Origin of the sequence: Lentzea sp. NPDC042327 (assembly GCF_040647275.1) — a bacterium.
Taxonomy (GTDB): domain Bacteria; phylum Actinomycetota; class Actinomycetes; order Mycobacteriales; family Pseudonocardiaceae; genus Lentzea.
Genome location: NZ_JBEZBX010000002.1, coordinates 452663 through 509668 on the forward strand (window position 1 = coordinate 452663; position 57006 = coordinate 509668).

At 70.5% G+C, this 57006-nt stretch carries 54 protein-coding genes, 1 tRNA gene, 1 pseudogene and 1 riboswitch (2 of these 57 only partly in view); of the genes and pseudogenes, 37 read left to right on the top strand and 19 right to left on the bottom strand.

Annotated features, from left to right (window positions below; all coding sequences use genetic code 11):
- The 10 genes from metG to AB0A63_RS06070 form a co-directional block, all read left to right on the top strand.
- On the top strand, positions 1-103 hold the final stretch of the coding sequence (metG, locus tag AB0A63_RS06025) for a methionine--tRNA ligase (RefSeq protein ID WP_360385837.1). It extends 1691 nt beyond the left edge of the window; only the last 103 of its 1794 coding nucleotides appear in the window; its start codon lies beyond the left edge, outside the window; its stop codon occupies positions 101-103.
- 26 nt (positions 104-129) lie between these two features.
- Positions 130-924 carry a TatD family hydrolase gene (locus tag AB0A63_RS06030; protein ID WP_360385839.1) on the top strand — a complete coding sequence of 265 codons (795 nt, stop codon included), beginning with the start codon at positions 130-132 and terminating at the stop codon, positions 922-924.
- 301 nt (positions 925-1225) lie between these two features.
- Positions 1226-2635 carry a transglycosylase family protein gene (locus tag AB0A63_RS06035; protein ID WP_360385841.1) on the top strand — a complete coding sequence of 470 codons (1410 nt, stop codon included), beginning with the start codon at positions 1226-1228 and terminating at the stop codon, positions 2633-2635.
- A gap of 191 nt (positions 2636-2826) precedes the next feature.
- Entirely contained in the window at positions 2827-3648 is an 822-nt protein-coding gene (rsmA, locus tag AB0A63_RS06040) for a 16S rRNA (adenine(1518)-N(6)/adenine(1519)-N(6))-dimethyltransferase RsmA (protein WP_360386659.1), read from the top strand.
- Between the two features lie 88 nt (positions 3649-3736).
- Positions 3737-3830: riboswitch (SAM riboswitch) on the top strand.
- A gap of 218 nt (positions 3831-4048) precedes the next feature.
- The gene (locus AB0A63_RS06045) at positions 4049-5047 is read left to right on the top strand and encodes a methionine ABC transporter ATP-binding protein (protein WP_360385843.1); all 999 of its coding nucleotides are present in this window, start codon (positions 4049-4051) and stop codon (positions 5045-5047) included.
- Entirely contained in the window at positions 5044-5727 is a 684-nt protein-coding gene (locus tag AB0A63_RS06050; RefSeq protein ID WP_360385845.1) for a methionine ABC transporter permease, read from the top strand. The genes AB0A63_RS06045 and AB0A63_RS06050 overlap by 4 nt, the downstream gene beginning before the upstream one ends.
- Positions 5728-5755: 28 nt before the next feature.
- The gene (locus tag AB0A63_RS06055; protein WP_360385847.1) at positions 5756-6556 is read left to right on the top strand and encodes a MetQ/NlpA family ABC transporter substrate-binding protein; all 801 of its coding nucleotides are present in this window, start codon (positions 5756-5758) and stop codon (positions 6554-6556) included.
- 57 nt (positions 6557-6613) lie between these two features.
- Positions 6614-7576, top strand: a complete 963-nt coding sequence (locus AB0A63_RS06060; RefSeq protein WP_360385849.1) for a 4-(cytidine 5'-diphospho)-2-C-methyl-D-erythritol kinase — start codon at positions 6614-6616, stop codon at positions 7574-7576.
- 216 nt (positions 7577-7792) lie between these two features.
- A complete protein-coding gene (locus AB0A63_RS06065) occupies positions 7793-9559 on the top strand; it encodes an ABC-F family ATP-binding cassette domain-containing protein (protein WP_360385851.1) in 1767 nt (588 codons plus the stop codon).
- Between the two features lie 111 nt (positions 9560-9670).
- Positions 9671-10078: a hypothetical protein gene (locus AB0A63_RS06070; RefSeq protein WP_360385853.1), complete on the top strand. Its 408-nt coding sequence runs from the start codon at positions 9671-9673 to the stop codon at positions 10076-10078.
- Positions 10079-10142: 64 nt separating this feature from the next.
- On the opposite strand, the gene AB0A63_RS06075 is transcribed toward AB0A63_RS06070, so the two are convergent.
- Together AB0A63_RS06075 and AB0A63_RS06080 are read right to left on the bottom strand one after the other, a co-directional pair.
- Complete coding sequence (locus AB0A63_RS06075) at positions 10143-11315, bottom strand: DivIVA domain-containing protein (protein ID WP_360386662.1); 1173 nt, start codon at positions 11313-11315, stop codon at positions 10143-10145.
- Between the two features lie 6 nt (positions 11316-11321).
- A pseudogene (locus tag AB0A63_RS06080) lies at positions 11322-11426 on the bottom strand (DivIVA domain-containing protein); the annotation flags it as partial.
- 154 nt (positions 11427-11580) lie between these two features.
- Between AB0A63_RS06080 and AB0A63_RS06085 the strand changes: the two are divergent.
- A complete protein-coding gene (locus AB0A63_RS06085) occupies positions 11581-13194 on the top strand; it encodes a fatty acyl-AMP ligase (protein WP_360385855.1) in 1614 nt (537 codons plus the stop codon).
- Here AB0A63_RS06085 and AB0A63_RS06090 read toward each other — a convergent pair.
- The 9 genes from AB0A63_RS06090 to AB0A63_RS06130 form a co-directional block, all read right to left on the bottom strand.
- Complete coding sequence (locus AB0A63_RS06090; RefSeq protein ID WP_360385857.1) at positions 13191-13505, bottom strand: hypothetical protein; 315 nt, start codon at positions 13503-13505, stop codon at positions 13191-13193. The two genes, AB0A63_RS06085 and AB0A63_RS06090, sit on opposite strands and share 4 nt — an antisense overlap.
- 35 nt (positions 13506-13540) lie before the next feature.
- The gene (gene pth / locus AB0A63_RS06095; RefSeq protein ID WP_360385859.1) at positions 13541-14119 is read right to left on the bottom strand and encodes an aminoacyl-tRNA hydrolase; all 579 of its coding nucleotides are present in this window, start codon (positions 14117-14119) and stop codon (positions 13541-13543) included.
- Entirely contained in the window at positions 14109-14615 is a 507-nt protein-coding gene (locus tag AB0A63_RS06100; protein ID WP_360385861.1) for a DivIVA domain-containing protein, read from the bottom strand. Before AB0A63_RS06100 ends, pth begins: the two co-directional genes overlap by 11 nt.
- Before the next feature lie 62 nt (positions 14616-14677).
- The gene (locus AB0A63_RS06105; protein WP_360385863.1) at positions 14678-15283 is read right to left on the bottom strand and encodes a 50S ribosomal protein L25/general stress protein Ctc; all 606 of its coding nucleotides are present in this window, start codon (positions 15281-15283) and stop codon (positions 14678-14680) included.
- 299 nt (positions 15284-15582) lie between these two features.
- Positions 15583-16554 carry a ribose-phosphate diphosphokinase gene (locus AB0A63_RS06110; protein ID WP_360386664.1) on the bottom strand — a complete coding sequence of 324 codons (972 nt, stop codon included), beginning with the start codon at positions 16552-16554 and terminating at the stop codon, positions 15583-15585.
- A 14-nt stretch (positions 16555-16568) separates the two neighbouring features.
- Entirely contained in the window at positions 16569-18038 is a 1470-nt protein-coding gene (gene glmU, locus AB0A63_RS06115) for a bifunctional UDP-N-acetylglucosamine diphosphorylase/glucosamine-1-phosphate N-acetyltransferase GlmU (protein ID WP_360385865.1), read from the bottom strand.
- A 47-nt stretch (positions 18039-18085) separates the two neighbouring features.
- The gene (locus AB0A63_RS06120) at positions 18086-19828 is read right to left on the bottom strand and encodes a GGDEF domain-containing protein (RefSeq protein ID WP_360385867.1); all 1743 of its coding nucleotides are present in this window, start codon (positions 19826-19828) and stop codon (positions 18086-18088) included.
- Positions 19799-19869: transfer RNA gene (locus AB0A63_RS06125), tRNA-Gln, on the bottom strand. Before AB0A63_RS06125 ends, AB0A63_RS06120 begins: the two co-directional genes overlap by 30 nt.
- A 100-nt stretch (positions 19870-19969) precedes the next feature.
- Positions 19970-21109 carry an alpha/beta fold hydrolase gene (locus tag AB0A63_RS06130; RefSeq protein ID WP_360385869.1) on the bottom strand — a complete coding sequence of 380 codons (1140 nt, stop codon included), beginning with the start codon at positions 21107-21109 and terminating at the stop codon, positions 19970-19972.
- A gap of 73 nt (positions 21110-21182) precedes the next feature.
- Between AB0A63_RS06130 and AB0A63_RS06135 the strand changes: the two genes are divergently transcribed.
- Positions 21183-21782 carry a TetR/AcrR family transcriptional regulator gene (locus tag AB0A63_RS06135; RefSeq protein ID WP_360386666.1) on the top strand — a complete coding sequence of 200 codons (600 nt, stop codon included), beginning with the start codon at positions 21183-21185 and terminating at the stop codon, positions 21780-21782.
- A 123-nt stretch (positions 21783-21905) separates the two neighbouring features.
- Here the strand turns inward: AB0A63_RS06135 and AB0A63_RS06140 are convergent, their stop codons facing one another.
- Both AB0A63_RS06140 and AB0A63_RS06145 read right to left on the bottom strand, forming a co-directional pair.
- On the bottom strand, positions 21906-23015 hold the full coding sequence (locus tag AB0A63_RS06140; RefSeq protein ID WP_360385871.1) for a PQQ-dependent sugar dehydrogenase: 1110 nt from the start codon (positions 23013-23015) through the stop codon (positions 21906-21908).
- A 7-nt stretch (positions 23016-23022) separates the two neighbouring features.
- Positions 23023-23355, bottom strand: a complete 333-nt coding sequence (locus tag AB0A63_RS06145; protein WP_360386668.1) for a DUF4291 family protein — start codon at positions 23353-23355, stop codon at positions 23023-23025.
- A 95-nt stretch (positions 23356-23450) separates the two neighbouring features.
- Here AB0A63_RS06145 and mfd point away from each other — a divergent pair, with 95 nt between their 5' ends.
- From mfd to AB0A63_RS06170, 5 genes are all read left to right on the top strand, one after another.
- Positions 23451-27005 (top strand): transcription-repair coupling factor, encoded by a 3555-nt coding sequence (mfd, locus tag AB0A63_RS06150; RefSeq protein WP_360385873.1) that lies wholly within the window; start codon positions 23451-23453, stop codon positions 27003-27005.
- Positions 27006-27018: 13 nt separating this feature from the next.
- Positions 27019-27960: a hypothetical protein gene (locus AB0A63_RS06155; RefSeq protein ID WP_360385875.1), complete on the top strand. Its 942-nt coding sequence runs from the start codon at positions 27019-27021 to the stop codon at positions 27958-27960.
- Positions 27960-28877: a MazG family protein gene (locus AB0A63_RS06160; protein WP_360386671.1), complete on the top strand. Its 918-nt coding sequence runs from the start codon at positions 27960-27962 to the stop codon at positions 28875-28877. The genes AB0A63_RS06155 and AB0A63_RS06160 overlap by 1 nt, the downstream gene beginning before the upstream one ends.
- A 68-nt stretch (positions 28878-28945) precedes the next feature.
- Complete coding sequence (locus AB0A63_RS06165; protein ID WP_360385877.1) at positions 28946-32083, top strand: PDZ domain-containing protein; 3138 nt, start codon at positions 28946-28948, stop codon at positions 32081-32083.
- Positions 32084-32124: 41 nt separating this feature from the next.
- On the top strand, positions 32125-32757 hold the full coding sequence (locus AB0A63_RS06170) for a hypothetical protein (protein WP_360385879.1): 633 nt from the start codon (positions 32125-32127) through the stop codon (positions 32755-32757).
- Here the strand turns inward: AB0A63_RS06170 and AB0A63_RS06175 are convergent, their stop codons facing one another.
- On the bottom strand, positions 32758-33564 hold the full coding sequence (locus AB0A63_RS06175; RefSeq protein WP_360385881.1) for a murein transglycosylase: 807 nt from the start codon (positions 33562-33564) through the stop codon (positions 32758-32760).
- A gap of 130 nt (positions 33565-33694) precedes the next feature.
- Between AB0A63_RS06175 and efeU the strand changes: the two genes are divergently transcribed.
- Genes efeU through efeB form a run of 3 tightly spaced genes read left to right on the top strand, consistent with a single transcriptional unit; the run spans position 33695 to position 36883 of the window.
- Positions 33695-34513 (top strand): iron uptake transporter permease EfeU, encoded by an 819-nt coding sequence (gene efeU / locus AB0A63_RS06180; protein WP_360385884.1) that lies wholly within the window; start codon positions 33695-33697, stop codon positions 34511-34513.
- A gap of 19 nt (positions 34514-34532) precedes the next feature.
- The gene (gene efeO, locus AB0A63_RS06185) at positions 34533-35648 is read left to right on the top strand and encodes an iron uptake system protein EfeO (RefSeq protein WP_360385886.1); all 1116 of its coding nucleotides are present in this window, start codon (positions 34533-34535) and stop codon (positions 35646-35648) included.
- A complete protein-coding gene (gene efeB / locus AB0A63_RS06190) occupies positions 35645-36883 on the top strand; it encodes an iron uptake transporter deferrochelatase/peroxidase subunit (protein WP_360385888.1) in 1239 nt (412 codons plus the stop codon). Before efeO ends, efeB begins: the two co-directional genes overlap by 4 nt.
- Positions 36884-36890: 7 nt before the next feature.
- On the opposite strand, the gene AB0A63_RS06195 is transcribed toward efeB, so the two are convergent.
- Positions 36891-37274, bottom strand: coding sequence for a tetratricopeptide repeat protein (locus AB0A63_RS06195; RefSeq protein WP_360385890.1), 384 nt, complete (start codon positions 37272-37274; stop codon positions 36891-36893).
- A 107-nt stretch (positions 37275-37381) separates the two neighbouring features.
- Positions 37382-38536 carry a MalY/PatB family protein gene (locus tag AB0A63_RS06200; RefSeq protein ID WP_360385892.1) on the bottom strand — a complete coding sequence of 385 codons (1155 nt, stop codon included), beginning with the start codon at positions 38534-38536 and terminating at the stop codon, positions 37382-37384.
- 81 nt (positions 38537-38617) lie between these two features.
- Here AB0A63_RS06200 and AB0A63_RS06205 point away from each other — a divergent pair, with 81 nt between their 5' ends.
- From AB0A63_RS06205 to AB0A63_RS06215, 3 genes are all read left to right on the top strand, one after another.
- Positions 38618-39058 (top strand): Lrp/AsnC family transcriptional regulator, encoded by a 441-nt coding sequence (locus AB0A63_RS06205; RefSeq protein WP_360385894.1) that lies wholly within the window; start codon positions 38618-38620, stop codon positions 39056-39058.
- Positions 39059-39119: 61 nt separating this feature from the next.
- Positions 39120-40637 carry a BTAD domain-containing putative transcriptional regulator gene (locus AB0A63_RS06210; protein ID WP_360385896.1) on the top strand — a complete coding sequence of 506 codons (1518 nt, stop codon included), beginning with the start codon at positions 39120-39122 and terminating at the stop codon, positions 40635-40637.
- A gap of 50 nt (positions 40638-40687) precedes the next feature.
- Entirely contained in the window at positions 40688-41428 is a 741-nt protein-coding gene (locus tag AB0A63_RS06215; protein ID WP_360385898.1) for an SDR family oxidoreductase, read from the top strand.
- Here AB0A63_RS06215 and AB0A63_RS06220 read toward each other — a convergent pair.
- The gene (locus tag AB0A63_RS06220; protein ID WP_360385900.1) at positions 41413-42114 is read right to left on the bottom strand and encodes an alpha/beta hydrolase; all 702 of its coding nucleotides are present in this window, start codon (positions 42112-42114) and stop codon (positions 41413-41415) included. The two genes, AB0A63_RS06215 and AB0A63_RS06220, sit on opposite strands and share 16 nt — an antisense overlap.
- 16 nt (positions 42115-42130) lie before the next feature.
- Between AB0A63_RS06220 and AB0A63_RS06225 the strand changes: the two genes are divergently transcribed.
- From AB0A63_RS06225 to AB0A63_RS06290, 14 genes are all read left to right on the top strand, one after another.
- Positions 42131-43351 carry a cytochrome P450 gene (locus AB0A63_RS06225; protein WP_360385902.1) on the top strand — a complete coding sequence of 407 codons (1221 nt, stop codon included), beginning with the start codon at positions 42131-42133 and terminating at the stop codon, positions 43349-43351.
- Positions 43352-43498: 147 nt separating this feature from the next.
- Positions 43499-44785, top strand: coding sequence for a phosphopyruvate hydratase (gene eno / locus AB0A63_RS06230; protein ID WP_360385904.1), 1287 nt, complete (start codon positions 43499-43501; stop codon positions 44783-44785).
- A 3-nt stretch (positions 44786-44788) separates the two neighbouring features.
- Positions 44789-45283: a septum formation initiator family protein gene (locus AB0A63_RS06235; RefSeq protein ID WP_360385906.1), complete on the top strand. Its 495-nt coding sequence runs from the start codon at positions 44789-44791 to the stop codon at positions 45281-45283.
- Between the two features lie 17 nt (positions 45284-45300).
- Positions 45301-45762 (top strand): DUF501 domain-containing protein, encoded by a 462-nt coding sequence (locus AB0A63_RS06240; protein WP_360385908.1) that lies wholly within the window; start codon positions 45301-45303, stop codon positions 45760-45762.
- Positions 45763-45914: 152 nt separating this feature from the next.
- Complete coding sequence (locus AB0A63_RS06245; RefSeq protein WP_360386673.1) at positions 45915-47237, top strand: lytic murein transglycosylase; 1323 nt, start codon at positions 45915-45917, stop codon at positions 47235-47237.
- 4 nt (positions 47238-47241) lie between these two features.
- Positions 47242-47664, top strand: a complete 423-nt coding sequence (locus AB0A63_RS06250) for an Imm10 family immunity protein (RefSeq protein WP_360385910.1) — start codon at positions 47242-47244, stop codon at positions 47662-47664.
- Positions 47665-47704: 40 nt separating this feature from the next.
- Positions 47705-48262, top strand: coding sequence for a GNAT family protein (locus tag AB0A63_RS06255; protein ID WP_360385912.1), 558 nt, complete (start codon positions 47705-47707; stop codon positions 48260-48262).
- A gap of 49 nt (positions 48263-48311) precedes the next feature.
- Positions 48312-48863: a GNAT family N-acetyltransferase gene (locus AB0A63_RS06260; protein ID WP_360385914.1), complete on the top strand. Its 552-nt coding sequence runs from the start codon at positions 48312-48314 to the stop codon at positions 48861-48863.
- Positions 48864-48866: 3 nt separating this feature from the next.
- Positions 48867-49814 (top strand): Ppx/GppA phosphatase family protein, encoded by a 948-nt coding sequence (locus AB0A63_RS06265; RefSeq protein WP_360385916.1) that lies wholly within the window; start codon positions 48867-48869, stop codon positions 49812-49814.
- Between the two features lie 170 nt (positions 49815-49984).
- Positions 49985-51604: an ABC transporter substrate-binding protein gene (locus AB0A63_RS06270; protein WP_360385918.1), complete on the top strand. Its 1620-nt coding sequence runs from the start codon at positions 49985-49987 to the stop codon at positions 51602-51604.
- A 122-nt stretch (positions 51605-51726) separates the two neighbouring features.
- Positions 51727-52656, top strand: coding sequence for an ABC transporter permease (locus tag AB0A63_RS06275; RefSeq protein ID WP_360385920.1), 930 nt, complete (start codon positions 51727-51729; stop codon positions 52654-52656).
- Entirely contained in the window at positions 52649-53623 is a 975-nt protein-coding gene (locus AB0A63_RS06280; protein WP_360385922.1) for an ABC transporter permease, read from the top strand. The genes AB0A63_RS06275 and AB0A63_RS06280 overlap by 8 nt, the downstream gene beginning before the upstream one ends.
- 10 nt (positions 53624-53633) lie before the next feature.
- Entirely contained in the window at positions 53634-54620 is a 987-nt protein-coding gene (locus tag AB0A63_RS06285) for an ABC transporter ATP-binding protein (protein WP_360385924.1), read from the top strand.
- Positions 54613-55608 carry a dipeptide ABC transporter ATP-binding protein gene (locus AB0A63_RS06290; RefSeq protein ID WP_360385926.1) on the top strand — a complete coding sequence of 332 codons (996 nt, stop codon included), beginning with the start codon at positions 54613-54615 and terminating at the stop codon, positions 55606-55608. The genes AB0A63_RS06285 and AB0A63_RS06290 overlap by 8 nt, the downstream gene beginning before the upstream one ends.
- Positions 55609-55707: 99 nt before the next feature.
- On the opposite strand, the gene AB0A63_RS06295 is transcribed toward AB0A63_RS06290, so the two are convergent.
- Together AB0A63_RS06295 and AB0A63_RS06300 are read right to left on the bottom strand one after the other, a co-directional pair.
- Positions 55708-56136 carry a GNAT family N-acetyltransferase gene (locus AB0A63_RS06295; protein ID WP_360385928.1) on the bottom strand — a complete coding sequence of 143 codons (429 nt, stop codon included), beginning with the start codon at positions 56134-56136 and terminating at the stop codon, positions 55708-55710.
- On the bottom strand, positions 56133-57006 hold the 3' portion of the coding sequence (locus AB0A63_RS06300) for a peptidase S10 (RefSeq protein ID WP_360385930.1). Its footprint extends 584 nt past the window's final position; 874 of the gene's 1458 nt are visible here — the last part of the coding sequence; its start codon lies beyond the right edge, outside the window; it ends in the stop codon at positions 56133-56135. Before AB0A63_RS06300 ends, AB0A63_RS06295 begins: the two co-directional genes overlap by 4 nt.

A 57006-nucleotide genomic window follows, 5' to 3' on the forward strand; every position in this document is an offset into this window, starting at 1 on the left:
CGAGGTCGGCCGGCCGCTGCAGAAGCCCTCGCCGCTGTTCGCGAAGCTCGACCCGAAGCTGGGCGAGACCGGGCCCGAGTGGGCCCCGATCGTCACCGACTAGTGGCGGAGAAGCGGGAACGACCGCCGGTGCCGGAAGCCCTTCCGGTGCCGGTGGTCGACGCCCACACCCACCTCGACGCGTGCGGTGCCGTCGACGCCGCCGACGTGGCCGTGCTGCTGGACCGGGCGGAGGCCGCCGGCGTCTCGCACGTGGTGACGGTCGCGGACGACCTGAAGTCCGCGCAGTGGGCCGCGGAGGCGTCCACCTGGGACCCGCGGGTCTACGCGGCCGTGGCGGTCCACCCGACCCGCACCGCCGCGTTCGGCGACGCGGAGAAGGCCGAGCTGGAGCGGCTGGCCCGGTTCGACCGCGTCGTGGCGATCGGCGAGACCGGTCTCGACTACTACTGGGACTACTCGCCGCCGGCCGCGCAGCAAGACGCTTTCCGTTGGCACATCGACCTTTCCAAGCGCGTCGGGAAGCCGTTGATGATCCACGACCGGGACGCGCACGAGGACGTCCTCAAGGTGCTCGACGCCGAGGGCGCACCGTCCACAGTGGTCTTCCACTGCTTCTCCGGTGACGCGGACTTCGCGCGCCGGTGCGTGGACGCGGGGTACGTGCTGTCGTTCGCGGGCCCGGTGACGTTCAAGAACTCCCGTGCCCTGCAGGAGGCGGCCCGGCTGGTGCCGCAGGATCAGCTGCTCGTCGAGACGGACGCGCCTTTCCTGACGCCCCACCCGTTCCGGGGGCGGCCGAACGAACCCTATTGTGTGAATTACACAGTTCGGGCCTTGGCCACCCTGCGTGGCGAAGATCTTTCTGAACTCGCTGCCGCCGTCACCCGTACTGCTCAACGAGTCTTCGGGCTTGGCCACTGAGATGCGACTTGAGACGAACGGAGCAAAGGGTTCCTACCTCTACGGGTGACTGAGGTCACAACATCGGTGGGGGTGTTTGCGCAACGTCGGCTGCCCCGTTACTGTCCCGTGACCGTGCCACCTGAACCGACCCTGTCGGTTCGGAGCACGCCCGCAGTCGGGGCGGGTCCCAAGCCGGAAGCGCGAAGCAGCGAGACCACGTAGGAGGAGTTGCCGGGAACCTTCGAGCTGCAACTCGAATGATCTTGTCAACGCCAACTGTGCGGTGGCCTCGGAGCTTCCGCAATGGAGGTATCGACCCTTGTCTGGTAGCGACAGAACTGCCGCTCCGTACGACTTCAACGAGGACACCGACTGGTTCACGCCGGTCGGGAACACCGCGGTCGCGGTGGCCGACCCCCACCCGAGCTTCCCCGCCGGTGCGCTGACGATCTCGCCCGCGGACGTGCTCGAGGTGCTCGGCCCTGACGCCGACGAGCTCCTCGCGACGGCGAACGTCGACGTCGACGAGCTGATCCGGCTCATCAACGCCGAGACGACGATCATGCCGCCCCTCGTCCTCCCCACGGAGGAAGAGGAGAAGGAGGACCCGCAGCTCCTCGTCACGGCCGTCTCGTCCTGGAAGCGCCGCTTCCTCAAGGGTGCGGTCGCCGCGGTCCTGGTCTCCATCTCCGGCGGTGGCGTGACCGCGATGGCGATGGACAAGTCCGTGGCCGTGGACATCGACGGCATCACCTCGACCGTCCACTCCTACGAGGGCACGGTCGGCGAGGTCCTCGCGGAGGAGGGCATCAGGGTCGGCGAGCACGACGCGCTGTCCCCGTCGCTCAACGCCCCGATCTCCGACGGCGGCAAGATCACCCTCGACCGCGGCCGCCTGCTCAAGATGAGCGTCGACGGCCAGTCCCGTGAGGACTGGGTCCGCTCGGTCACCGTCGAGGAGGCCGCCAAGCAGCTCGGCGTCCCGGTCGACGGCTCGTGGTTCTCCGCGCCCACCGGCTCCGAGGTCCCCCTCGACGGCATGAACCTCGAGGTGAAGACCCGCAAGGTCGTCAAGCTCTTCGACGGCGCGAACCCGGTCCGCGAGGTCCAGACCACCGCCGTCACCGTCGACGAGCTGCTGAAGAGCGAGAACCTCACCCTCGGTCCCGAGGACGCGGTCCAGGCCGGCACCGACGTGCGCCTGGCCTCCGGCGCCGAGGTCTACATCTCCCGCACCGGCGTCACGGTCATCAACGTGAACGAGCCGGTCGCCCCGCCCGTCGAGAAGACCAACGACCCGACCCTGAACCAGGGTCAGCAGAAGGTCCTGGAGCCCGGCGAGGCCGGCGAGCAGATCTCCACCTACCGCGTGACGGTGAAGAACGGCAAGGAGATCAACCGCGAGAAGATCGGCGGCAAGGTCACCAAGGAGCCGAAGCCGAAGAAGATCGCGGTCGGCACCAAGCCCCTCCCCGACGGCGAGGTGTGGGACCGCCTGGCCAAGTGCGAGGCCGGCGGCAACTGGGCCATCAACACCGGCAACGGCTACTACGGCGGCCTCCAGTTCAACGCGAGCACCTGGGCGGCCTACGGCGGCACCGCCTACGCGGCCCTGCCGCACCAGGCGACCCGCGAACAGCAGATCGCCATCGCCACCAAGCTCCGCGACGGCCGTGGCGGCACGTACTCCGCGTGGCCCGGCTGCCGCGCGAAGCTCGGCCTGCCGTAACCCCGCCTCCCCACCCATCCCTCCGCTCTGCTTGACCGCACGCGGGGACCTTTCGTACTCCAGGTGAGTACGAAAGCTCCCCGCGTGCACTCGACGCAGCAGGGGGCGGGGGTCTTCGGTGGGTGACTTGAGGTCTTCGGTGGGCAACCTGAGGTCTTTGGTGGGTGACCTGAGACAATGCCCCGGTGAGCCTGTTGGGACCCGCCGAAGTCCGCCGTCTAGCCGAAGAGCTGGGCATCCGCCCGACCAAGAAGCTGGGCCAGAACTTCGTGCACGACCCCAACACGGTCCGCAAGATCGTCGCCGCCGCCGGTCTGACCGACGAGGACGTCGTCCTGGAGGTCGGCCCCGGCCTGGGCTCGCTGACCCTCGCGCTCCTCCCGGCGGCCGCTGAGGTGGTCGCGGTCGAGATCGACCCGCCGTTGGCGCACCGGCTGCCCCAGACGGTCCAGGAGCACGACCCGGCCAACGCCGGCAAGCTCCACGTGGTCCTCAAGGACGCCATGAAAGTCACCCAAGAGGACCTGCCGGTACAACCGACCGCGATCGTCGCCAACCTGCCGTACAACGTCGCGGTGCCCGTGGTGCTGCACCTCCTGCACGAGCTGCCGAGCCTGCGCAAGGGGCTCGTCATGGTCCAGGCGGAGGTCGCCGACCGGATGGCGGCGAAGCCCGGCAGCAAGGTCTACGGGGTGCCCAGCGTGAAGCTCGCCTGGTACGCCGACGCGCGCAAGGCGGGGTCGGTCGGGCGCAACGTCTTCTGGCCCGCGCCCAACGTCGACTCCGGGCTGGTTGCCTTCCAGCGCCACGAAAAGCTGTTGTCCACAGTGGATAAGAACAAGCTGTTCAAGATCGTCGACACGGCCTTCGCGCAACGCCGCAAGACCCTCAGGGCCGCCCTCAAGAGCTACACGCCGCACGTCGACGAACTGCTGGCCGAAGCGGGCATCGATCCCCAGGTCAGGGGCGAGCAGTTGAGCGTGATCGACTTTGTCCGGATTGCCGAGGTCTGATCCGGCGATCCTTCGGCCAACAGTGTGATCTGTCGAACGAATCCGAATCTGGCTTGCGCAACCGAACGTCCGTCCGGTTGACTGCTAACTGCCATCCGGAGCGACTGAGAGACCTGGCTCTACGACGTCGCAGCAACCACCCGCTGGATGCGGGCAGGTGCTAACGCCAGGACCGATGGAGGATCACGTGGGTACCTCGCGAATGCTGACGCGCCGTCGAGTCGTCGACCAGTGCCGTCGCACCGCTTCTGCATGTCGTCGCCACCTCGTCTAAGGCGCCTTCTCAAAGTCCTTTGACGCGCACTCGGTCGCTGAGTGGCGCACACACCTGAGCAGAACTTCGACCGCGCACCCCCGCACAACGGGAGCGTGCGCCGTCGCGCGCAGCCGTGGAGCAGAAGTGATCACTGTCGAAAACCTCACCAAGTCCTTCCAGGGTGTCAACGCGCTGAACGGCGTCACCCTCGACGTCCAGGCCGGCACCGTGCTCGGCGTCGTCGGCCCGAGCGGCGCCGGCAAGTCCACGCTGGCCCGCTGCGTCGCACTGCTGGAGCGCCCCGACTCGGGTGCGATCCGCGTCGACGGCACCGACATCACCTCGCTCGACGGCTCGGCGCTGCGTGCCGCCCGTCGGCAGATCGGCGTTGTGCCGCAAGGGGACTCGCTGCTGCGGCAGCGGACCGCGGCCGGCAACATCGCGTTGCCGCTGGAGTCCGCCGGCGTGCCGGGACCGCAGCGGCGCACCCGCGTGGGCGAGCTGCTGGACCTCGTCGGGCTCACCGACAAGGCCGCCGCCTACCCCGACCAGCTCTCCGGCGGGCAGCGCCAGCGCATCGCCGTTGCGCGCGCCCTCGCCGCCAACCCGTCCGTCCTGCTGGCCGACGAGCCCACCAGCGCACTCGACCCGGAGACCACCGGGTCCGTGCTGGCGGTGCTCGACCGTGCGCGCGCAGAGCTGGGTGTGACCGTCCTCGTCGTCACGCACGACATGGGTGTGGTCCGCAAGATCTGCGATGACGTCGCGGTGCTGGAGCAGGGCCAGGTCGTCGAGCACGGCAAGGTGCTCGACCTCGTCAACAACGCCGCCAGCCGCACGAGCTCCGCGCTGCTGCCCGCCGTCGACCTGAACCCGATCAACGAGAACGCCTACGACCGCGTCGCGGACGTCGTGCTCGTCGGGTTCGCCGCGGTCGGCGCGCTGCTGCCCGAGGCCGCGCACCGGTTCGGCGTCGAGCTGAACATCGTCGGTGGCGGGCTCACCCGCCTCGGCGAGACCCCCGTCGCGCGGTTCCGCCTCGGCCTGAACGGCGAGCGGTCCGACTCGGCGCTGGAGTGGATCGGTGAGGCCGGCGGCGCGGTTCAGAGGTCCCTGAAGGGGCCGCAGGGAGTAGCTGCGTGAGGTCTGCAACACCCTGGTCCGACGTGGTGAGCTACCTCGTCGAGGCCACCGGGGAGACGCTGTACATGGTCGGCGTCTCCACCGTGATCGCCACAGTTCTCGGAGTTCCCGTCGGGGTCTGGCTGCAGCTCACCGCCAAGGGCGGGCTGCGGCCGAACGCCGCGGTGCACAGGGCCCTCAGCTTCGTCACCGACCTGGGCCGCTCGATGCCGTTCATCGTGCTGCTCGTCGCCCTCACGTCGGTGACCCGCCTGATCGTCGGCGGGTCCATCGGCAGCACGGCGGTCATCGTGCCGCTGGCCGTGGGAGCGATCCCGTTCGTCGGGCGGCTCGTGCAGAACATCCTGTCCGAGGTGCACGTGACCGTGGTCGAGGCCGCGATCACGACCGGTGCCTCGACGCTCAGGATCGTGCGCAGCGTGCTCATCCGCGAGTCGTTGCCGGCGCTCATCAACGCCATCGGCGTCACGGTCATCGCCCTCATCGGCTACTCGGCCATGGCGGGCGTGATCGGCGGCGGTGGCCTCGGCGACCTGGCCATCCGCGAGGGCTACCAGCGCTTCAACGACCGGATCCTGTGGAGCACCGTGGCGTGGCTCGCCGTGCTCACCACCGTGATCCAGTTCGGCTTCACCCGTGCCGCCCGTGCGTCGGACCGACGCCGGCACGCCTCCGTCTGACCCAGTAGCAATTCTCAAAAGGAACGTCATGCGCATTCGTGCTGCCCTCATCGCTGCCGCTTTGACCGGTTTGACCGCTCTGTCCGCCTGCTCGTCCGGTGGTTCGTCCGCTTCGGACACGCTGAAGGTCGGCGTCTCGCCGGTCCCGCACGCGCAGATCCTCAAGTACGTAGCCGACAACCTCGCGGCGTCCAAGGGCCTGAAGATCGAGGTCGTCGAGTTCACCGACTACGTCCAGCCGAACACGGCACTGGTCGACGGCTCGCTCGACGCCAACTACTTCCAGACCGTCCCGTACCTGGCGACGTTCACGAAGGAGAGCGGCGCGAAGGTCGAGTGGGTCGAGGGCGTGCACGTCGAGCCGCTGGGCCTGTACTCCAAGAAGGTCAAGAAGGTCGACGAGCTGCCGCAGAACGCCAAGGTCGCGGTCGCCAACGACGCCACCAACGAGGCCCGCGGCCTGAAGCTGCTGGAGGCCAACGGCCTGATCAAGCTCAAGGCCGTGGACCAGCCGACCGTCCGCGACGTCGCGGAGAACCCGAAGAACCTGCAGTTCGTGCCCCTGGAGGCGGCCCAGCTGCCGCGCTCGCTGGAGGACACCGACGCCGCGGTGATCAACGGCAACTACGCCATCGACGCGCAGCTCAAGCCCGCCACCGACGCGCTGGTGCTGGAGAAGGCCGAGGGCAACCCCAACGCCAACGGCCTCGTCACCCGCAGCGAGCTCAAGGACGACAAGCGGATCAGGGACCTCGCCGAGCTGCTGGCGTCGCAGCAGGTCAAGGACTACATCAAGCAGACCTTCAACGGCTCCGTCATCCCGGTCTGAGGCCCGTGGTGACCGGGGGAGGAGTCCGCACACGCCGATCGCCCGTAGGCTGACGAGGTGCTCGCTGTCGTTCCCCCTCCGGTTACGGTCCGCGTCCCGGCCAAGGTCAACCTGCACCTGGCCGTCGGCGACGTGCGACCGGACGGCTACCACGACCTGGTGACCATCTTCCAGGCGCTGTCCTTGGCCGACGAGGTCACCGTCGCCGTCGCGGACGAGCCCGGCGTCGAGGTCCACGGCGAGGGCGCCGACCAGGTGCCCACCGGTGCCGGCAACCTCGCCTGGCGTGCCGTGCGGCTGCTCGCCGCCCACGTCGGCAAGGACCCGGACGACCCCAAGGTCCGCGTCGTGATCCGCAAGGCCATCCCCGTCGCCGGCGGCATGGCCGGTGGCAGCGCGGACGCCGCGGCCACCCTGGTCGGCCTGGCCGCGCTGTGGCGGCTGGAGATCAGCCGCGACGAGCTGGCCGAGCTGGCCGCGAAGCTCGGCGCCGACGTCCCGTTCTGCCTCTACGGCGGTACCGCGCTCGGCACCGGCCGCGGCGAGCGGATCGTGCCGGTGCTGGCCCGCCACCAGTTCCACTGGGTGCTGGCGTTCGACCGGCGCGGACTGTCCACGCCGGACGTGTTCGACGAGCTCGACCGGCTGCGCACCGAGGGCGACCCGCCCCGCGTCGGCGCGGTCGAGGCGGTGCTGGAGGGCCTGTCCTCCGGTGACCCGCGCCAGCTCGCGCTGCTGCTGGGCAACGACCTGCAGGCCGCCGCCGTCTCGCTGCGGCCGAACCTGCGCCGCACGTTGCGCGCGGGCGTCGACGCGGGCGCGCTGGCCGGCATCGTGTCCGGTTCAGGCCCCACGACGGCGTTCCTGTGCGAGGACAACGACACGGCCGTGCGCGTCGCCGCCGAGCTCGCGGGCGCGGGTGTGTGCCGGACCGTGCGCGTCGCACAGGGCCCGGTGCCCGGTGCGCGGGTGATCACGACCGAGGAACCGAAGCCCACCCCGCCCGAGGTCCACGCCTGACCCCCGCCCTCCGTTTTCCGCATCTCGGAACTCACGCGGGGAGCTTTCGTACCTTCTACGAGTACGCAAGCTCCCCGCGTGCACTTCGAGGGTACGTAGGGTCCCCGCGTGCACTTCGTGGGTTACGTGGGGTCCCCGCGTGCGGTCGGGGAGCGGGGGCGTTGGCGGTGCTGGGTAGCCTTCACCGGGCAGTTTCTTACGAGTCGTGAGGTTTTGATGGCCAACCTGGTCAACCTGGAGTCCGTGTCGAAGTCGTTCAGCGTCCGGCCGCTGCTCGACGGCGTGTCGCTCGGCGTCAACGAGGGCGACCGCATCGGCGTCGTCGGCCTGAACGGCGGCGGCAAGACGACGCTGCTCGAGGTGCTGGCCGGGGTCGAACCCGCCGACGACGGCCGGGTGTCGCGCTCGCGCGACCTGCGGATGGCGGTCGTGACGCAGCGGACCGAGCTGCCGGAGGGGTCGACCGTGCGCAACGCGGTCATCGACCCGCTCGGCTTCGACGCCGAGCACGAGTGGGCCTCCGACGCACGTGTGCGGTCCATTTTGGACGGACTCGGGATCACGGCGCTGGGCCTGGACTCCGTGGTGTCCACGATGTCCGGTGGCGAACGGCGCCGGGTCGCGCTCGCGGCCGCGTTGATCCAGGACCTCGAGCTGCTCGTGCTGGACGAGCCCACGAACCACCTCGACGTCGAGGGTGTGCGGTGGCTCGCCGAGCACCTGCTGGCCCGCAAGTGCGCGCTCGTCGTCGTCACCCACGACCGGTGGTTCCTCGACACCGTCTGCAACCGCACGTGGGAGGTGGTGCAGGGCAAGGTCGAGCAGTACGAGGGCGGGTACGCCGACTGGATCTTCGCGCGCGCCGAGCGGCAGCGGCTCGCGGACGCGGCCGAGGAGAAGCGGCAGAACCTGGCCCGCAAGGAGCTCGCGTGGCTGCGCCGGGGCGCGCCCGCCCGCACGTCGAAGCCGCGCTACCGCATCGAGGCCGCCGAGGCGCTGATCGCGGACGTGCCGCCGGTGCGCGACACCGTCGAGCTGGTCGCGTTCGCGAAGAAGCGGCTGGGCCGCACGGTGGTCGAGGTCGAGGACGTCACACTGTCCATTCCGGACCGCGTGCTGGTGCGCGACCTGACGTGGCGGATCGGGCCCGGCGAGCGGATCGGCCTGGTCGGCGTCAACGGCTCCGGCAAGACGACGCTGCTGCGGCTGCTGGCCGGTGAGCGCGCACCCGAGACGGGCAAGCGGATCCAGGGTCAGACCGTGAAGATCGCGCACCTCTCCCAGGAGCTGCTCGACCTCAACGGGTCCATGCGCGTGCTGGAGGCGATCGAGGAGGTCGCACGCCGGGTCGTGCTCGGCAAGTACGAGATGTCCGCGTCCCAGCTGGGCGAGCGGTTCGGGTTCTCGTCGCAGAAGCAGTGGACGCCGGTGTCGGACCTGTCCGGTGGCGAGCGGCGGCGGTTGCAGCTGTGCCGGCTGCTGATGGCCGAACCGAATGTGCTGCTGCTCGACGAGCCGACCAACGACCTCGACATCGACACGTTGCAGCAGCTGGAGGACCTGCTCGACTCGTGGCCGGGCACCCTGGTCGTGATCTCGCACGACCGGTACCTCGTCGAGCGCGTGTGCGACAAGGTCGTGGCGCTGTTCGGCGACGGCGGCCTGACCGACCTGCCCGGCGGCATCGAGGAGTACCTGCGGCGCCGCGACTCGGTGCGCGACCGGCAGTCGGCCGCTCCCGCAGCGGAGAAGGCCCCGTCGAACGCCGCGGACCAGCGTGCCGCCCGCAAGGAGCTGGCCCGGCTGGAACGGCGGCTGGAGCAGCTGCACAAGAAGGAGGCCGAGCTGCACGCGGCGCTCGCCGAGGCGGCCACCGACCCCGACCGGCTGCTGAAGCTCGACGCCGAGCTGAAGTCCGTGCTGGCCGAGGAGTCCGACGTCGAGGCCGCCTGGATGGAAGCCGCCGAGGCCGTCGAGGGCTGACCGCAAACAGAACGGAATCCTTACGGGCGCTGCCGGAGGCTCGCCAGCCGGTCCCGCACGGCACCAGACTCACCGGTGATCCACTGCGAACGGATGGAGAGTGCGGATCCCATGGGTGTGAAGGTGTTGTGGAGCAGGCGGATCGTCGCGGCGGCCAGTGCGCTGGCGACGACCGGGGCGTTGACCCTGGCCGGTGCCGGCACCGCCGCGGCGGCCGACACGCTGCGCTACAGCGTGTGCATCAGCAAGGGCAGCAGCGCCAGGGCCCAGATCGTGTTCCTCGGGTCGCACGGCGCGTCGGGTGAGGCGGCTCCCGGGTACTGCGCGTCGGTCGACAAGGGACGCGGCCTGCTGTTCAAGGTCAGGACGCGGACGTTGTCCGGCCAGTGGAAGGAAGACGGCAAGTTCTACAGCTCGGCCGACAAGCACCCGTGCGTGACGGCCTGGAGCCGCAACGGCGGCACGGACACCGCGTACGGCATCAGCTACTTCTCCTCGCCCAACTCCCTGTGCGGCTGAGAGCATCTGCAAGTACCACCAACTGCGAGTCGGTAGTACTTGCAGACGCCGGCAGCAACAGGGGTCAGCGGCCGCGGCGGCGCAGTTCGTCGGCCAGCTGGGGCAGCAGCTCGTCGATGAACGACGTGTCGTAGCCCTGACCGGTCAGCAGCGCGTAGCTGAAGCGGGTCTTCACGACCTCCTCGGAGGTCGCCCCCAGCATGCCGTCGAGCGCGACGCCGATCTCCTCCAGCACCCGGTCGACCTGCGCGGTGCGGTAGCCGCGCTGGCCGGACGCCGCCTGCGGGATGCGCAGCTGGCGCAGGTCCTTCCACGACTTCACCTGCGGCATGCTGCGCACCGGCCCGGAGAGCTGCTGCTCGATCTGGGCGAGGAACGCGTCCACCTCGGTCTCGTCGTACCCGCGGCGGCCGATCAGCGGACGGGAGAAGCGGACGTCGCGGACGTCCTTGCCCGTCAGGTTGTCCTGCCCCAGCAGGGTCGCCTCGATGCGGTCGAGGAAAGCGTCCACCTGGGACTCCTGGTAACCGCGGCGGCCACGGGGAGGGCGGTGGAACGCGACGTTGCGGATGTCCTTCGCGGTGAGCTTCCCGTCCGCAACGGCCTCGGGGCGCGCTGAGGCGGGCAGCGCGGCCTGCGGCTGCACCGGCGGGGCCAGCTGCGGACGTGGTGCCGCCGCGGGCTTCGGCGCGGGCTGCTGCTGCCGCGGCGGCGGTCCCTGGAGCAGCGGGCGCTGCTGCGGCAACCGCGCCGTCGGAGGGGCCGCGGGTGCGGGCGGGGGAGCGGTCTCGAACATGAGCACGACCAGGTCGAGGAAGGTGTCGACGTCCTCGGAGTCGTAGCCGAACGTGCCGGGAGCGGTCTCACCGAACACCGCGTCCTGCACCTGCTGGGCGGTCAAGTTGTCCTCGCCGCGCAGGGTGGCCTCGATGCGGTCGAGGAACGCGTCGATCTGGCCCTCGTGGTACCCGCGGGTCCCCGGTCTGGGCTTGTGGAAGCGCACGGCGGCAACGTCGTCGGGGGACAGTCGCACCGCGGGCCTGAGCGCCTGCGACGTGGCGTGCGCGCCCTGGGCCGGTGCGGCGGCCTGCTGGCGTTGCGGAGTGGACCGCAGCGTGTCCGCCACCAGCTCCATGAACACGTTGACCTCGTTCACGTCATAACCCGGATCACGGGTCGCCGTGCGGAACCTGACGTTCAGCACGTCCTCGCGCGTGAGGATGTCCTTGCTGCGCATGGTGTCCTCGACCCGGTCGAGAAATGCGTCCACCTCAGCCGCGTCGTAGCCGCGCCGCCCCTGCGGGGGGCGGTGGAACGCGACGAGCGCCACGTCCTGCGCGGAGAGCAGAGGTGCCGGATGCGCGGGCAGACGATGCTGCGCTCCGGGGCCGCCCCGATCCACCAATGACCTCCTCCTGCGTACCTGTACTCGGGAGTATCGCGTTTCGCGTGGCACAACGTTTCGCCCTGATGGACCAAAGGCCGCCACTACGATCACGAACATGAGTCAGTTCGTGGATGTGATGCTGGCGACGGCCGCAAACGGCAGGGACAGGGGCATGACGACGGGGGAACCCGCCGCGCCCGTCCGCCGGACCTGGGCCGAGGTGCACGAACGCGCCCGGCGGGTGGCCGGTGCGCTCGACGTGGCGCCGGGCACCGCGATCGCAGTGCTCGCCGCCGAACCCGCCGCCATCGCCCCGGCCGTGCAGGCCGCGTGGCTGTGCGGCGGCAGCGTCACGATGTTGCATCAACCCACACCGCGCACCGACCTGGCCGAGTGGGCCGAGGACACGGTGCGGGTGCTCGCCATGATCGACTCGCGGCTGGTGCTGCTCGGCAGCCCGTTCGACGCGCTGGCCCCCGTGCTGGAGCAGCACGGGATCGCCTACCGGAAGCTGTCCGAGCTCGACGGCGAGCCGATCGAAAACCCTGTTCCCACCTCCGAGGATGCCACCGCACTGCTGCAGTTGACCAGTGGTTCCACGGCCGACCCGAAGGCCGTGCGGATCACCCACCGCAACCTCATGTCGAACGCGCTCGGAATGCGCGAGGCAGCGGCGCTGGACCCCGAGTCCGACGTGATGGTGTCGTGGCTGCCGCTGTTCCACGACATGGGGATGGTCGGCTTCCTGACCGTGCCGATGCTGTTCGGCCTGGAGCTCGTGAAGGTCACGCCGGTCGACTTCCTGGCCCGCCCCACCCTGTGGGCGGACCTCATCACCCGCCACCGGGGCACGATCACCGCCGCGCCGAACTTCGCCTACGCGATCGTGGCCCGCCGCCTGGCGTCCTCGTCCGACTCGTTCGACCTGTCGACCCTGCGCCTGGCGCTGAACGGCGCCGAGCCGATCGACCCGGCCGCCGTGAAGTCGTTCATCGACGCCGGTGCCCGCTTCGGCCTGCGCCCGGAGTCGATCCTCGCCGCCTACGGCATGGCCGAGACCACGCTGGGCGTCGCCTTCGCACCGCTGGACACCGGCCTGGAAGTAGACGTCGTCGACGCCGACGAGCTGGAGGCCGCACGCCAGGCCGTGCCGTCCGAGACGGGCCGCGCCTACCCGCTGCTGGGCCCGCCGCTGCCCGGCCTGGAACTGCGGGTCGTCACCGACACCGGTCAGGTCATGGGCCTGCGCGGCGTCGGCGAGATCCAGATCCGCGGCGACGCCGTCACCCCCGGCTACCTGACCGTGGACGGTCCACTGGCGACGCAGGACGCCGAGGGCTGGCTGTCCACCGGCGACCTCGGCTACGTCGTCGAGGACGGCCAGGTCGTCGTCTGCGGCCGCCGCAAGGACGTCATCATCATGGGCGGCCGCAACATCTACCCCACCGACGTGGAACGCGCCGCGTGCTCCGTCGAGGGCGTGCGCGCGGGCAACGCGGTCGCCGTGCGGCTGGACGCCGGAACGCAGCGCGAACGCTTCGCCGTGGTCGTCGAGTCGAAGCTCGCCGGCGACGCGGACGCGGAGAAGGGGCTGGTCAAGGAGATCACGGCCCGCGTGGTCGACGCGGTCGGGTTGCGGCCGTTCTCCGTCGTGGTGCAGCCGCCGGGGACGTTGCCGAAGACGCCGTCGGGCAAGCTGCGGCGGTCTGCGGCGGCCGCACTGGTCTAGTAGAGGTCATCGAGTTCGTCGAGTCGCCTGCGCAGCTCCCGCGCGCTCGTGCGGGGGAGCGCGCAGGCGACGGCGTCGAGGAGGTTGCGGGCACTGAACGGATCTTCTTCCGGGTAGTGGTCCCACTCCCACGGCGTCTCGTCCATCCACCGGTGCCGTGCCGGAGAGGCGAGCCAGCTGGTCCAGACGCGGAGCGCGAGCTCGACCGAGCCGGGGCCGAGGTGGTTGCGGGAGCGTCCGACGCGGCCCAGGTCGGCGAGGAGCCGGCCGGACAAGCCCTTGAGCACGTCGGGGCGGCGCTTACGCGGCATGGCCCTTTCGGTTGGTCATGCGCTCAGCGCACGGCTCAGTGGAAGGCGTTTTGCGCGGCTTCCAGGCCCTTCGAGATGAGGGCCTCCGTTGCGTCCGCCGCCCGGTCGATCTCCAGGGCGAGCTGCTTGCGTTCGACGGTGGAGAAGTCCTTCAGCACGTAGTCGGCGGGGTCCATGCGGCCCGGCGGGCGGTCCACGCCGAAGCGCACGCGGTGGTAGTCCTTGGTGCCCAACGACTTCGTGATGGAGCGGAGTCCGTTGTGGCCGTTGTCGCCGCCGCCGAGCTTCATCCTGACCGCGGCGAACGGGAGGTCGAGCTCGTCGTGGACGACGACGATCAGGCCCGGCTTGTAGAACTTCGCCGCGCTGGAGACGGGGCCGCCGGAGAGGTTCATGAAGCTGCGCGGCTTGGCGAGGACGACGCGGCGGCCGGACAGGCGGCCCTCGACGACCTCGGCGCCGGACTTGTGGGCCTTGAACTTGCCGCCGACGCGGGCGGCCAGCTCGTCGAGGACGAGGAAGCCGATGTTGTGGCGGTTGCCCTCGTACTTCGGGCCCGGGTTGCCCAGGCCGACGATCAGCGCGAGGCCGTCTCGGGCGAGCTCATCGTCCACGGAAGCGCAGCTCCTGCTCGATCTCGTCCAGCAACGTGTCCACGGCCTGCACCTGGTACCCGCGACCCAGCAGACCGGACGTGGTGCTGAACCGGGTATTGCGGACCTCGGTGGAGGTCATCGCGCCCCTGCCGTCCAGGTTGGCCGCGGCACGGGCGAGGAAGGCGTCGACCTCGACGCGATCGTAGCCGGTGCTCGACCTGGGGATCTTGCGCGCCGTCAGGTCCGCGCCGGTGTTCAGGCCGGTCGGCGGCACGATGCCGGCGCGGACCTGGAACTCCAGCAGGTGCAGCAGCTCGTCCACGGCCTGCGGGTCGTAGCCGTTGGGCACCGCGGCGAACCGGACGGTCTGCACGTGCTCGGGGTTGAGGCGCATCCGGCCGGCCAGCGCGTCGGCGATGATCAGCAGGAACTCGTTCACCTGGCCGGGGTCGTAGCCCTGGCGCTTGCGGCGGAACGTGCGACCGCGGATCTCGGCCGGACTCAGGTACTGCAACGGCGCGCCTCCCCCCTCGTGAGGGGGTGGCGCGCCGTGTGTCCGGCCCGACGTGATGGGGCTCAGCTCTCCTCGGTGGCCTCGGCCGGGGTTGCAGCGGTGTCGTCGCCCTCCATCTGAGCCGCGGACGGCGCCTCGTTGACGGCGACGACGAGAGCGTCGGCGTCGGTGATCAGGGCGGCGCCTTCCGGCAGCGTCAGGTCGCTGGCGTGGATCTGCGTGCCCGCGGCGACGTCGGCGATCGACAGCTCGATCTGCTCCGGGATGTTCATCGCGTCGGACTCGATCTGGATCGTGCTGAGGTCCTGCGTCAGCAGCGTGCCCGAAGCGGGCTCGCCCGAGATGACCAGCGGCACCTCGACGGTGACCTTCTCGCCGCGCTGGACGAGCAGCAGGTCGACGTGCTCGATGTAGTTCTTGATGGGGTGCGTGGTGACGGTCTTCGTCAGCGCCAGCTCACTACCGCCGTCGAGGGCGAGGGTGAGGACGGCGTTCTGACCGTGCTCGCGGACGACACGGGCGAACTCGAGCGCCGGCAGGGCCAGGTGCTTCGGGTCGGAACCGTGGCCGTAGAGGACCGCGGGGATCTTGCCGGCGCGACGGGTACGGCGGGCGGCGCCCTTGCCGAATTCGGTGCGCTGCTCAGCGGCGAGACGAACCTCGGACACGGTGGGGTACTCCTTACAAGTCTGGCCTTGTACGTCGGGGCGGTGCACAAGTATCAGCGGTTGAGGCTTGGGGTGGTGGCCAGCGGCGGCGAGCAGCGCGGAAACGGTCAACACGCGCGGCATCAAGCCACCGCGTCGATCACGCCGAGCTGTGGAGCTCGCCCTCGCCGAGGCAACCCGACCAGTGTAGGTGAGTGGCGTCGACAGGCCTAATCGGGGGGTCCTCGCGAACGCACGCGGGGACCTTTCGTACTCCCAGACGGTACGAAAGGTCCCCGCGTGCGGTCGAAGAACGGAGGTCAGGCGTTGCCGTCGAACAGCGAGGTGACGGAGCCGTCCTCGAAGACCTCCTGGATCACGCGCGCGAGCAGCGGCGCGATGGACAGCACGGTCATGTTCGGGAACCGCTTCTCCGCCGGGATCGGCAGGGTGTCGGTGAACACGACCTCGCGGGCACCCGAGTCCTGCAGGCGCTGGGTGGCAGGGCCGGAGAGGATGCCGTGCGTCGCGGCGATGACCACGTCGGCGGCACCCTCGCTGAGCAGCTGCTTCACGGCGCCGGCGATGGTGCCGCCGGTGTCGACCATGTCGTCGATCACGATGCAGAGGCGGCCCTCGACCTTGCCGACCACGCGGTTCGAGACGACCTCGTTGGGTCGCAGCGGGTCGCGGGTCTTGTGGATGAACGCGATCGGCGCGCCGCCGAGCGTGTCCGCCCACTTCTCGGCCAGCTTGGTGCGGCCGGCGTCGGGGGAGACGACGGTGAGCTCGTGGCCCGCGTACTTGCCGCGGATGTGGTCCGCGAGCAGCGGCATGGCCCACAGGTGGTCGACCGGGCCGTCGAAGAAGCCCTGGATCTGGGCCGTGTGCAGGTCGACCGAGACGAGGCGGTCGGCGCCGGCGGTCTTGAACATGTCCGCGATGAGGCGGGCGGAGATGGGCTCGCGGCCGCGGTGCTTCTTGTCCTGCCGGCCGTAGGGGTAGTACGGCAGGATCACGGTGATGCGCTTGGCCGAGGCGCGCTTCAGGGCGTCGACCATGATCAGCTGTTCCATCAGCCATTGGTTGATGGGCGCGGTGTGCGACTGGATCACGAAGGCGTCGCAGCCGCGGACCGACTCCTCGAAGCGGACGAAGATCTCGCCGTTCGCGAAGTCGTAGGCCTGCTGCGGGGTCACGGTGACGTTGAGGTGCTTCGCGACCTCTTCCGTCAGCTCCGGGTAGGCACGCCCTCCGAAGAGCATCAGGTTCTTCTTCGGTGTGCCGGGCATCTGCGGGTTCACGGTCAGCGACCCTCCTCAGTCTTCTCGGAATTCTGCTGCGCGAGTGCCGCGGCAGCTGCCTGGGCGGCTGCCGTGCCCTCGCGCCGGCTGATGACCCAGCCTTCGAGGTTGCGCTGTGGGCCGCCGGACACGGCGAGCGCGCCCGGTGGGACGTTGCGGCGCAGGACCGTGCCCGCGCCGGTGTAAGCACCATCGCCCACCGTCACCGGCGCTACGAACATGTTGTCCGAGCCGGTGCGGCAGTGGGATCCGACGATCGTGCGGTGCTTGTTCACCCCGTCGTAGTTGACGGTTACCGATGCTGCACCGATGTTGCTGTGATCACCGATCGTGGCGTCACCGATGTAGGACAGGTGGGGGACCTTCGAACCCTCGCCGATCGTCGAGTTCTTCGTCTCGACGAACGTGCCGATCTTGCCCTTGACCCCCAGAGACGTGCCGGGGCGCAGGTAGGCGAACGGGCCGACGCTCGCGCGCTCGCCGATGACCGAGTCGCTGCCGTGCGTGCGCACGACCGACGCGCCGTCGCCCACCGTGACGCCGGACAGCGTGGTGTCCGGGCCGACCACGGCACCGGCGCCGATCACCGTGCCCGCGCGGAGCTGCACGTTCGGCTCGATCAGCGCGTCCTGGCCGATCCGCACGTCCGCGTCCACCCACGCCGAGGACGGGTCGACGAACGTGACGCCGGAGCGCAGGTGGCCCTCGACGATCCTGCGGTTCATCTCGGCGCCCACGGCGGCCAGCTGCACGCGGTCGTTGATGCCCTCGACCAGCCAGCGGTCGGACGCGACCAGCGCGCCGACCCGCAGGCCGTCGCCGCGGGCGATGCCGAGCACGTCGGTCAGGTACAGCTCGCCCTGGGCGTTGTCGGTCGACAGCCGCGACAGGCCGTCGCGCAGCACGGCGGCGTCGAACGCGTACACGCCCGAGTTGATCTCGGTGATCAGCCGCTCGGTCGCGGAGGCGTCCTTCTGCTCCACGATGCCCTGCACGGTCCCGTCGGGGTCGCGCACGATCCGGCCGTACCCGGTGGGGTCGTCCACCACGGCGGTCAGCACGGTCACGGCGTTGCCGGCGGCCGAGTGCTCGGCCAGCAGGGCCCTGAACGTCCCGGTGTCGAGCAGCGGGACGTCGCCGTAGCTCACGACCACGGTCCCGCCCAGGTCGTGGGGCAGCTCCGCCAGACCGCAGGAGACCGCGTGCCCGGTGCCCTTCTGCTCGGCCTGCACGGCGACGGTGACCTTGCGGCCCAGCGCGCCGGACAGCGCCTCCAGGTGCTCGGTGACCGCTTCACGGCCGTGTCCGACGACGACGGCCAGGTGGTCGGGGTCTGTGCCCGCCGCCGCACGCACCGCGTGTTCGACGAGAGACCGTCCGGCGATCCGGTGCAGCACCTTCGGCGTGGACGACCGCATGCGGGTGCCTTCCCCGGCGGCGAGCACGACCGTGCTGACAGGGCCTTCGAGCATCAATGCTCTCCCTAACAGGCTGGGTGGTTCGAAGTCCGCGGACCAGCCTAAGCCTCCGCGGAGGGCTCCCCCGCCACGGCCGCGACCCGGCAGCCGCCCTGGCGCTTCGCCACGTACATCGCCGAGTCGGCCCTCGACAGGGCCTGGTTGGCGGATTCACGCGGGCGCAGCGAGATGACGCCGACCGACAGCGTCACCCCGCGGGAGAGGTCGATTGGCAGGCCTGCCACCGCATCCACCGCCCGTCCGAGCGCGGCCTCCGCGGCGTGCAGGGGTGCTCCCGGCAGCAGCACCACGAACTCGTCGCCGCCGTAGCGGGCCACCATGTCGTCGCCGCGCAGGGCCTGGCGGAGTGTGCTGGCAATCACCCGAAGAACATCATCACCCTCGGCGTGGGAATGCCGGTCGTTCACGCCCTTGAACCCGTCGAGGTCCACCAGCGCGACCGAGAACGGGTAGACCTCGCCCGAGATGAGCTCGCGCATCTTGTCGTCGAGCGCGCGCCGGTTCGGCAGCCCGGTCAACGGGTCCTGCAACGCCTGCTGCGCGATCGCACCGTGGGTGCGCGTCAGCCGTTCGTGTTCACGTCGCGTCGTCAGCGTGGCGACCCGCGACTCGCGCATCTGCCAGAGCTCCAGCTCCAGCGCCGCGTTGTAGGCCTCCAAAGCGGACGTCGTGTGTGGACCGCAGAGGTGCGCGTACTCGCGTTCGAGCGACAGCAACAGCGACGGTTCCGACGTGTCGTGCTCCATCTGCGTGCGGGTGTCGCCGAGCACCTTCAGCGCGTCGTCCAGCCGGTTGGCCTCGACCAGGCACCGGGCCAGCGCTATCGCGACGATGATCAGCTCCCGCGCGTACATCGACAGCCCGCGCAGCGACCACAGCCGGTCGAGGTGGTCCTCGCTCGGGCGGGTCAGCGCCTGCGCGGCACCGAGGATCGGCACCTGCTCGGCGGCGTCGAGGTCGCGCCGGCCGGGGTGCAGCGACTGCCGGAACGGCACCTCCGCGGCCTCGGCGAGCCCGGCGGCGACCCGGAACTGCTCGTCGGCCTCCTGCCGGAAGTTCACCCGTTCGAGGCGCAGGCCCCAGCCGATCCGCAACCGCGTGCGGTTCACCAGGTGCACGTAGATCTGGTGCGGCTGGCCGCTCTCCCACAGCGCGTTGTGCGCGCGGGCCAGCACGTCGTCGGCCATCTCGTAGACGCCCAGCTGGGTCAGCACCAGCGCGATGTCCTGCAACGTCGTGGCCAGCAGCTGGTCCCACGTGCGCTTGTCGAAGACCGGGTCGGGCTCCGGCTCCTCGTCGAGCATCATCGCGAGCGCCGCCGCGATCTCGGTGAGCGCCTTGTCCTCGGCGTTGCCCAGCAGGAACCGGCGGCCGCGCAACGCCCGCGCGTCCGCCTCCAGCACGATCAGGCCGTGCCGGCGGCAGTGCGCGAGCATCTCGTCGAGCTGCGGGTCCGACATGTCGACCAGGCCGGGCGTGACCAGCCGGACCACGGCGGCGGCGCGCAGCAGCTGCGCGACGATGCGGGGCTCACCGCGGCCCTGCGCCTCGGCCAGGATGTGGTCGATCTCGTTGGCCGCGTCGAGCTGCGCGGCGAGGTGGCTGCTCTGGGCCACGGCGACGAGCTCGCTCGCGCGGCCCACCAGCCACGCGTCGGACATCTCGTGGTGGCGGCGGCCCACGTTGCCCTGCTCGTCGACCGTCTCCTCGGGCAGCTCCGCACCTCCTGAAGACCCACGCGAACCAGTGTCCAGCTCCGCCACCAGGATTCGAACCTGGACCATCGGAACCAAAATCCGAGGTGCTGCCTTTACACCATGGCGGAACGGACGAGCCGGAGCCCGTCCTGCGCACATGTTGTCACGAGACCCGCTCCGCTTGTCCAACCACCACTCGACCGGCCGTGGCGGTGATCCGCCGCGAGATCACCGCCGCACGCCGATCGTGCTGGTCAGGAAGTCGCCGAGCTCCCTGCGGTACGTGTCCGGCGCCACATTCCATCCCGAAGTGTGGTCGGCACCGGGGATCTCCACGTACCGCAGCGGCCACCCGAGACCGCCCGCCGCGGCGGCGAGGTCGCGTGACGACTGCGCGGGCACGGTGCCGTCCGCGGTGCCGTGGAAGACCAGCGTCGGGGGCTTGACCGCCGGCGGGTTGCGGACCAGGTCGAAGCGGTCGAAGTCGAGGTCGGCGCGCCAGCCGGAGACCAGCTCGGCGACCGGTGTGAGCCACGTGGGCACGCCCCGGTTGCGCGCCTGCAGGTCCAGCGTCTTCGACCAGCTGGTGACGGGGGAGTCGAGCACGACCCCGCTGACCGCGGCGGCCGTGCCGGAGCGGGCCAGGGTCTGCCCGACGATCGCGCCGCCCATCGACCAGCCGTAGAGCACGACCTCCCGCGCGCCCCTGCCCTGCGCGTACCGGATGGCCGCCTCGACGTCGCGCCACTCGGTGTCGCCCAGGTGGTAGAAGCCGTCGGGGGAGGCGGGGGCGCCCGCGTCGTTGCGGTAGGTGATCAGCAGGACGGGCAGCCCGGCACTGTGCAACTGCGGAACCACCCGCAGCGCCTCCTCCCGCGACGCGCCGCGGCCGTGCACGGTGACGACCCACGTGTCGCTGTTCTCGGCCGGCACCAGCCACGCGGGCATCTCGCCGAGCTCACCGGGCACCCGGACCTCGCTGTAGGTCAGGCCCAGCGTGGTCCTGGGGTCGCCCTCGTAGACGTCGGTCTCGATGCGCACCCGCGTGCCCTCCGGCGGCGCGGTGCCCTCCAGCAGCGGGCGTTCGATGCGGCCGTTCCGCGTCGCGGCCACGTCGCCGACCTTGGCGCTGCCGCCCGGCCAGACGAGGCCGAACGTGCCGGCCAGGGTGGACAGCCTCGACTCGGCCAGCACGACGGTGTCGCCGTCCCCGCCGAGCGAGGTCTCCGGGTACCGCTGCGGCACCTCGGCCGGTACCAGCAGCTCATCGCTGTAGTACCAGCCGATGCCGCCCAGCGCCGCCGTGACCAGCACGAGAAGGGACAGCAGCGTGGCTGCGGTGATCCGGATGATCTTGCGTCTGGCCATGGCCAGATCATCCACCGCCGCGGGCCGGACCGTGAGCCCGGCCACGTACGCTGGCTCGGTGGCACGGGTCAGGATGACGGGCGGGGAACGCCGCGAGCAGCTCCTGGACGTCTCCCGCTCCCTGTTCGCCGAGAAGGGCTTCGAGGCCACCTCGGTCGAGGAGATCGCGCACCGCGCCGGCGTCTCGAAACCGGTCGTCTACGAGCACTTCGGCGGCAAGGAAGGCATCTACGCCGTCATCGTCGACCGCGAGATGCGCCGCCTGATGGACCAGATCAGCACCGCGCTGGTGGTCGGCAGCCACCCGCGTGAGCTGCTCGAACAGGCCGCCTGCGCGTTGCTCGACTACATCGAGGGCTCGACCGACGGGTTCCGCATCCTGGTGCGCGACTCGCCCGTCGCCTCCACCTCCGGCACGTTCTCGTCGCTGCTGAACGACATCGCCTCGCAGGTCGAGCACATCCTCGCCCTGCACTTCGCGGAACGGGGCTACGACCGCGGGCTCGCGGGGCTGTACGCGCAGTCGCTGGTCGGGATGGTCGCGCTGACCGGGCAGTGGTGGCTGGAGGCGCGCAGGCCGAAGAAGGACGAGGTGGCGGCGCACCTGGTCAACCTCGCCTGGAACGGCCTGTCGGCGCTGGAGCACGAGCCCCGGCTGCGGTCCCGTTCCTGAGAGGGCGAAACGGAACGGGCCCCGCGCAGCGATGTCCCGGGTGGACGCACCGCGCCGTACGTCGAGGGGTCGAGCGGCACGGCGGTGGCCACGTGGTGGAGAGGGCCCGCGGTGCTGCGGGCCCTAGGCGGCCCCGGTGAGCTTGAGCAGCTTGTCGCCCGACCCGTTCGACGTCGTGACGTAGAGCGCCCCGTCGGGTGAGGTGCGGGCGGCGCGCAGCCGGCCGTACCGGTCGTTCAGCTCCTCGGGGATGCTGACGTCCCGCACCTTCCCGGCCTCGTCGAGGGTGAACAGCAGCAGCTTCGAGCCCTTCAACGCGGTGATCGCGAGCTTGCCGCCCCAGAACGCCGCCTGGCAGATCGCCTCCGTCGGCGACCCGGACGACCACACCGCGGGCACCGCGTCCGGGAACCGCTGCAGGTCGGTCATCGGCACGGACTCGTCGTACCCGCCCTGCGTGCCGCCTCTGGACGGGTCCCACCCGTAGTTGCCGCCCGCCTTCAGCAGGTTGACCTCGTCGTCGACCGACGGCCCGTGCTCGCTGGAGAACACCTGGTCGGTGCCCGGCCGGAACGCGACGCCCTGCACGTTGCGGTGCCCGAAGCTGTGGACCCGCCGCTCGTTGGCGTCGGCCGACGACTCGAACGGGTTGCCCTTGGCGCCCTCGCCGGTCTCGGGGTCGATCCGCAGCACCTTGCCGCCCAGGCTGGTCCGGTCCTGCGGGTTGCGCCCCTGCGCGACGTCACCGGTGGCCACCCACATCGCACCGTCCGGCCCGAGCGTCGGCCGGCACCCGGAGTGCCGCCCGCTGGAGTTCGACGGCATGCCGGTGAGCAGGTCCTTCGCCTTCGTCGCCTTGGTGCCGTCGAGCCGGTACGTCACCAGCCGGACGTCCCCGGTCGTGTTGTAGCAGGTGGTGAAGCGCTGCCCGTCCGGGTGGACGACGAGGCCCATCAGGCCGCCCTCGCCGCGCGCCTGCAGGTCGGTCAGGTCGATGTCGACCGGCGTGACCTGGCCGTTCTTGACGAGCTTGAGCGTGCCGGGGCGTTCGGTGACGAGCACAGAGCCGTCCGGCAGGAAGCCGAGGTCCCAGGCGTGCTGGAACCCGCCCGCGACCTCCTCCACCCGGAGGCCCTGCGGCGCGGGGGCCTTCGACGGCGCGGTGCCGCCCGGTTCGGGGGAGGAGCAGGCGGCGAGGGCCAGGACCGAGACAGCAGCAACGAGTGCGCGCATGTCCCAACTATGCGTTTTGTGCCGTTGCGGCGCCGTAAGGCCGCTCGATCGGCAACAGAGCGCGTGCCGTGTCGTCGTCGTTCGCGCGGACCGCCGCGTGCACCTCGCGCGCAAGGCCGGTCACGTCCGTGATGCTGACCGTCCACTCGGTGATCCACACGGCCGGTACCCGCTCCAGCTTGAACGGCGGCACGAACCGTTGCGCCGCAACGGCCGGACCGTCGATCGCGGGCGAGCAGGCCTGGTGGACCACGATGGTCTGGTCGTCGAAGCCAGCCCTGATCCATCTCTTCCCCGCGCACCCAGCGTGACCGCTCGACCCCCGCCGGAGCCACCCGATGAGTGGTCGCGGAACGGGCTATGGTGGGCAGCCGAGACCCCTCGCCCCAGGCAGGGGTCTGTCTGGCGTCTCCCACTCGACGGGGTTTGGAAATCATGCCGCTGCTCGGCCTGCTCGACGGTGTCCTGCCCGACAAGGCCCTCCGCACGTTGATCGACTCCGCCGGTGTGCCCGAGCTGGCGCTCGACGGCCCGTTGGCCGCTCGCCCGCTCGTGGCCGCCGCGCTGTCCACCGTCCGGCCCGTCCTGGCCGTCACCGCGACCGGCCGCGAGGCCGAGGAGCTCACCAACGTCGTCCGCGACCTCATCGGCCACGACCGGGTCGCGTTCTTCCCGAGCTGGGAGACGTTGCCGCACGAGCGGCTCAGCCCGCGCGCGGACACCGTCGGCGCGCGGCTGCAGGTGCTGCGCAGGCTCAGGCACCCCGAGGGCAACCCGATCAAGGTGCTGGTCACGACGGTCCGCAGCCTCATCCAGCCGATGGCGCCCGGCCTGGGCGACCTCAGGCCGGTGCACCTGGTGGTCGGCGAGGAGCAGGACTTCGCCGAGCTCGTCACGCGGCTGGCCGAGAACGCCTACACCCGCGTCGACATGGTCGAGAAGCGCGGCGAGTACGCCACCCGCGGCGGCATCCTCGACATCTTCCCGCCCACCGCCGAGCACCCCTACCGCGTCGAGTTCTGGGGCGACGAGGTCAGCGAGATCCGGCCGTTCTCCGTGCAGGACCAGCGGTCGCTGCCCGAGGAGGTGCAGGAGTTCGTCGCGCCGCCGTGCCGCGAGCTGCTGCTGACCGACGACGTGCGGCACCGCGCGGCCGAGCTGGCGCAGGAGCACCGGTCGGACGCGCACCTGGCGGAGATGCTGGAGAAGATCTCCGGCGGCATCGCGGTCGAGGGCATGGAGGCGTTGATCCCCGCGCTGTGCCCCGGCGAGCTGCAGATGCTCACGGACGTGGTGCCCAGGGGCACGCACGTGCTGCTCAACGACCCGGAGAAGATCCGCGCCCGCGCCGCCGACCTGGTGCGCACCGGCCAGGAGTTCCTGGAGGCGTCGTGGATGGCGGCCGCCGGCGGCGGCAAGGCGCCGATCGACCTCGGGCGCAGCGCGTACCAGGGGATCGGTGAGGTCTCCGAGAGCGCGCGGGCCGGCGACCGTCCGTGGTGGACGCTCAGCCGGCTCACCACCGACGCCACCGACGTGGTGCACCTCGACGTCAAGCCGGTCGAGGCCTACTCCGGCGACGTCGAGCGCGCGTTCGCGGACCTCAAGGCGCACACGGCGACCGGCGGCGCGGCCGTGCTCGTCGTGCCCGGCGCCGGCACCGCGCACCGGGCCGAGGAACGGCTCAAGGAGGCCGAGGTCCCGGCCGTCTGCGTCGAGTCCCTCGACGAGGCGCCGAAGGCAGGCCTGGTCACGGTCGTGCGCGGTGCGCTCGAGGACGGCTTCGTGCTGCCGGACCTCGCGCTGGTCGTGCTGACCGAGACCGACCTGACCGGTGGCCGCGGCGGCACGTCCACGAAGGACATGCGCAAGATGCCGTCCAAGCGGCGCAACGCGGTCGACCCGCTGGCGCTCAAGGCCGGCGACTTCGTCGTGCACGAGCAGCACGGCATCGGCAAGTACGTGGAGATGGTCCAGCGCACCGTCGCCGGAGCGACCCGCGAGTACCTGGTGCTGGAGTACGCGTCGTCCAAGCGCGGTCAGCCCGGCGACCGGCTGTTCGTGCCGACCGACCAGCTCGACGAGGTCAGCCGGTACGTCGGCGGTGAGCTGCCCACGCTCAACAAGCTCGGCGGCAGCGACTGGAAGAACACGAAGTCCAAGGCGCGCAAGGCGGTCAAGCAGATCGCGGCCGAGCTGGTGCAGCTCTACGCGGCCCGGCAGTCGGCGCCCGGCCACGCGTTCGCGAGCGACACGCCGTGGCAGCGCGAGCTGGAGGACGCGTTCGCGTTCACCGAGACGCAGGACCAGATGGCCGCGATCGACGAGGTCAAGGCCGACATGGAGCGCGGCGTGCCGATGGACCGCGTCATCTGCGGTGACGTCGGCTACGGCAAGACGGAGATCGCGGTGCGCGCGGCGTTCAAGGCCGTGCAGGACGGCAAGCAGGTCGCGGTGCTGGTGCCGACGACGCTGCTGGCCCAGCAGCACCTCAACACGTTCTCCGAGCGCATGCGCCAGTTCCCGGTGAACATCAAGGGCCTGTCCCGCTTCACCGACCCGCAGGAGTCCGAGCAGACCGTCGCGGGCCTCGCGGACGGCGCGGTCGACATCGTCATCGGCACGCACCGGCTGCTGCAGAAGACCGTGCGGTACAAGGACCTCGGCCTCGTGATCGTCGACGAGGAGCAGCGGTTCGGCGTGGAGCACAAGGAGCACATCAAGGCGCTGCGCACGCACGTCGACGTGCTGACCATGTCCGCGACGCCCATCCCGCGCACCCTGGAGATGTCGCTCGCCGGCATCCGCGAGATGTCGACGATCCTCACCCCGCCGGAGGAGCGGCACCCGATCCTCACCTACGTCGGCGCGTACGACGACAAGCAGGTCGGTGCCGCGATCCGCCGCGAGCTGCTGCGCGACGGCCAGGTCTTCTTCGTGCACAACCGGGTCTCGTCGATCGAGAAGGCCGCGCGCCGCATCCGCGAGCTGGTCCCGGAGGCGCGGGTCGTCACCGCGCACGGCCAGATGAACGAGGACAAGCTCGAAAAGATCATCCAGGGCTTCTGGGAACGCGAGTTCGACGTCCTCGTCTGCACCACGATCGTCGAGACCGGTCTCGACATCTCCAACGCCAACACGCTGATCGTCGAGCGCGGCGACCTGCTCGGCCTCGCCCAGCTGCACCAGCTGCGCGGTCGCGTCGGCCGCGGCCGCGAACGCGGGTACGCGTACTTCCTCTACCCGCCCGAGACGCCGCTGACCGAGACCGCGCACGACCGGCTCGCGACGATCGCGCAGAACACCGAGCTGGGAGCCGGCATGGCGGTCGCCATGAAGGACCTGGAGATCCGCGGCGCCGGCAACATCCTCGGCGCCGAGCAGTCCGGTCACATCGCGGGCGTCGGCTTCGACCTGTACGTGCGCCTGGTCGGCGAGGCGGTCGAGGCGTTCCGCAAGCACGCGGGCGCCGACGGCGGTGCCGAGGAGGAGGAGCTCGCCGAGGTGCGGGTGGACCTCCCGGTCGACGCGCACATCCCGCACGACTACGTGCCCGGCGAACGGCTGCGGCTGGAGGCCTACCGCAAGATCGCGGCCGCCGCCGACGAGGCCGCGCTCCAGTCCGTCTGGGACGAGCTCAAGGACCGCTACGGCACGCCGCCGGAGCCGGTCGAGCGCCTGCTCGGCGTGGCCAGGCTGCGGCACACCTGCCGCCGCCACGGGGTCACCGAGGTGATCGCGATGGGCCAGAACATCCGGTTCGCGAAGCTGGAGCTGCTCGACTCGCAGCTCGTCCGGCTGCGCCGGCTGTTCCCCAAGGCCGTCTACAAGCAGGCGGTGGGCACGGTCACCGTGCCTAGGCCGACGGAGGGAGCGGCGGGCGGCCGGATGGGCGCACCGCAGCTGCGGGACCAGGAGCTGCTCGACTGGTGTGGCGCGTTCCTCGGCTCTCTGGCGGGGACTCCCGTGACCGGAGTCACCACGGCGTGAGAGGCTGATCCCCGTGAGCACTGTTCTGAAGCGTTTCTCGCTGGTCGGTGTTGCTGTGGCCCTGCTGGCCACCGGATGCGCCGCCGGGCCCGCGAAGGCCGGTTCGGCCGCGATCGTCGGAGGTCAGGCGATCGATCTGAAGACCGTCCAGGATCGCACCATCACGGTGCTCAAGAAGGAACCCGCCGCCCAGCAGATGCAGGACCAGGGCAAGCTGGACCAGGTCTCGCGGCTCGTGCTGGCCGACGAGATCACCCACAAGATCGCCGAGTACGCCGGGCAGCGCGAGAACATCTCGGTCGACGAGACCAAGGTGTACGACGCGATCCAGGAGCGCGGCGGTCCGGAGGAGGCGGCCAAGCAGAGCGAGCAGGACGCCACCACGATCCACCGCCGCCAGCGCGACGCGATGATCATGGGTGAGCTGGCCCGCCGCAACCTCTCCACCCTCCAGATCACGATCGACTTCTTCCAGGTCAAGGACCCGAAGGAAGCCAAGGACAAGGCCAGGGAGGCCGCGGCGGACCCGGCGAAGTTCGCCAGGTTCGTGCAGGAGGCGCCGCGCACCTCCAGCGGTCAGCAGGCCTCGGCCACGAACCAGAAGGTCCGCGTCTCCGAGAACGCCTCGCTCGTGCACACCATGCTGTGGGGCGTGAAGCCCGGCACGGTCGTCGCGTTCCCCGCCGACGAGCAGCAGGCCAGCTGGATGGTCGCGCTGGTCAAGGAGCGCACCACGGTCCCGGCGACGCCGGGCGAGGACGAGCTGGCCGACCGGATGGACCCGCGGCTGCTCGCGGCGTTCGGCCTGCGGATCGCCCAGTTCCACGCGGCAGACCTCGACATCGAGGTCAACCCCCGCTACGGCGTGTGGGACCCGACCGGTGCCACCGTCGTCGGCAAGGCCGGCGAGCAGGCCGGTTTCGTCGGCGTGAGCGCGAACCAGAAGAAGTCTTGATCACCGTCGTCGTCCTCGGCGAGCGGCTCGGCGCCGTGCTCCCCGCTGCCGCCCTGCCCGCGTTGCGCACGGCCACCGCCGTGTACGCGGGCGAGGGCGTGCCGGTGGAGTCCTGGTCGGCGTACGGCGTCGACGGGGCCGCTCCCGAGGTGCCGGAAGACGGTGCCGTGGTGCTGACGACCTCTGCCTCCGCCTACCCCGGCTGCACCGTGATCACCACGCCGGAGCCGCTGGGCGCCGGGCTGCTCGACGCGGCCGCGGTGATGCACCGGCTGCGGTCGCCCGGCGGGTGCCCGTGGGACGCCGAGCAGGACCACGACTCGCTGCGCCAGTACCTGGTCGAGGAGACGTTCGAGCTGCTCGAAGCCATCGAGGACGGCGACAGGGCGGCGATGCGCGAAGAGCTCGGCGACGTGCTGCTGCAGGTGCTGTTCCACGCGCGCGTCGCGGCGGAGCACGCGGAGGACCCGTTCGACATCGACGCGGTGGCCGCCGAGCTGGTCGCGAAGCTGGTCGGCCGGCACCCGCACGTGTTCGAGGGCCACGACCCGGCCGTGCACGACGCGACCTCGCAGGAGCACCGCTGGGAGGAGCTCAAGCAGGCCGAGAAGCGCCGCGAGTCCAGTGTGGACGGTGTGGCGCTCGGTCAGCCGGCGGTCGCGCTCGCCGCGAAGCTGGTGCAGCGCACCGGACGCGCCGGTCTCCCGGTCGACCTGCTGCCCGAGGGCGACGACACGGGCACGACGTTGTTCGCCGTGACCGCACTGGCCAGGCTCGCCGGTGAGGACCCGGAGACGGAGCTGCGCCAGGTGTGCAGGCAGTTCGCCGCCAGGGTGCGGGATGCCGAAGCGAAAGCACGGGCCGAAGGTCTGGAATCTGTGACAGCGGAGGACTGGCGTCGCTTTTGGCCCTCCTGAACCGGTGACGGTGGGCTAACGTCGATCACGTGACTTACCTGCGGTATCCGCACCTTCGCGGTGACTTGGTGACGTTCGTGGCCGAGGACGACGTGTGGCTCGCCCCCGTCGGCGGAGGAAGGGCTTGGCGCGCGTCCGCCGACCAGGTACCCGTCCGCTCGCCGCGGTTCTCGCCCGACGGCACCCAGCTGGCCTGGGCCAGCTGGATCGACGGGGCCCCCGAGGTGCGGGTGGCCCCTGTGGACGGTGGCCCCGCACGCCGGTTGACGCATTTCGGCGTCGCCCGCACGGCGGTGTCGGGCTGGACGCCGGACGGCCGGGTGGTCGCCGTCTCGACGACCGGGCAGATGTCCCGGCACCGCAAGCAGGCCTGGGCCGTGCCGCTCGACGGCGAACCGCCAGAGCTGCTGCCGTTCGGGTGGGTCAACGACGTCTCGTTCGGCCCGGACGGGCAGGTCGTCACCTCGTCCAGCTACATGCAGGACCCCTCCTACTGGAAGCGGTACCGCGGCGGCACCGCCGGGAAGCTGTGGGTGGACGAGGCGGGCGACGGCGAGTTCGCCCGCATCCTGGCGGACCTGAAGTCGCCGCTGACGAACCCGATGTGGGTGGACGGGCGGATCGCGTTCCTGTCCGACCACGACGGCGTCGGCAGCGTGTACTCGGTGGCGCCGGACGGCACGGACCTGCGGCGTCACACCGAGCTGGAGTTCTACGCCCGCAACGCCTCCACCGACGGTTCACGGGTGATCTTCCACTCCGCCGGTGAGCTGTGGCTGCTGGAGGGCCTGTCGGAGCTGCGCAAGCTCGACATCCGGCTGGGCGGGCCGCGCACCGGCCTGCAGCAGCACCACGTCAAGGCCTCCGGCAACGTCGACTCGTTCAGCGTCGACCACACCGGCCGCGCGTCCGCCGTCGAGGTGCGCGGTTCCGTGCACTGGGTGACGCACCGCGACGGCCCCGTGCGCGCGTTGGCCGAACGCTCCGACGTGCGCGCGCGGCTGCCGAAGGTCCTCGGCGAGACGGGCCACGTGGTGTGGGTGACCGACGTCGAGGGCGAGGAGGCGCTGGAGATCGCGCCCGTCGGCGGTGTCGAGCCCGGCAACACCGCCCGCCGCGTCGCGTCCGGTCAGCTCGGCCGGGTGCTGTCGCTGGTCGCCGCGCCGGACGGGTCGCGCGTGGCGGTCGGGACGCACGACGGCCGGTTGCTGCTGGTGGACATCGCCTCCGGCGAGGTGCGGGAGGTCGTCTCCGGCGCCAACGCGAACGTGAGCAACCTGGCGTTCTCGCCCGACTCGGCGTGGCTCGCGTGGTCGCACCCCGGCCCCACGCCGTTGCGGCACATCAAGATGGCGAACGTGACGGACCTGTCGGTCGTGGACGTGACGCCGCTGCGGTTCGCCGACTTCTCGCCGGCCTTCACCGAGGACGGCAAGCACCTGGCGTTCCTGTCGGTCCGGACGTTCGACCCGGTCTACGACGCGCACGTCTTCGACCTGTCGTTCCCGACCGGCTGCCGCCCGTACCTGGTGCCGCTGGCCGCGACGACGCCGTCACCGTTCGCCCCGACGCGCGGCGGCCGTCCCGTGGACGACGAGGACGACGACAAGGACTCCTCGGACGACGACGACAAGCCCCCGGTGTCGAAGGTCGACATCGACGGCCTGGCCGGCCGCGTGGTGCCGGTGCCCGTGCCCGGTGCGGAGTACTCGGGCCTGCGCGCGGCCCGCGGCGGCCTGCTGTGGCTGCGCCGTCCGTTGCTCGGGGTGCTCGGCGACAACCTGGCCACCCCGGACGCCCGCCCGCCGCGCACGGTGCTGGAGCGGTTCGACTTCGCGAAGCAGAAGACCGAGTGCCTGGCCGACAGCGCGGACGCGTTCGCGGTGTCCGGTGACGGCCGCCGGATGGTCGTCGAGGACCGCGGTGACCTGCGCGTCGTGCCGACCGACAGCAAGGCCGACGAGGACTCGGCCGACTACGTCGAGATCGACCTGGCGCGGGTGCGCGTGGTCGTCGACCCGGCGCTCGAATGGGCGCAGATGTACGCCGAGAACGGCCGTCTCATGCGCGACAACTTCTGGCGCACCGACATGGGCGGCGTCGACTGGCAGGGCGAGCTCGACCGCTACCGCCCGCTGGTCGAGAAGCTCGGCAGCCACGACGACCTCGTCGACCTGCTGTGGGAGGTGCAGGGCGAGCTCGGCACGTCCCACGCCTACGTCTGGGGCTCGGCGCACCACGTGCCGACGTCCCGCCGCCAGGGCCTGCTGGGCGCCGACCTGGAACGCGTCGACGGCTCCTGGCTCGTGCGCCGGGTGATCCCCGGCGAGACCTCCGACCCGCACGCCCGTTCACCGCTGACGGCGCCAGGGGTGGCCGTGCGCGTGGGCGACGCCATCGTGGCCGTGGACGGTCGTCCGGTCGGACTGGGCGGCCCCGCGCCGTTGCTGGTGGGCACGGCGGGCAAGCCCGTCGAACTGACCGTGCGCCCCGGCGGTGGTGGCGAACTGCGTCGGGTCGTGGTCGTGCCGTTGGCCGATGAGGAGCCGTTGCGCTACCACGACTGGGTGGCCGGCCGACGCGCGTTCGTGCACGAGAAGTCCGGCGGTCGCGTCGGCTACCTGCACGTTCCGGACATGATGGGCGCGGGCTGGGCCCAGCTGCACCGCGACCTGCGCGTGGAGCTGACCCGCGAGGCCCTGGTGCTGGACGTCCGCGAGAACGGCGGCGGCCACACCTCCCAGCTCGTGATCGAGAAGCTCGGCCGCAAGGTCATCGGCTGGTCCGTCGCCCGCGGCTACACCGCGTCCGAGAGCTACCCCCAGGACGCCCCGCGCGGCCCGGTCGTGGCGGTGGCCGACGAGTTCGCGGGCTCCGACGGCGACATCGTGAACGTGGCCATCAAGGAGCTGGGCATCGGCCCGGTCATCGGCGTCCGCACGTGGGGCGGCGTGATCGGCATCGACATGCGCTACTCCCTGGTCGACGGCACGATGGTCACCCAGCCGAGGTACGCGTCGTACTTCAACGGCCACGGCTGGGACGTCGAGAACTACGGCGTCGACCCGGACATCGAGGTGGTCATGACCCCCGCGGACCGCGTTTCCGGCCGCGACCCCCAACTCGAACGCGCCGTCTCCCTCGCTCTGGAAAGGCTTTCGTCTTCACCGGCAGCTCACGCTCCGGAGTTGCCGCCTCTCGCGTGAGTACACCATCGTGTGGCTGAAGAACTGTGACGCACTGTTCCTTGTGGACGATCAACAAGACGGAACAGTTGTCTTCGTGCGGGGGTGTGTCGCAGATGAGTCACCGTGAAGAGCCGCGCAGTGGCCGTGGGTGCTTCGGGGCCGTGGTCGTCGTCCCGTTCCTGGCGCTCACCGGCATGTTCGCACTGATCGCCCTGACGGGGTCGCCGGAGGAAGCCCCTCTGGCGGCCCCGCCGGCCACCAGGCCCACCTCGCAGTGGTGGACCGAGCCGTTCGACGCGCTCACCACCTCCACGATCACCGAAACCGTTGTGGTGCAAGGGCAGGCGCGTGAGCTGAAGGGGGCGCCGCCGGCGACGCGGACGCGGGTGGTGGGCACGACGGTGACCGAGACCGTGCGGGTGCCGGTGTCCTCGTCCAAGCCGTCGGCGGTGGGGCGGAACGAGGAGCCCGATGTGCCCGGGGACGAGGACTCTTCGGTTTCGCCGTCTACTTCGGACAGCTCTCGGCCGGTGGTGACGTCCAGCGTGGTTCCGCCGCCGCCGCCTTCTTCTGCGTCGGTGGTTCCTTCGGAGGCGACGGTGCCGTCGTCGGCTCCGGGAAGGGCACGCCCCGGTTCTGCCGCAGACCCCGGCCGGCCGTCCGCCTCAGCGAGCCGCCGCAACCAGGCCTGACTACGGCATGCTGGCCCGTGCGTACGCGTCAGCCCCGCTGAACACGTTCTGCCCGTACTCCACGGAGTTGTTGTAGGCGAGCACGGCGGCCCACCAGCCGGCACCGGTGCCGAGGTCGCGGGCACCGCCGCCGCACAGGTAGCGGGCCGCGGTGAGGGCGGCGTCGTCGATGTTCTGCGGGTCGGCGGGGAGGCCGTCGGGGGTGGCGCGTTTGGCCCAGCGGTTCCAGGTGCCGGGGATGAACTGCATCGGGCCCACCGCGCGGTCCCAGGTGGTGTCGGTGTCCAGGCGGCCGCCGTCGGTGTCGTGGATGGCCTTGACGCCGGGGGAGCCGTCCAGGGGGATGCCGATGATCGGGCGGGAGGGCAGGCCGTTGTCCTGGAGGCGGGCCCCGTTGATGTTGCCGTGGTGGGACTCGATGCGGCCGATGCCCGCGAGGGTGGCCCAGGAGATGCGGCACGCGGGGGCGTCGCGTTGCATCGTCAGGTCCGCGTTGGCGTAGGCGTGCAGGGCGCGGGCCGGGATGTCGGTCTTCGACGCCACGCGGGTGGCCCACTCGGTCAGCGGGCTGTCGCCGGTGGCGGGGTTCGGGGCGACGGCGTTGCCGGGGGCGGCGGCGCCGGGCTCGACCTCCTGGAGGGGGACGAGGAACGGCGGCGGACCGAGGGGGGCTGCGGAGCGGCGGTTCAGGGCGCCCAGGCCCCACGCTCCTGCTGCCACGACCACGATCAGCAGCAGCACCAGGACGATGCGGCCGAAGATGGCGGCGTTGCGCGAGCGGCTTCGGGGTGCGGACGGCGGGACCACGAGACCCAGGCTACGTGCTCCCGGCAAGCGGGTGGCTGCGTGAACCGTGATGCAAACGGCACTGTCGGCGGCTGGACATACAGGTGAGCCTTACCTAAATTCAGGCCGATCTAATTCACGGAGGCGTCGGATGCTGTTCGCAAATGGCCTGATCGGGCTGCGGGAGGGGCTTGAGGCCGCACTCGTGGTGAGCATCCTGATCGCATTTCTGGTTAAAACGGACAGAAGGTACGCGCTGAAGTGGGTCTGGGTCGGCGTGGTGACCGCGCTGGTGCTTTCCGTGACGGCGGGGGCGGTCATCACCTTCGCCGGTGCGAGCATGACCTTTGAGCAGCAGGAAGCGTTCGGCGGGACGATGTCGGTCATCGCGGTCGCGTTCGTCACGGGAATGATCTTCTGGATGCGGCGCGCCGCCAAGACGATCGCGGCCGAGCTGCGCGGCAAAATGGACGAAGCGCTCAACGTCGGACCGCTCGCGGTCGTTGTCGTGTCCTTTTTGTCGGTTGCCCGGGAAGGGCTCGAAACCGCCGTCTTCTTCTATTCCAGCGTGCAGGCCGCAGGTGGGGGAACGACGCAGCCGCTGATCGGGTTCCTCGGCGGGATCGCGGTGGCGGTCGCCATCGCCGCCGGGCTCTACGCGGGGGCCATCCGGTTCGACCTCGGCCGGTTCTTCACCGTCACGGGCGTGCTGCTCGTCTTCGTCGCGGCCGGGGTGCTCAGCTACGGCATCCACGACCTGCAGGAGGCGGCGATCCTGCCGGGGCTCGACACGCTCGCGTTCGACATCAGCGACGTGCTGCCGGAGGACTCCTGGTACGGCGCGCTGCTCAAGGGCTTCTTCAACTACTCGCAGCGGACGTCGGTGCTGCAGGCCGTCGCGTGGGTCTCCTACGTGGCGGTCGTCCTGTCCCTCTTCCTCGTCCGGCCGCGCGCTCGCGCGGCCGCCTGAACAGATCACTGGAGTTGCCGTGCGGAAGGCAGCAGTCGTCCTGGGCTCACTCGTGGTGCTGGCCGCCTGCGGCAGCACCCCGGAGAACGCCGCGAGCGGCGCCATCGCGGTCGAGGCGAGCGACAGCGCGTGCAAGGTCGCGAAGACCGAGGCGGGGACCGGCAACGTCGCGTTCGAGGTGACGAACAAGGGCACCAAGGTCACCGAGTTCTACCTGTACGCGGAGGGCGACCGCATCCTCGGCGAGGTCGAGAACATCGGCCCCGGCCTCACCCGCAAGCTGATCGTCGAGGTCACCGAGGCCGGCAAGTTCCAGACCGCCTGCAAGCCCGGCATGAAGGGCGACGGCATCCGCGGCGACTTCACCGTCACCGGTGACGCCAAGAAGTCGACCGACGGCGACGCGCTGCTGGCCGAGGCGACGAAGAGCTACCAGCGCTACGTCTCCTCGCAGGCCGACCAGCTGCTCGTGAAGACCGAGGAGTTCGTGGGCGCCGTCAAGGCCAAGAAGGTCGACGAGGCCAAGGCCCTGTACCCGGTGTCGCGGATCTACTGGGAGCGCATCGAACCGGTCGCGGAGAGCTTCGGCGACCTCGACCCGAAGATCGACGGCCGCGAGGACGTGATCGAGGAGGGCATGGCCTTCACCGGCTACCACCGCCTGGAGAAGGACCTGTGGGCGTCCGGGTTGCAGGCCGACTCCGACAGGATCGCCGACCAGTTGCTGGCCGACGTCAAGGAGATCGTGGGCAGGGCCAAGGCCGTCGAGCTCACGCCCGTGCAGCTCGCCAACGGCGCCAAGGAGCTGCTCGACGAGGTCGCCACCGGCAAGATCACCGGCGAGGAGGACCGCTACTCGCACACCGACCTGTGGGACTTCCGGTCCAACGTGGACGGTTCGCAGGCCGCCGTCGCGGCGCTGCGACCGGTGGTGCAGCAGCGGGACGCGGCCCTCGTGTCCACGCTGGACGAGAAGTTCAAGGCCCTCGACGAGGCGCTGGAGAAGCACCGCAGGGGCGACGGGTTCGCGCTGTACACCGAGCTCTCCCAGGACGAGGTCAAGGCGCTGGCCGAGGCCGTCGACGCGCTGGGCGAGCCGGTCAGCAGGGTCGCCGAGGTGGTGTCGGCCAAGTGAGCGGGGTGTCACGGCGCAGGTTGTTCGGGTACGCGGGCGCCGGGGTGGCGCTCGCGGGGACCGGTGCGGCGGCCGGCGCGTTCGCCGTCAGGGCGGCGCCGGAGGCCGAGAACGCCGCGGCGGCGCAGGTGCCGTTCCACGGCGACGTCCAGGCGGGCATCACCACGCCCGCGCAGGACCACATGCACTTCGTCGCGCTCGACGTGAAGACGAAGAACCGGGCCGAGCTCGTCGACCTGCTCAAGCAGTGGACGCGGGCCGCGGAACGGATGACCGCGGGCCAGGAGGCCGCCGAGAACGGTGCCGTCGGCGGCAACGCCGACGCCCCGCCCAAGGACACCGGCGAGGCGCTCGGTCTCCCGGCCTCCGCGCTGACGCTGACGATCGGCTTCGGCCCGTCGCTCTTCGACGACCGGTTCGGGCTGGCCGGTCAGCGGCCGGAGGCGTTGATCGACCTCCCGCGGTTCCCGAAGGACGACCTCGACCCGGCCCGCAGCAACGGCGACATCTGCCTCCAGGCCTGCGCGAACGACCCGCAGGTCGCCGTGCACGCCATCCGCAACCTGGTCAGGATCGGCTTCGGCCGGGTCGCGGTGCGCTGGTCGCAGCTCGGGTTCGGCCGCACGTCCTCGACCACGCGGGCGCAGGCCACACCGCGCAACATGTTCGGGTTCAAGGACGGCACCCGCAACATCAAGGCAGAGGACACCGACCTGCTGCGCGACCACGTGTGGGTCGCGGAGGGCCCCGAGTGGATCCGCGGCGGCACCTACCTGGTGACCCGCCGGATCCGCATGCACGTCGAGATCTGGGACCGCACCTCGCTGAACGAGCAGGAGCAGATCGTCGGCCGCTCCAAGGGCGAGGGCGCCCCGCTCGGGCAGGCCCGGGAGTTCGACGAGCCGGACCTGCACGTCAAGGGCGCGGGCGGGGTGCCGCGGATCGGCGAGCTCGCCCACGTCCGGCTCGCGTCGCCGGAGTCGTTGAACGGCGCCAGGATCCTGCGCCGCGGCTACAACTTCACCGACGGCTCCGACGGGCTCGGGCACCTCGACGCCGGCCTGTTCTTCGTGGCGTTCAACCGGGACTCCCGTACGGCGTTCGTGCCGATGCAGCAGGCGCTGTCCACAAAGGACAAGATGATGGAGTACCTGGAGCACACCGGTTCCGGGCACTTCGCCGTGCCCCGCGGCGTGCAGCCGGGCGGCTACTGGGGTGAGGCGCTGTTCCGGTAGGCGGTGCTCAGCCCGGCCGGCCGCCGCCCAGCGCCAGCCTGGCCTTCACCTCGCCGAGCGCCTCCTGGTACTCCGGCGACGGGTTCATCGCGACCGCCATCCGCAGCTGCGCCAGCGCCTCGGTGAGCCGCTGCTGCCGTTGCAGCGTCTTGCCGAGCGCGAACCGGGCGTAGTGGTCGCTCGGGTCGAGGTCGAGGACCTTGCGGAACGCCTCCTCCGCCCGCCGCAGCTGCGCGGTCCCGAGGTAGGCGCGGCCGGCGAGCAGCTGCACGGACGGCGCGTCCGGGGCCTCGTCCAGCACCTGCCGCAGTTCGCGCAGCGCGTCCAACGGCCGCTGCTGGCCCAGCAACGCCTCCGCCCTGCGGAAAGCTTCGAAGGTGCCGTCCGTCATTCGATCAACGGTACCCACCGCGGGCGGGTTCTTCGACTGCCGTCCGGGCGACAGAACTCGAAAGGGGTGGTCGCGGGGCGTCGAACCCGCTGCGCGAGCGGGACACCTCAGTCCGATTCGGACGTGCCGGCACCGGCCGGCAGGCTCGCTGCCATCCTGCGCACCGCCGTCGTGAGGATCTCCGGCGAGGTCGCGAGGTTCAGCCGCACGAACCCCGCCCCGCCGGTGCCGAACGGGACGCCGCAGTTCACCGCCACCCGCCCGTGGCGCAGGAACTCCCCGGCCGGCCGGTCGCCGAGCCCCAGCCCGCGGCAGTCGAGCCACGCCAGGTACGTGCCGGGCGCCGGTTCGTAGCGCACCCCCGGCAGCTCCTCGGCCAGCAGCGCGGCCAGCACCCGGCGGTTCTCGGTGAGGCCCGCCAGCACCGCGTCCAGCCAGTCGCCGCCGTCCCGGTACGCCGCGGTGTGCGCGAGGACGCCGACGTGGCTGGGCCCGTGGCCGACCTCCTCCGGCAGCCGCGCGAGGTCACCGGCCGCTTCCGGGCCCGCGATGGCCAGCGCCGCCTTGAGCCCGGCCAGGTTCCACGCCTTCGACGCCGACATCAGCGACAGCGCGTTGCCCGACACGCTCAGGTACGGCACGAACCGCACACCGGGAGCCACGAGCGGCGCGTGGATCTCGTCCACGACCACCCGCACGCCGTGCCGTCCGGCCAGGTCCGCGACGGCGGCCAGCTCGTCGGCGGTGTGGACGGTCCCGGTCGGGTTGTGCGGGCTGCACAGCAGGTACGCCGCACCCCGTCCGGCCCGGTCGAAGGCCTCCTCCAGCACGGCGAGGTCGATCCGCCCCGCCGGGTCCAGCGGCGCCTCGACCACGCGCCGCCCCATCGACGTGACGAACTGGTAGAAGGGCGGGTAGACCGGGCAGTTGACCACGACCGGCGCGTCCGGTGCCGACACGAGCCGGAGCATCTCGACGACGCCCATCATCACGTCGGGGACGATCGCGGTGCGGTCGACGGCTGGCTCCCAGTCCCAGCGCTCGCGCGCGAACCCGGCCAGCGCCTCGGCGTAGGCGCTGCCCTCGGGGTAGCCGGTGTCGCCCAGCGCCACCGCGTCGGTGACCGCCCGCGCGACCGGCTCGGCCAGCAGGACGTCCATCTCGGCCACCCACACCGGCAGCACGTCGGGCGGGTAGTGCCGCCACTTCATGCTGGTCCGCTGCCGCAACTGGTCGAGGGTGAGCTCGCGCAACGGGTTCATGCCGCAAAGCTAGGAGAGATCGCGCAGGAGGTGTTTGCTTTCTTTGCTGCATGAGCGCTGAGGACAGGCCAGGATGTGCGAATGGACGCCGTGGACCGCAAGATCCTTGCCGAGCTGCAGCGCGACGGCCGCATGACCGTCACCGACCTCGCCCACCGCGTGCAGCTCAGCGTCTCCCGCTGCCAGCGCCGGCTGCGCGAGCTGGAGCACCGGGGCGTGATCCGCGGCTACCGCGCCGTGGTGGACGCGGCGGCGATCGGCTTCGGCTTCGAGGCGCTGGTGTTCGCGAAGGTGCGGCTGGAGTCGCTGGACGACTTCGACGACGCGCTCGCCGGGGTGCCGAACGTCGTGGAGGCGCAGCGGTTGTTCGGCAGCCCCGACTACCTGCTGCGGGTGGTCACCGCCGACCTCGCCGACTACCAGCGGTTGTACGAGGGCACGCTGGCCCGTTTGCCCGGTGTGCGCGGGCTGACGTCGACCATTGTGATGAAGCAGGTGGTCGAACCGCGCCCGTTGCCGTGAGCCGGGAAGCGGGGAATGCGCGGGGGCGTTGTGCCGTTGCATGAGCCTGCGCTTCTCACTGATGGGTCCAGTACGAGCCTGGCGAGGGGACGAGGAGGTCGACCTCGGCCCGCGGCAGCAGCGGGCCGTGCTGGCGGCGCTGCTGCTGAACAACGGCATCCGGTTGAGCAACGACCAGCTGATCGGGATGGTCTGGGACGACCCGACGCCGAGCGCGCTGACGGCGTTGCGCACGTACACGTACAAGATCCGCAAGGCCCTGCCGGAACTGGACCTGAGGTCGAAGGACGGCGGCTACACCGTGCGCGCCGAGCTCGTCGACGACTGCCGCGGGGAACCGCTGGAAGGCCTGACCGGCACGTACTTCGAGGCGCAGCGGGTCAGGCTCGCGCAGGAGCGGCTCAAGGCCCGCGAGGACTGGCTCGAACGCGAGCTCGACGTGCTGGAGCTGCAGAAGCACGTGGCCGCGAACCCGTTGCGGGAACGCCCGCGTGCGCTGCTGATGCACGCCCTCTACCGCGACGGCCGGCAAGCCGAGGCGCTGGACCACTACCACCAGGCGCGCGCACTGCTGAACGACGAGCTGGGGCTCGAACCCGGTCCCGAGCTGCGCAAGGTCCACGCCCAGATCCTCACCGGCGACCTGCACCTGCCGCGCAAGCCCGAGCAGCTGCCCCCCGACCTGCCCGACTTCACCGGGCGGGCCCAGGAGATCGCGCAGGCGCTGCGGGTCCTGCCCGGCACGGTCGGCATCACCGGCATGCACGGCAGCGGCAAGACCGCGCTGGCCGTGCGGATCGGCCACCTGGTGAGGCACCGGTTCCCCGACGGGCAGATCGTCGTGCGCGGCAAGGACGTCGCGACCGAGCTGCTGCGCGCGGTCGGCGTCGAGAACCCGGCAGGCGACCGGGCCGCGCTGTGGCGGGAGAAGGCGCGCGGCAAGCGGTTCCTGGTCGTCGTCGACGACGTCACCGACGCGGCGTCCGTGCGCGACCTGCACACCCCGGGTTCCGCGCTCGTCCTGACGAGCGTGCGCAGGCTGAACGAGCTGCCCGCCGTCACGTGGGTCAGGACCGCTGGCCTCACCGAGACCGAGGCGCACGAGTTCTTCCGCAAGGTCCTCGACCCGCGGCGGATCGACGCCGAACCGGAGCGCGCGGCCGAGGTGCTGGCCCGCGTCTCGCACCTGCCGAACCCGATCAGGGTGCTCGGCGGCAAGCTGTCCTCCCGACCGCGGTGGACCGTCGAGATGCTGCAGCTGCAAATGGAGCGGGAGAGCAGGCTCGGCACCGCCGTCCCGTCCGACTGCCGGGCCGTGCTGGCGCCGCTGGACAAGGCCGCGCTGCAGCTCACCGACGAGGAACGCCACCTGCTGCGCCTGCTGGCCCGCCAGGACCGGGACGTGGTCACCGTGTGCGAGGCGGCCGAGCTCTACGGCGGTGACGTGGCGTGCATCGAGATGCTGCTGGAGTCGCTCGCCGACGTGCACCTGATCGAACCGGTGGTGCTCGGCTGCTACCGGCTGCCGCGGTTCGTGCAGCTGTACTTCGGACTCCGCACACCCGTCCTGACCAGCTGATTCATCCGAAATTCACGGCTCGACCATCCGGCTGCGCCAAATTTGTGGACATGTCAACCAAGGAACTCGCAGGCAAGAAGGCACTCGTCACCGGAGCCACCTCGGGCATCGGCCGCGCGATCGCGGTCAGGCTCGCGGAGGCGGGTGCCACCGTCTACCTCACCGGTCGCCGCGCCGAGCTGGGCAAGGAGACCGTCGAGCTGGTCGAGAAGGCCGGCGGCACCGCGCACTTCATCGTCTCCGACGTCGGCGACCTCGACGACGTCCGCAAGCTCGCCCAGGAGGTCGGCGAGGTCGACATTCTGGTCAACAACGCGGGCATCTTCCCGTTCTCCTCGACCCCCGAGCAGTCGGTGGAGACCTACGAGCAGGTGTTCGACGTGAACGTGCGCGGCACCTACTTCCTCACGGCCGCACTCGCCCCGGCGATGGTCGCGAAGAAGAAGGGCGCGATCATCAACATCTCGTCCATCGGCGCTGCTGCCGGCAACGCGGTCACGAGCGTGTACAGCGCCTCCAAGGCCGCGGTGGACGCGTTCACCCGCTCGTGGGCCGTCGAGTTCGGCGGGCACGGCGTCCGCGTCAACTCGGTGGCACCCGGCCCGGTCCGCACCGACGCCGCGGTCGTGCAGGCCGGTGAGGTGTTCGAGGAGTTCAGCGCGCAGCTGCCGCTGGGCCGCGTCGGCGAGCCGGAGGAGATCGCCGACACCGTGCTGTTCCTCGCGTCGGACCGGTCCAGCTTCGTGACCGGCGTGGTCCTCGCGGCCGACGGCGGCTACCTCGCGAGCTGAGCGAGCACGGGGGACAGGGACGAGGGCGACTCGACGTGCACGTTGTGGCCCGCGCCGGTGAACACCACCGGCTCGGGCACCAGCTCCTCCAGGTGCTCCCGGGGGCTCATCGGGTCGTTCTCCCCCGCCGCCAGCACCACGTGCGCCTGCGCGGCCATGACCAGCCCGGCCATGTCCGGGCGGCCGACGCCGAACGCGCGCATGTCCAGCGCGGGCGCCCAGCCGCCGTCCACCTCGGTCACGCCGTGCCGCAGCGGCACGCCGGCCATCTTCGCGGCGCGGTCGGCGGCCTCCGCCTCGGTGCCGAAGACCTTGGCGGGCTTGGCGGCGAGCGCGGCGGCCTTGGCCAGCTCCTCGTCGGTCCACCGCACCTTGACCCCGACGCCGACCGCGGTCGTGACCTCGACCCCGAACCAGCCGCTCGCCAGCGCCAGGCCGACCACACCGCCCAGCGAGTGGCCGATGACCGTGACGGGCTCGCGAGGGATCACGGTCGCGACGGCGGCCGCGAGAGAGCCGAACGAGTACCGGTCGAGGGGCGCGCTCCTGCCGTGACCGGGCAGATCCGGCACGAGCCAGCTGCCGTGCCAGTCCGCGACGACCTGCTCCCAGACCTCACCGGTGGCACCGAGGCCGTGCAGCAGCACCAGCAGCGGTCCGTTCCCGCCACGTTCGACATGGAGCACGTCAGAATCCTGTTCTATGCGTACCGATGCCGAGCTGATCCTCGACCCGGACACATATACCTCCGGTGTCCCGCACGACGCACTCACCCGGCTGCGCGAAAAGAACGTGGTGCGCATCGACGACTTCTGGGCGGTGTTCCGGTACGACGACGTCAAGACGGTGCTGCGCTCGCCCGGCGTCTTCTCCTCGCACCGCGGCGCCACGCAGATCCGCGACCCGCGGCCGGACGACCTCGCCTACGTCCAGCGGATGATGCTCAACCAGGACCCGCCGGAGCACTCGCGGTTGCGGCGCATGCTGACCGGGGCGTTCACCCCGCGTGCGGTCGCGCGGCTGGAGGAGGGGATCCGGGAGAACGCCCGCCGCATCGTCGCCGAGCCGTCCGGTGACTTCGCCGCCGACGTCGCCGACCTGCCGCTGCTGACGCTCGCCGACGTCTTCGGCGTCCCGCGCCAGGACCGCGCGCTGCTCTACGACTGGAGCAACCGCGTGATCGGCTTCCAGGACGCCGAGTACGCCCTGTCCTCCAGCGACACGACCGGGATGACGGACATGGCGCTGGCGGCGCTGGAGCTGCGTCCCGACGACGGCCGTGACCCGCGCGCACGCAACGGCATGCCCGACCTCTACGCCTACGCGCACGCGTTGGGCGAGCACAAGCGTGCGCACCCGTCGGACGACGTGATCAGCAACCTCATGCGCGAGGACCTGTCGATCGAGGAGTTCGAGAACCTGTTCTGGCTGTTCTCCGTGGCGGGCAACGAGACCCTGCGCAACGGCATCCCCGGCGGCCTGATCGCCCTGCTGGAGCACCCCGGCCAGTACGACCGGCTGCGCGCCGACCGGTCGCTGCTCGGCACGGCGGTCGAGGAGGTGCTGCGGTGGTGGACGCCGGTGATGCACTTCCGCCGCACGGCCGTCCGCGACACGTCGCTGTCGGGCGTGGAGATCAGGGCGGGGGACAAGGTCGTCGTGTGGTTCTCGGCGGCCAACCGGGACGAGCGCGTGTTCACCGACCCCGGCCGGTTCGACGTGGGCCGCCGCGAGGCCGACCACCTGAGCTTCGGCCACGGCCCGCACTTCTGCCTCGGCGCGCAGCTGGCCCGCACCCAGCTGCGCGCGGTCTTCGAGGCGGTTCTGGACCTGCCCGGCCGGCTGCGGCTCGACGGCGAGGTCGTCCGGCTGCGGTCGAACTTCCAGAACGGCGTCAAGCACCTGCCGGTGTCGCTGTCGTAGCCGTGTACGGCACCGGGGCGCGTCTGGCACGATTCAGTAGACCGGCTCCGGCGGCCCGCTGTGATCTGACGGTGTCGAGCCCCGGTCGGTCACCTGGCCCAAGTAGGCTCGTCGCGAGACGAGACGCAGGAGAAACAGGGAGCGCAAGTGGCGGTCATCGAGCAGGTCGGAGCACGCGAGATCCTGGACTCGCGCGGCAACCCCACCGTCGAGGTCGAGGTGGCGCTGGACGACGGCACGCTGGAGCGCGCCGCCGTTCCGTCGGGTGCCTCGACCGGTGAGCACGAAGCGGTGGAGCTGCGCGACGGCGACGCCAAGCGGTACCTGGGCAAGGGCGTCGAGCGTGCGGTGACCGCGGTGCTCGACGAGATCGGCCCCGAGCTGGTCGGCATCGAGGCCGTCGAGCAGCGCGTCGTGGACCAGAAGCTCGTCGACCTGGACGGCACCCCGGACAAGGGCCGCCTGGGCGCCAACGCGATCCTGGGCGTGTCCCTCGCGGTCGCGAAGGCGGCGGCGACGAGCTCCGGCCTGGAGCTGTTCCGCTACATCGGCGGACCGAACGCGCACGTGCTGCCGGTCCCGATGCTGAACATCCTCAACGGTGGCTCGCACGCCGACACCGACGTGGACATCCAGGAGTTCATGATCGCGCCGATCGGCGCGGAGACGTTCCGCGAGGGCCTGCGCTGGGGCGCCGAGGTCTACCACGCGCTGAAGTCCGTGCTGAAGAGCAAGGGCCTCGCCACCGGCCTGGGCGACGAGGGCGGCTTCGCCCCCAGCCTCGGCAGCAACCGCGACGCGCTCGACCTGATCCTCGAAGCCATCGAGAAGGCCGGCTACCGCGCCGGCCGCGACATCGCGCTCGCGCTCGACGTGGCCGCCACGGAGTTCTTCTCCGACGGCGCCTACACGTTCGAGAAGAACAAGCGCTCCGCCGAGCAGATGATCGGCTACTACTCCGAGCTGGTCCGCGACTACCCGATGGTCTCCATCGAGGACCCGCTGTCCGAGGACGACTGGGACGGCTGGGTGCAGATGACCGCCGAGCTGGGCGAGAAGGTCCAGATCGTCGGCGACGACCTGTTCGTCACCAACCCGGAGCGCCTGGAGGAGGGCATCTCCCGCCGCGCCGCCAACGCGCTGCTGGTGAAGGTCAACCAGATCGGCACGCTGTCCGAGACGCTGGACGCGGTCTCGCTGGCCACCTCCTACGGCTACAAGTCGATGATGTCGCACCGCTCGGGCGAGACCGAGGACACGACCATCGCCGACCTCGCCGTCGCGACCGGTGCCGGCCAGATCAAGACCGGTGCCCCCGCCCGCGGTGAGCGCACCGCGAAGTACAACCAGCTGCTGCGCATCGAGGAGAGCCTCGGCGACGCCGCGCGGTACGCGGGCGAGCTGGCGTTCCCCCGGTACACGCCGGAGGGCTGACGCATGGCTGAGCGCGCGCGCCGACCACGCCGCCCCCGTGCCGAACGGGAGGCGCGGCCCACCCGCGCGCGCAAGCCACCCCGTCCGAAGGGCCCCGCCCGCCGTTCCGACGGCACGGGCGGCGCCTTCGGGATGACTGGCACGCGGCGGGCCGCGATGTTCGCGATGGTGCTGTGCGCACTGGCGTTGAGCATCGCGGTCCCGCTGCGGACCTACCTGTCCCAGCGCGACGAGCTGCGCGACGCGAACGCGGAGTCCGACAAGCTGCGCGACCAGGTCGCCGCGCTGGAGCACCGCAAGGCGCAGCTGAACGACCCGGCGTTCGTGGAGATCGAGGCGCGCAAGCGGCTGCACTGGGTGCGGCCGGGCGAGACGCCGTACATCGTGCAGCTGCCGGGCGACGAGAACCGCAACACTGAATCGGAGCGTCCGTCGGGCAAGCCGTCGGCGAACCAGTCTTGGTACGAGGAACTTTGGCAATCGGTGACGCACAAGTAACTGCTGCTGACCTGGAAGTGGTCGCGAAGCAGCTGGGCCGGACGCCGCGCGGAACCCGCGCGATCGCGTCGCGGTGCCCCTCGGGACACCCGAACGTCGTGCAGACGCACCCGCGCCTGCCGGACGGGACGCCGTTCCCGACGATGTTCTACCTGACCTGCCCGAAGCTGAACTCCCTGGTCAGCACGCTGGAGGGCAACGGGCTGATGAGGGAGCAGACCGACCGGCTCGCGGAGGACCCCGAACTCGCCGCCGCCTATCAGCGCGCGCACGAGTCGTACCTCGCGGAGCGGGACGCCCTCGAACCGCTGGGCACCCAGGTCACCGCGGGCGGCATGCCCACGAGGGTCAAGTGCCTGCACGTGCACGTGGCCCACTCGCTGGCGAAGGGCCCCGGCGTCAACCCGTTCGGCGACGAGGCGCTGGCGGTCCTGCGCGAGCAGGCCCTGTGGCCGGTCGGTGACTGCGCGGCCGGTTAACGGTCAACGGAACCGAACAGGCGCTTCACTCCGTCTTGGGTACACCTGGGCTCGCGAGTGAGGCAGGCTGGGACCAGGGCAGCGAGGGGGCGCACGCCGTAACTGTCGGACGGCGCGCCGCGATGACGCACGAGAGGTGAGTATTCGTGGCAATGGCCAAACTGCGCGGTCCCGCGGCCCTGTCAGCCCGTCACAAGGGCTTCGCCGTGGCCGCACTGGCTGCCATGCTCGCGCCGGCGCTGATCGTGGGCACCAGGCTGGTCGACTGGGTCAACCTCTCCAAGCACACCGACATCGCCGTCTCCCTGGGCCCTGCCGACGTCTTCGGCGCCCTGCGGCGCGACCCGTCCGAGCTGGGCGCGACCGGCCGCCTGCCGTTGTCCGACGAGCTCAGCGCCGCGCTGCTGCTCGACCTGGAGGACGGCGACCTCGACGACCTCGACAACGACCCCGGCGTCATCGAGGACTTCCCCGGCGACCACGGCATCCCCGGCGTCGTGCTGGAGGCGTACCTGCGCGCCGAGGACAAGATGGCCACCATGGTCCCCGGCTGCAACCTCGACTGGGCCCTGCTCGCGGGCATCGGCAAGGTCGAGTCGAACCACGCCAACAACGGCCGCGTCAACGCCATCGGCGACGCCACCCCGAAGATCCTCGGCCCGGTCCTCAACGGCGCCCCCGGCATGGCCGCCATCCGCGACACCGACGGGGGCCGCCTCGACGGCGACGCCACCTGGGACCGCGCCGTCGGCCCCATGCAGTTCATCCCCGGCACCTGGGCGGGCTACAGCGCCGACGGCAACGACGACGGCGTCATCAACCCGAACAACGTCTACGACGCCGCCCTCGGCGCCGGCCGCTACCTCTGCGCGGGCGGCGGCGACCTGTCCCAGCCCTCCGCCCGCTCGGCCGCGATCTTCCGCTACAACAACTCGAACTCCTACGTCCGCACGGTCCTGCAGTGGGCCAAGCAGTACACCGACAACGTCGACACGCTGCCCCTGCTCCCCGACACCGGCAACAACGTGCAGAACCCGACGCCGGGCAACCCCGGTGACCCCGGCAACTCCGGGAATCCGGGCAACCCCACCACGTCGACCCCGCCGCCGTCGTCGTCCTCGAACCCGTCGACCCCGCCGTCGTCGTCGAACCCGTGCACGCCGCCGCCGACGACCTCTTCTTCCGCGCCCTCGTCGTCCACGCCGCCGTCCTCCTCGTCCGCGCCGTCGTGCCCGCCGTCCTCCTCGACGCCGCCGTCGTCCTCCTCGTCCACCCCGCCCTCGTCCTCGAACCCGCCCGCCCAGGAACCGTCGAACCCGCCGGCCGGGTCGTCGAGCCAGTCGCAGGGGACGACCACGCGGGTGGAGCCGACGACGACCGTCGAGCCGACCACTGCGGTGACGACGACGGCAGCGGCCAGCAGTGTCGTGCCGACCACGGGGGCGAGCGGTCCGGTCATGAGCACGACGACCTGATCCGTTGTCCCACTCCACCCTCGCGCTGCGCGCGGTCGAGGCCGGGTACTTCGAGGACCACGAAGACGAAGAGGCGATCGAGGTCGCGCTCACGGGGCTCGACGAGAGCGGACTCCGCCGGTCGTTCTCGTTCCAGCGGTCCTCGTACGACGAGCCGGACGAGCAGGACGTCGAAGTCGGCCTGGACTCCTACTGCGTCGTGACCGAACGCGGCCGCACCTGCTACGGGTGCCTGACCGCGGTCGGGTTCGGCACCGCGCGGCTCACGCTCGACTTCACCGCTGAGGATGCGGCAGCCCTCGACATCGCGACCCGCGTCGAGCTCGACCTGAGCGGCGTGGACCAGGACGTGCTCGCGGAGAAGCTGTGCAACGTCCTCGACTGGGGCGCGCAGGCCAAGCGGCCCGCCATCGTCGTCACCCCGTAATTCGTGCGGCGCCACCGGTGTTCCTTGGCAAGGTGTGACCGTGCGCCCTGACTACCCGATCAAGACCGACCGCCTCCTCCTGCGCCCCTTCACCCCGGCGGACCTCGACGACTACGCGGCTTACCGCACCGATCCCGAGGTCAACCGCTACCTCCTCACCGTGGTGACCGACCGCGCCGGGACCTCCGAGCTGCTCGCCAGGAAGGCCGCCCAGACCGAGCTGACCGGCGACGGCCAGGGGCTCTCCCTCGCCGTGCACTGGCCGGAGGCGGGGCGGGTGGTCGGCGACGTCGTCCTCAAGTGGCTGAGCGAGGAGCACCGGCAGGGCGAGATCGGGTACGTCTTCAACCCCGAGTTCCAGGGCAGGGGACTCGCGGGCGAGGCGGCGGGGGCGTTGCTGCGGTTCGGGTTCGAGGAGCTCGGGCTGCACCGGGTCATCGCCAGGGCCGCCCCGGGCAACGAGGCGTCGTGGCGGGTGATGGAACGGCTCGGGATGCGCAGGGAGGCCCACTACCGGCAGAACAGGGTGGTCAAGGGGGAGTGGGCCGACCTCTACACCTACGCGGTGCTCGCACAGGAGTGGCGGGCACGCCGCTGACACCGGAAAACCAGGAGGCACCGCCGGTGTTCCTTGGCAAGGTGTGACCGTGCGCCCTGACTACCCGATCAAGACCGACCGCCTCCTCCTGCGCCCCTTCACCCCCGCGGACCTCGACGACGTCCACGCCTACCGCCGCCTCCCCGAGGTCGCCCGCTACCTCTACGACGAGGCACTGACCCGCGACGAGACCGCGGAGAAGCTGCTCAGGTGGTCGGCCATGGACGAGCTCACCGGGGACGGCCAGTCGCTCGCCCTCGCCGCCGTGCTCGACGGCACGGTCATCGGCGAGGTCGACATCAAGTGGCTGAGCCGGGAGCACGCGCAGGGGGAGCTGGGGTACATCTTCAACCCCGAGTTCCAGGGCAGGGGGTACGCGCGGGAGGCGGCCGAGCAGATGCTCCACCTCGCCTTCGAGCAGGTGCGGCTGCACCGGGTGATCGCGCAGTGCGACCCGCGCAACGAGCCGTCGTGGCGGTTGATGGAACGGCTCGGGATGCGCAGGGAGGCGCACTTCCGGCAGAACGAGGTCTTCAAGGGCGAGTGGGGTGACCTCTTCGTCTACGCCATGCTTGCCGAAGAACACCGAAACGAGGAGTGAGCCATGGCGCGGGTTGCCGCCGTCGACTGCGGGACCAACTCGATCCGGCTGCTGGTCGCTGACGTGACCACGCGGGACGACGGCACGGTGTGGCTGCGGGACGTGCACCGCGAGATGCAGGTCGTCCGGCTCGGGCAGGGGGTCGACGCCACGGGGCGGCTGCACCCCGACGCGATCAAGCGCACGAAGGACGCCCTGCTGGACTACGCGCGCACGATGCAGCGCAAGGGCGTGGAGCGCGTGCGGATGGTGGCCACGAGTGCCACACGGGACGCGAGCAACCGGCACGACTTCTTCGGCATGACCGAGGAGGTGCTCGGGGCGCCGGCGGAGGTGATCTCCGGGGACGAGGAGGCGCGGCTGTCCTACCTCGGCGCGGTCGCCGACCTAGACCCGGACGGGGGACCCTTCCTCGTCACCGATCTGGGTGGTGGCAGCACCGAGTTCGTCCTCGGCAGCGGTGCGGAGGTCGAGGCGGCGCGGTCGATGGACATCGGTTGCGTGCGGCTGACCGAGCGGTTCCTCCACTCCGACCCGCCCGAGAAGGGCGAGGTCGACAAGGCGGAAGCGTTTGCGCGCGAGCAGGTCCAATTGGCCTTCGAAACAGTTCCGGTCGAGAAGACGCGCACGTGGATCGGCGTTGCCGGAACGGTCACGACGTTGTCCGCCCTGGTCCAGGGGTTGGCGGTGTACAACAGCGACGAAATCCACCTCTCCCGCATCACACTTGACAATGTTCGTGAAATCACTGACAGTGTTCTCTCCATGACGCATGATGAACGGGCCGGGTTGGGACCCATGCATCCCGGCCGGGTGGACGTCATCTGCGGTGGAGCGATCGTTCTGCGCGCGATTGCCGAGGAGCTGCACAATCGCGCGGGAACTGACGTGCTCGTTTGCAGCGAGCACGACATCCTCGACGGCATCGCGTTTTCGCTGGTCCAGCGCTGAATTAAGGTCGACTTGAGACGATCGTGACGAGTTTGTGACCGGTTTCAGTGCGCGTACTCCTGGACACCCCGGTTAACGTCCTCTCACGTTTTGGGAGGTGGACGAGACCTCCCGGGGAGGCGTGCGCCCGCACCACTTGCGGCGCCGCCGGGAATAGGCGGGAGAGATTGATGTCGCGATCACGGGTTGCGTGGGTGGCTCTGCCGGCCGCGCTGGCCATGACGCTCAGCGCGTGCGGCGGGGGTGGCGGTTCGTCCACCTCCGAGGGCAAGGAGAACCCCGAAGGCACGGTGTCCATCTACGGCACCGAGCCCAAGAGCACGCTGTTCCCGGCCAACACGACCGAGGCCGGTGGCTCCAAGGTCACCGAGGCCCTGTTCGCGCGCCTCGTGGACTACGCGCCGGAGGACGGCAAGCCCACCAACCTCATGGCGGAGTCGATCGAGTCGACCGACGCCAAGGTCTACACCGTCAAGATCAAGCAGGGCTGGAAGTTCCACGACGGGACCGAGGTCAAGGCGAAGAACTTCGTCGACGGCTGGAACTGGTCGGCCAACGCGAACAACGCGCAGCAGGCCGCCTCGTTCTTCTCGGTCATCCAGGGCTTCAAGGACGTGCACCCGGCTGACGAGGCCGCGAAGCCGACCGCCGACAAGATGTCCGGCCTCGAGGTCGTCAGCGACTACGAGTTCAAGGTCACGCTCAACGCGCCGACCTCGGTCTTCACCACCATGGTCGGCTACCTGCCGTTCTCGCCGCTGCCGGACGCGTTCTTCGCGGACCCCAAGGCGTTCGAGGCCAAGCCGATCGGCAACGGCCCGCTGAAGTTCGTCTCGCGCACGCCGAACTCGCTCATCAAGCTCGACCGCTTCGACGACTACAAGGGCGAGAAGGTCCACTTCAAGACCCTCGACATCAAGATCTACTCCAGCCAGGAGACCGCCTACCAGGACCTGGTGGCCGGCAAGCTGGACTTCATGGAGGCCCTGCCCCCGTCGGCCAAGGTCGGCGAGAAGTACAAGGCGGACCTCGGTGACCAGGTCCTGACCGCGAACCTGCTGGGCCAGAGCGCGATCGCCCTGCCGTACTACGTCCCGGCGTTCAAGGACAACGTGAAGCTCCGCCAGGCCATCTCCATGGCCATCAACCGCGAGCAGATCACCAAGACCGTCCTCGCCGGCTCCTTCACGCCGTCCGACGGCTGGGTCTCGCCCGGCATCAACGGCTACCGCAAGGGCGTCTGCGGCGAGTACTGCACGTACAACCCGGAGAAGGCGAAGCAGCTCCTGCAGGAGTCCGGCTTCACCGGCAAGCTGACCATCCAGTCCAACCAGGACGGTGGCCGCAAGGAGCCGCTCGAGGCGGCCTGCAACAGCATCAAGCAGGCGCTGGGCGTGGAGTGCGAGTTCGTCGGTGCCACCAACTTCGGTGCGTTCCGCCAGATCGTCGACGGCAAGCAGCTGACCGGCATGAGCCGTTCCGACTGGTCGGCCGACTACCCGTCGATCGAGAACTTCCTCAACCCGCTGTACCGCACCGGTGGTTCGTCCAACGACTCGAACTACTCGAGCCCGGTGGTCGACAAGCTCCTGGAGCAGGCCGACGGCACCGCGGACGAGGCCGCCGCGATCAAGCTGTACCAGCAGGCGGAGGACCAGATCGCGAAGGACATGCCGTCCATCCCGACCTGGAACGAGAAGGGCATCGGCGGTCGTTCGAAGAACCTGCTCGCCGCCAAGCTGACCTTCAAGCGTGACGCCGACCTCGCGTCGTTCCGCGTCAAGGGCTGACAGCCGAACACCCGTTGTGAGCAGCTAGCACGATCCGGCCTCGCGTCCACTGAGCGTCACGGGCGCGGGGCCGGAGCGGTGTTCAGGCTCAGACGCCCCCCACCACGCAAGGAGCCGACCTCATGGGTCGCTATGTGCTGCGCCGTCTGCTGCAGCTGATACCGGTCTTCCTGGGGACCACCTTCCTGATCTACGCCCTCGTCTGGGCGATTCCGCAGGACCCGTTCGCCGGCAAGTGCGGCCAGCGTCCGTGCGACCCGTCCTACGTCGCCGAGATGAGCGAGAAGCTCAACCTGAACGACCCGCTGGTCGTCCAGTACTTCAAGTACCTGGGCAACCTGGTCGTCGGTGACTTCGGCACCACCTTCAACGGCGTGTCCGTCGGCGAGCAGATCGCCACCTCGTGGCCCATCACGCTGAAGATGGGCATCATCGCGCTGATCATCGAGGCGGTCATCGGCATCATCGCCGGTGTCCTCACCGGTCTGCGCAAGTCCGGCTTCCTGGACAACCTGGTCCTGATCTCGACGCTGTTCCTGATCTCGCTGCCGGTGTTCGTCACCGGTTTCGTGCTGCGCCTGTACCTCGGCCCGCAGGGCTTCGACTTCATGGACACCTCGGTCAGCTCCGACCCGACGTTCGGTGAGCTGATCCTGCCCGGCTTCGTGCTCGGCAGCCTCTCGATGGCCTACGTCGCCCGCCTGAGCCGCAGCAGCATCGTGGAGAACCGCCGGTCCGACTACGTGCGCACCGCGATCGCCAAGGGCCAGCCGCAGTCCCGCGTCGTCGGCGTCCACCTGCTGCGCAACTCGCTGATCCCGGTGATCACGTTCCTCGGCACCGACCTCGGCAGCCTCATGGGTGGCGCGATCGTCACCGAGGGCGTCTTCAACATCAACGGCATCGGCGGCCTGATCTTCCGCGGCATCCAGGAGAAGGAAGGCGTCATGGTCACGGGCATCGTGACCCTGCTGGTGCTCGTGTACCTGCTGATGAGCCTGCTCGTCGACCTCCTGTACGCCGTTCTCGACCCGAGGATTCGCTATGAGTGACCCAGGATCCGTGTCCGGTGGAGCCGGACTCGAGGCGTCCGCGGCGGCCGGTGTCGACCAGCTCAGCCACGTCGACGACTCGTCGCAGAAGCAGCGCAAGCCCCGCTCGCTCTGGAGCGACGCGTGGGGCGAGCTGCGGCGCAAGCCCACGTTCATCATCTCGCTGGTCATCATCGCGGTCGTCGTGCTGATGGCGATCTGGCCGACGCTGTTCACGTCGGTCGACCCGCGCGCGGCGAACCTCGACAAGTCGCTGGCGCCGCCGTCGGGTGACGCCTGGTTCGGCTACGACCTACAGGGCTACGACGTCTACGCCCGTGCCATGCACGGCGCCCGCGCGTCGCTGCTCGTCGGCATCTTCGCGACCCTGCTGACCGTGCTGATCGGTTCGACCGTCGGCATCATCGCCGGGTACGCGAAGACCTGGATCGACAGCGTGCTGTCCCGGTTCGCCGACATCTTCGCCGGCATCCCGTTCGTGCTCGGCGCGATCGTCATCCTGACCACGCTGAACGCCCCGACCGAGAACCCCGGTGTGGTCAAGATCGTCACGCAGGTGGTGCTCTCGATCGCGGTGCTGTCGTGGCCGGTCGCGATGCGCATCATGCGGTCCGCGACGCTCGTGGCCAAGCAGCAGGACTACGTCAAGGCGGCCCGCGGTCTCGGCGCCTCGCCGATCCGCATCGTGTTCCGGCACCTGCTGCCGAACACGGTCGCGCCGGTGCTCGTGTACGCGACGATCGCGCTGGGTGCCTTCATCGGCGCCGAGGCGACGCTCGCGTTCCTCGGCATCGGCCTGCGCCCGCCGGTCGTGTCGTGGGGCGTGATGATCTCGGAGTCCCGCGACTACTTCCAGGCGGCACCGCACATGCTGCTGTTCCCCGCGGGCTTCGTGACGATCACCGTCCTGGCCTTCGTCATGCTCGGCGACGCCGTGCGCGACGCACTCGACCCCAAGTCCCGATAGGGGAGATCTCGTGACTCAGCCACTGCTGGAGGTCGAGGATCTCCACGTGGAATTCCGCACCCGCGACGGTGTCGCGAAGGTGCTCAACGGCGTGTCCTACCACGTCTCCGCCGGCGAGACCCTGGCCGTGCTGGGGGAGTCCGGTTCCGGCAAGTCCGTGACCGCCCAGACCATCATGGGCATCCTGGACATGCCGCCGGCGTTCATCACCAACGGCACCATCAAGTTCCGCGGCGAGGACCTGCTGACCAAGTCGGCGGAGGACCGCAGGCAGGTCCGCGGCGAGGGCATCGCCATGATCTTCCAGGACGCCCTCTCCGCGCTGAACCCGGTCTTCACCGTCGGGTTCCAGATCGAGGAGCAGCTCAAGGTCCGCCGCGGCATGTCCAAGGCGGACGCCCGCAAGCGCGCCGTCGAGCTGCTCGACCAGGTCAAGATCCCGAACGCCAAGGGACGGGTCAACGACTACCCGCACCAGTTCTCCGGCGGCATGCGGCAGCGCGCGATGATCGCGATGTCGCTCGCGCTCGACCCGGAGCTGCTGATCGCGGACGAGCCCACGACCGCACTGGACGTCACGGTGCAGGCCCAGATCATGGACCTGCTCGCGGAGATCCAGAAGGAACGCGACATGGGCATGATCCTGATCACCCACGACCTCGGCGTCGTCGCCGACGTCGCGGACCGGATCTCGGTCATGTACGCGGGCCGCATCGTCGAGCACGCCGACGTCTACGAGCTGTTCCGCGCGCCGGGGCACCCGTACACCGAGTCGCTGCTCGAGTCCCTGCCCCGCGTGGACCTGCGCGGCCAGGAGCTGAAGACGATCAAGGGTCTGCCACCGTCGCTGACCAACATCCCGCCCGGCTGCCCGTTCAACCCGCGCTGCCCGCGCGCGTTCGACCGGTGCGTCACCGAGGTCCCCGCCGTGCACAACCTCGGCATGGGCCGCACCAGCCGGTGCCACATCGCGGAGGAGGTCGTCGCTCGTGGCTGAGCCGATCCTCGAGGTGGAGAACCTCGTCAAGCACTTCCCGGTCCGCGTCGGCGTGCTGTTCAAGCGCACCGTGGGCCACGTCAAGGCCGTCGACGGCGTCTCGTTCTCGCTCGGCAAGGGCGAGACCCTGGGCGTCGTGGGCGAGTCCGGCTGCGGCAAGTCCACGCTGGCCCAGGTGCTGATGCGCCTGGAACCGCCGACGTCGGGCATCGCGCGCTTCGAGGGCCGCGACATCTTCGGCATGAAGGGCGCGGAGCTGCGCAAGCTGCGCCGCGACATCCAGATCGTGCTGCAGGACCCGTACACGTCGCTGAACCCGCGCATGACGGTCGGCGACATCGTCGGTGAGCCCTACGAGATCCACACCGAGGTCGCGCCCAAGGGCGACCGGCAGCGGAAGGTCCAGGAGCTCCTGGAGATCGTGGGCCTCAACCCGGAGCACATCAACCGGTACCCGCACCAGTTCTCCGGCGGCCAGCGCCAGCGCATCGGCATCGCGCGGGCACTGGCGCTGAAGCCCAAGGTGATCGTGTGCGACGAGCCGGTGTCCGCGCTCGACGTGTCGATCCAGGCGCAGGTCATGAACCTGCTGGGCGACCTCCAGCAGGAGATGGGCCTGTCGTACGTGTTCATCGCGCACGACCTGTCCGTCGTGCGGCACCTGTCGGACCGCGTCGCGGTGATGTACCTCGGCAAGATCGTGGAGATCGGCACCGAGGAGCAGATCTACGAGCACCCGACGCACCCGTACACGCAGGCGCTGCTGTCCGCGGTGCCGGTGCCGGACCCGACCCAGCGCGGCCGGCGCGACGTCATCCGGTTGACCGGTGACGTGCCGTCGCCGATCGACCCGCCGTCGGGCTGCCGGTTCCGCACGCGGTGCTGGAAGGCGCAGGACATCTGCGCCACCGAGGTGCCCGAGCTCGTCACGCGGGTCGCGAACCACCCGTCGGCCTGCCACTTCGCCGAGGAGCGCGCGGTCGTCTGACCGTCGTTCCCAGGTGCACGCGGGGAGCTTTCGTACTCTTCTGGGGTACGGGGGCTCCCCGCGTGCGTTCTCGGGGTACGGGGGCTCCCCGCGTGCGCTTCAGGGCCGGGCGAGGTGGGTGATCGACACGCCGGGGGCGACGTCGTGCGTGCCGGTTTCGACGAAACCGCGGCCGCGGTACAGGCGCAGGGCGGGCTCGTTGAGGGTGCCGGTGCTGACCGACTGCGGCCCCTCCGGCAACGCGTCGAGCAGCTTCGTCGCGATGCCACGGCGGTGCGCCCGCGGGTGCACGACCAGCCGGTGGATGTCCACGGTGGACCCGTCGAGCACGTAGGACACCGCGCCCGCGAGACCTTCTCCGTCGTACAGCCCGAGGAACGTCTCACCGCACGCGCGCAGCTCGTCGAGCGACTCGTGCAGCGGCGGGATGCCGTCGAAGCCGATCAGCTCGGCCTCGACGGCGTACGCCAGCCGTTGCACCGTCCACAGCTCGCGCAGGACGGTGTCGTCGGTCAGGTCCAGGATCACGTGTTCGACGAGTTCCGGACGAACGCGGCCAGGTCCTCCGACTGCTGGATGCGGCTGGGCTCGTGGACGTACATCATGTGGCCGGCCGGGTAGTAGGCCGACTCGATGTTCGCGGTGAGCTCCTTCGGGATCTGCAGGTGCGCGATCAGGTGCTCGGCGGCGAAGTACGGCGTGGCGCCGTCGTACCAGCCGAACGCCACGTGCACCTTCAGGTGCGGGTTCGAGCGCATCGCGGCCGAGAGCTTGCCCGCCGTGGTGACGTGCCGGCCCTCGAACTCCTTGTAGGACCACTGCTCGATGACCCGCGAGAGCACCTCGTAGGGCAGGTCGCTGGAGTAGCCCAGCTCGGCGTGCAGGTAGTGGTTGAGCACCGCCGCGTACGGGCCGAGGATGGCGTCGATGGACGGGTCCGCGGAGATCTCCTCGCGGCCGTAGTCCTTGTCCCACCCGGTGAACCTGGCGTCGATGCGGCCGACGGTCTTGCGGTCCTTGCGCAGCAGCTCGGTGAAGAACCGGATGTGCTCGATGCGCAGGTCGACCGCGTCCACGTACTCCTCGGACAGGCCGGTGAGGTGCGCGATCCTGCTGATCGCCGCCGCGCGCTCGTGGTCGGGCAGGCGGTTGCCGCGGGCCAGCGCGTACGGGTAGTCGCGCGAGGCGAACTCCTCGGCCTCGGCGAGCACCTCCTTGAGCGGCCGGTCGCCGTGCAGGCCGTGGTAGTGCGCGATGGCCGCGTACGTCGGCAGGTAGAGCGCGTAGGCCAGGTCGTGGCCCTCGTTGAACTGCAGCGTCGCGAAGTCCAGCACCGACGAGATCAGCATGAGCCCGTTGAGGTACATGCCGTGCTTCTTCTGCAGGTGCTCGGCCAGC

Bases quoted from the DNA above. Each gene is read 5' to 3' on its own strand.
- AB0A63_RS06055 (WP_360385847.1), top strand. From the start codon at position 5,756: ATGCGCATTCGTGCTGCCCTCATCGCTGCCGCTTTGACCGGTTTGACC.
- AB0A63_RS06065 (WP_360385851.1), top strand. From the start codon at position 7,793: ATGGCCAACCTGGTCAACCTGGAGTCCGTGTCGAAGTCGTTCAGCGTC.
- AB0A63_RS06070 (WP_360385853.1), top strand. From the start codon at position 9,671: ATGGGTGTGAAGGTGTTGTGGAGCAGGCGGATCGTCGCGGCGGCCAGT.
- AB0A63_RS06075 (WP_360386662.1), bottom strand. From the start codon at position 11,315: ATGCGCAGCAAGGACATCCTCACGCGCGAGGACGTGCTGAACGTCAGG.
- AB0A63_RS06085 (WP_360385855.1), top strand. From the start codon at position 11,581: ATGAGTCAGTTCGTGGATGTGATGCTGGCGACGGCCGCAAACGGCAGG.
- AB0A63_RS06090 (WP_360385857.1), bottom strand. From the start codon at position 13,505: ATGCCGCGTAAGCGCCGCCCCGACGTGCTCAAGGGCTTGTCCGGCCGG.
- AB0A63_RS06110 (WP_360386664.1), bottom strand. From the start codon at position 16,554: ATGCCCGGCACACCGAAGAAGAACCTGATGCTCTTCGGAGGGCGTGCC.
- glmU (WP_360385865.1), bottom strand. From the start codon at position 18,038: ATGCTCGAAGGCCCTGTCAGCACGGTCGTGCTCGCCGCCGGGGAAGGC.
- AB0A63_RS06120 (WP_360385867.1), bottom strand. From the start codon at position 19,828: ATGGTCCAGGTTCGAATCCTGGTGGCGGAGCTGGACACTGGTTCGCGT.
- AB0A63_RS06130 (WP_360385869.1), bottom strand. From the start codon at position 21,109: ATGGCCAGACGCAAGATCATCCGGATCACCGCAGCCACGCTGCTGTCC.
- AB0A63_RS06135 (WP_360386666.1), top strand. From the start codon at position 21,183: ATGACGGGCGGGGAACGCCGCGAGCAGCTCCTGGACGTCTCCCGCTCC.
- AB0A63_RS06140 (WP_360385871.1), bottom strand. From the start codon at position 23,015: ATGCGCGCACTCGTTGCTGCTGTCTCGGTCCTGGCCCTCGCCGCCTGC.
- mfd (WP_360385873.1), top strand. From the start codon at position 23,451: ATGCCGCTGCTCGGCCTGCTCGACGGTGTCCTGCCCGACAAGGCCCTC.
- efeU (WP_360385884.1), top strand. From the start codon at position 33,695: ATGCTGTTCGCAAATGGCCTGATCGGGCTGCGGGAGGGGCTTGAGGCC.
- AB0A63_RS06195 (WP_360385890.1), bottom strand. From the start codon at position 37,274: ATGACGGACGGCACCTTCGAAGCTTTCCGCAGGGCGGAGGCGTTGCTG.
- AB0A63_RS06200 (WP_360385892.1), bottom strand. From the start codon at position 38,536: ATGAACCCGTTGCGCGAGCTCACCCTCGACCAGTTGCGGCAGCGGACC.
- AB0A63_RS06205 (WP_360385894.1), top strand. From the start codon at position 38,618: ATGGACGCCGTGGACCGCAAGATCCTTGCCGAGCTGCAGCGCGACGGC.
- AB0A63_RS06210 (WP_360385896.1), top strand. From the start codon at position 39,120: ATGGGTCCAGTACGAGCCTGGCGAGGGGACGAGGAGGTCGACCTCGGC.
- AB0A63_RS06215 (WP_360385898.1), top strand. From the start codon at position 40,688: ATGTCAACCAAGGAACTCGCAGGCAAGAAGGCACTCGTCACCGGAGCC.
- AB0A63_RS06225 (WP_360385902.1), top strand. From the start codon at position 42,131: ATGCGTACCGATGCCGAGCTGATCCTCGACCCGGACACATATACCTCC.
- AB0A63_RS06235 (WP_360385906.1), top strand. From the start codon at position 44,789: ATGGCTGAGCGCGCGCGCCGACCACGCCGCCCCCGTGCCGAACGGGAG.
- AB0A63_RS06245 (WP_360386673.1), top strand. From the start codon at position 45,915: ATGGCCAAACTGCGCGGTCCCGCGGCCCTGTCAGCCCGTCACAAGGGC.
- AB0A63_RS06265 (WP_360385916.1), top strand. From the start codon at position 48,867: ATGGCGCGGGTTGCCGCCGTCGACTGCGGGACCAACTCGATCCGGCTG.
- AB0A63_RS06270 (WP_360385918.1), top strand. From the start codon at position 49,985: ATGTCGCGATCACGGGTTGCGTGGGTGGCTCTGCCGGCCGCGCTGGCC.
- AB0A63_RS06275 (WP_360385920.1), top strand. From the start codon at position 51,727: ATGGGTCGCTATGTGCTGCGCCGTCTGCTGCAGCTGATACCGGTCTTC.
- AB0A63_RS06280 (WP_360385922.1), top strand. From the start codon at position 52,649: ATGAGTGACCCAGGATCCGTGTCCGGTGGAGCCGGACTCGAGGCGTCC.